We start from the raw sequence: 45867 nt of genomic DNA, 5'->3' as shown, positions 1-45867 counted from the left end.
ATAGGTTTTGCACTGCAGCAAGATTGTGCAATCTGCGATAGCCGCAGTCCTTTCAAGGGCTCGTGCCCAGGGAGTGTCCTCGTGAAACCCGTCGCCAAGTCGGCCAAGCTGGCCAATGTCTGCTACGACATCCGCGGGCCGGTGCTCGAGAAGGCCCGTGAGATGGAGGAAGAGGGCCACAAGATCATCAAGCTGAACATCGGCAACCTGGCGGTGTTCGGGCTGGAGCCGCCCGACGAGATCGTGCAGGACATGATCCGCAACCTGCCGCACACCGCGGGCTACACTGACTCCAAAGGCCTGTTCGCGCCGCGCCGGGCAGTGGTGCACTACACGCAGGAGAAGAACATCCGTGGTGTGACGGTGGATGATGTCTACCTGGGCAATGGGGCGTCCGAGCTGATCGCGATGAGCATGAACGCCTTGCTCAACGATGGCGACGAGGTGCTGATCCCTGCGCCCGACTATCCGCTGTACACCGCGGTGGTGTCGCTGTCCGGGGGCACGCCGGTGCATTACATGTGCGACGAGCAGTCCGATTGGATGCCCGACATTGCCGACATCAGGGCCAAGATCACGCCGCGCACCAAGGCGCTGGTGGTGATCAATCCGAACAACCCGACGGGCGCCCTGTACCCTGAGTCGGTCTTGCTGGAGCTGGTCGAGATCGCGCGTCAGCACCAGCTCATCGTCTTCGCCGACGAGATCTACGATAAGACGCTGTACGACGGCCACACGCACACCAGCATCGCGTCGCTGGCCGACGACGTGCTCTTCGTCACCTTCAACGGGCTGTCGAAGAACTACCGCTCCTGCGGCTACCGGGCCGGCTGGATGGTGGTGTCTGGTGAGAAAAAGCATGCGCGGGACTACATCGAGGGCCTGAACATGTTGGCCTCGATGCGTCTGTGCGCGAACACGCCGGGTCAACTGGCCATCCAAACGGCGCTTGGGGGCTACCAGAGCATCAAGGATCTGGTCGCGCCGGGTGGCCGCCTGTGCCGCCAGCGTGACCTCGCTCACAAGCTGCTGACCGAGATCCCCGGTGTTACCTGCGTCAAGCCCAAGGCGGCGCTGTACATGTTCCCGCGTCTGGACCCCAAGCTCTATCCTGTGGCCGACGACCAGCAGCTTGCCTACGAACTGCTGGCCGAGGAGAAAGTGCTCATCGTGCAGGGCACCGGCTTCAACTGGCCGCATCCGGATCATTTCCGCCTGGTCTTCTTGCCCAACTCCGATGACCTGGCCGAGGCGATCGGCCGCATCGCCCGCTTCCTCGAGCACTACCGCAAGCGTCACTCTCACGGATCGAACGCATGAACTCCTTTCAGAATCCGATGCGCCTGGGCCTGCTGGGGGCCGGCGTCGTCGCCACCGGTGTCGTCAACGTGCTGGCACGCAACCAGGCCGAGATCCAGCGCCGCGCCGGCCGCGGCATCGTGGTGACCCGTGTGGGCGCGCGCAACCCGGCCAAAGCCCGCGCCGCCTTGGGCGAGGAGCTCACGATCAGCGACGATCTCGACGCCGTCGCGACCGACCCGCAGGTGGACATCGTCGTCGAACTGATCGGCGGCACCACCCGCGCCCGCGAGTTGGTGCTCAAGGCGATCGCCGCGGGCAAGCACGTGGTCACGGCCAACAAGGCCCTGCTGGCCGTGCACGGCACCGAGATCTTCGCCGCGGCCAGCGACAAGGGCGTGATGGTCGCCTTCGAGGCCGCCGTGGCCGGGGGCATTCCGATCATCAAGGCGCTGCGCGAGGGCCTCACGGCCAACCGCATTCAATGGATCGCCGGCATCATCAACGGCACCACGAACTTCATCCTGAGCGAGATGCGCTCCAAAGGGCTGGACTTCGACACCGTGCTTCGGGAGGCGCAGCGCTTGGGTTACGCCGAGGCTGATCCGACCTTCGACATCGAAGGCGTGGATGCAGCGCACAAGGCCACCATCATGAGCGCGATCGCCTTCGGCGTTCCGATGCAGTTCGACAAGGCCTATGTCGAAGGCATTACCCGGCTGAAGGCGGCCGACATCACCTATGCCGAACAGCTCGGCTATCGCATCAAGCTGCTGGGCGTGACGCGCCGCCGCGACGATCTGCCCGGCGGCGGTATCGAGCTGCGCGTGCATCCCACTCTGGTGCCGGCCAAGCGGCTCATCGCCAACGTGGAGGGTGCGATGAACGCGGTCGTGGTGCATGGCGACGCGGTGGGCTCGACGCTTTACTATGGCAAGGGCGCTGGCTCGGAGCCTACCGCCTCGGCAGTGGTGGCCGACCTGGTGGACGTGACCCGCCTGCACACGGCAGACCCTGACCATCGCGTGCCCCACCTGGCATTCCAGCCCGACGCGCTGGACAATGTGCCGGTCCTGCCGATCGAGGACGTGGTCACCTCCTTTTACCTGCGGCTGCGCGTGGCCGACCAGACGGGCGTCCTCGCACGCATCACCGGCATCCTGGCCGAGCACGACATCTCCATCGATGCCGTATTGCAGCGCGAGGCGGGCGACGACGAGAACCAGACCGACCTGATCATCCTGACGCACGAGACCCGCGAAGGCCGCATGAATGGGGCGATCGCGAAGATGCAGGCCCTGCCCACGGTGCTCGAGCCCATCGTGCGCATCCGCAAGGAAGAGCTGAACTGAGACCATGAAGTACATCAGCACCCGCGGCGACCGCACTGAGCGCGGCTTCTCGGACATTCTGTTGGAGGGCCTAGCGCCCGATGGCGGGCTGTACCTGCCCGTGGCCTATCCCCGCGTGGATGGGGCCACCTTGCTGCGCTGGCGTGGCCTGAGCTATGCCGAGCTCGCCTTCGAGATCCTGTCGCTGTACATCGACGACATTCCGGCCGCCGACCTGCGTGCGCTGGTCACGCGCACCTACACCAAGGAGGTGTTCGGTACCGAGGCCATTACGCCGCTCAAGCCGCTGGGTGAGGGCTTCTACCTGGAGGCGCTGTCCAATGGACCGACGCTGGCCTTCAAGGACGTGGCGATGCAACTGTTGGGCCAGTTGTTCGAGTATGAGCTCGGCCGCCGCGGCGAGGAGCTCAACATTCTGGGGGCAACCTCGGGCGATACCGGCAGTGCGGCCGAGTATGCGATGCGCGGCAAGCGGGGGGTGCGTGTCTTCATGCTCTCGCCCCATGGCCGCATGAGCTCCTTCCAGCAGGCTCAGATGTACAGCCTGCCCGATGCCAACATCCACAATCTGGCCATCGAGGGGGTATTCGACGACTGCCAGGACATCGTCAAGGCCGTGTCGAACGACCTGGACTTCAAGCGTCGCCACAAGATCGGAACGGTGAACTCCATCAATTGGGCGCGGCTGCTGGCTCAGGTGGTGTACTACTTCGCCGGCTACTTCCAGGCCACTCGCAGCAATGATGAGGTGGTGAGCTTCTGCGTCCCCTCGGGCAACTTCGGCAACGTTTGCGCCGGCCATGTGGCCCGCATGATGGGATTGCCGATCCGTCGTCTGGTGGTGGCCACCAACGAGAACGACGTGCTCGACGAGTTTTTCCGCACCGGGACATACCGGGTGCGCAAGGCGGCGGAGACCTTCGAGACTTCGAGTCCCTCGATGGACATCTCGAAGGCCTCCAACTTCGAACGCTTCGTGTTCGATTTGCTGGGGCGCGACGCCGGACGTACCGCACAGCTTTTTTGCGAGGCCGTGGAGCGCACGGGCGCCTTCTCGCTCACGCCAGCGGAATTCGCCAAGGTGGCCGACTATGGCTTCGCCTCTGGCCGCAGCACCCACGCCGACCGGCTGGCGACCATCCGTGACGTGTACGCGCGTTTTGGCGTCATGATCGACACTCACACGGCCGATGGGGTGAAGGTGGCCCGCGAGCATCTGGAGCAGGGCATCCCGATGATCGTCCTGGAGACGGCCTTGCCCGCCAAGTTCGCCGAGACCATCCGCGAGGCCCTGGGCCGCGAACCCGAGCGGCCGGCCGCCCTGCAGGGACTGGAGAACCTCCCCAGACGCTTCAAGGTCATGGGGGCCGATGCCGACGCGGTGAAGCGCTACATCGCCGAGAATGTTCGTTGACACGTGCCGGCTCCAGGGCACGCGGGACACGCGCATGAAGGTGGTGGGTTTTTGCGGATACTCCGGGTCGGGCAAGACCACGCTGGTCGAGCAAGTGATCGCCGGTCTGAAGCTGGCGGGGCAGCGGGTGTCAGTGGTCAAGCATGCCCACCACACCTTCGACGTCGATCACCCGGGCAAGGATTCCTGGCGCCACCGCCAGGCCGGCGCCTTCGAAGTGGTGGTGGCCTCCGACCGGCGCCTGGCCAAGATCCGGGAGTTCGAGGTGCCTTGCGAGCCCACCGTCCATCAACTCATTGCCGAACTCTACGATTGCGACTGGGTGCTCGTGGAGGGTTTCAAGCACGCCGACCTCTTCAAGATCGAGGTGTGGAGAGCCTCGCTCGGTCGTCCTGCGCAGTACATCGAGGATCCCTTCGTGACGGCGATCGCCACCGACAGCCCCGGGCAGTTGCCCCATGCCACCTTGCGCCCGGTGCTGGACTTGAACGATGCCGCCAGCGTGGTGGAGCACCTGCTGCACAATCAGGATCGTTATGAGTATCGATTCCCGTTCCCCGATGCTCAGCCTGGACGAGGCCCTGGCGAAGCTGCTGGCAGCGGCTACGCCGATCGCCGGGACTGAGGAGTTGCCCACCGCCCAGGCCCTGGGCCGAGTGCTGGCGCGCGATCTGGTTTCGCCGCTGGACGTCCCCCCGCTGGCCAACAGCTCGATGGACGGTTATGCCGTGCGCTCGGCCGATGTGCCGGCAGCCGGCACCGTCCTGCCGGTGAGTCAGCGCATTGCCGCTGGGCAGGTCGGCTCGGTGCTGCAACCCGGCAGCGCAGCACGCATCTTCACTGGGGCGCCGCTGCCCGAGGGTGCCGATGCCGTCGTGATGCAGGAGCAGTGCGAGCCGCTGGACGGTTCGGTGCGGATCCTTGCCGTGCCGGCACCGGGGCAGTGGGTGCGGCAGCGCGGGGAGGATCTGCGTGAGGGCGCGGTGGTGCTGGCCCGCGGCCGGCGCCTGACACCCCAGGCCCTGGGCCTGGCGGCCACGGCCGGGGCGGCGAGCCTGACCGTGATGCGCCGCGTGCGTGTGGCCTTGCTGTCCACCGGTGATGAACTCGTGATGCCCGGCCAGCCGCTGCGGCCAGGAGCCATCTACAACGCCAACCGCGACACGCTGCGGGGGCTGCTCGCCCAGTTCGGCTGCGCGTGTACCGATCTGGGCATCGTGCCTGACAGTCTGGAATCTACACGTGCAGCCCTGCGCGAAGCGGCACGCGATCACGATCTGATCCTCAGCTCGGGCGGAGTATCGGTGGGAGAGGAGGATCACATCCGTCCGGCCGTGAACGCCGAAGGGCGCCTGGACCTGTGGCAGATCGCGATCAAGCCTGGCAAGCCGCTGGCCTTCGGCCAGGTTCGGCGTGAGGGGGGCGGCGAAGCGGCCTTCATCGGCTTGCCGGGCAACCCGGTATCGAGCTTCATCACCTTCTTGCTGCTGGTCCGTCCCTTCCTGCTGGCCCTGCAGGGGGCCGATCCCGCCGCGCCGCCCGGCGTGTGGCTGGAAGCGGGTTTCGACTGGCCTCGGCCCGACCGTCGGCGCGAGTTCCTGCGTGTGCGGCGCGAGGGCGACGGGCGGCTCGCCTTGTTCCCGAACCAGAGTTCGGGGGTGCTCACCTCGGCTGTGTGGGCCGACGGCGTCGTCGACGTGCCGCCCGGGCAGCCCATCTCCCGAGGGGATCGGGTGCGTTTCGTTTCTTTTGCCGAGTGGATGCAATGAAGGTCACAGTGAAGTACTTTGCCTCGATCCGCGAGGCCCTGGGCCCGCAGGAGAGCATCGAGGCGCCCGAGGGCAGCACCGTGGGCAGCCTGCGCGCCTTGCTGCAGTCCCGCTCGGGGGCCCATGCCGAGGCCCTGGCCCCCGGCCGCGCCCTGCGCGCGGCGCTGGACCAGACGCTGTGCGATGAATCGGCGCCGCTGCGCGACGGTGCCGAGGTGGCCTTCTTTCCTCCTGTGACCGGAGGCTGAGCATGAACGGGCCGCGCGTGCGTATCCAGACCGAGGATTTCGACCTCGGTGCCGAGGTGGCCGCTTTGCGTGCCGGCGATGCCGGGGTGGGGGCGGTGGCGGTCTTCGTGGGCACGGTGCGCGACCGCAACGACGGCCAGGGCGTGAGCCGCATGGAGCTGGAGCACTACCCGGGGATGACTGAAAAGGCCATCGAGGCCATGATCGACGAAGCGCACCGGCGCTTCGACATCCGCGCCGCCCGCGTGATCCACCGGGTGGGCCAGCTGCAGCCGCAAGACCAGATCGTCTATGTGGGCGTGAGCTCTTCCCACCGGGGCGAGGCCTTCCGGGCTTGCGAGTTCCTGATGGACTACCTCAAGACCCAGGCACCCTTCTGGAAGAAGGAGACCACCCCGGCAGGCTCCCGTTGGGTGGATGCCCGGGTGAGTGATGATGAGGCGCTGCGGCGCTGGGGCATCGTGGCCGGCAATGCCGCGACGCGCGGCAACTCATGAGCACGGCTTTTCTCCCTGTGGGTGGGGCCCTGGCCGTGGGGCTGGGAGCGGGCCTAGGCGGGGTGGCACGCTGGGGGGTGAGCCTGTGGCTCAACGCGGCCTGGGACGGTTTTCCACTGGGGACGCTGGTGGTCAACTTGCTGGGCGGCCTGTGCATCGGTCTAGCGATGGCCTGGCTGGCCCGCCACCCCGATGAGGGCTTGCGTCTCCTGCTGGTGACGGGCTTTCTGGGTGGGTTCACCACCTTTTCGGCTTTTTCGCTGGAGTCGCTGCATCTGCTGCAGAAGGAGCAGTGGCTGCTGTGGGCGATCCATGCCATGGGCCACGTCCTGGGGGCCTTGGCCGCTTGCGCCGTGGGTTGGCGGCTGCTGCGCAGCTGGATGGGCTGAGGCCGCACAGCGGGTCGGCTTGATCGAACGCAAGCCGAGGGGCTTGGAGGCGCGTCGTGCGCCCGGCACACTTGAAAGCGGCCGGGCGTCCCCCACCTCGGAATCAATCGGAGGTTACTCATGCGACTCGACAAGCTCACCACCAAGTTCCAGGAGGCTTTGGGCGATGCCCAGAGCCTGGCACTGGCCCACGACAACCCCTACATCGAGCCGGCGCACGTGCTGCTGGCCATGCTGCAGCAAGACGACGGCCCCAAGGCCTTGCTGGCACGTGCCGGCGTGAACACCGGCGGCCTGCACAAGGCGGTGGAAGCCGCGATCAAGCGCTTGCCCCAGGTGCAAGGCGCGGAACAGGTGCAGGTCGGCCGCGACACCGTGAGCCTGTTGCAGGCGGCCGAGAAGGAGGCGCTCAAGCGCGGCGACCAGTTCGTGGCGAGCGAAATGTTCCTGCTGGCCCTTAGCGACAGCAAGGCCGAGATCGGCCAGATGGCCAGGGACCACGGTCTGAACCGAAAGTCGCTGGAGGCGGCGGTGGAAGCGGTGCGCGGTGGGCACGCGGTGGACAATGCCGAGGCCGAGGGCCAGCGCGAGGCGCTGAAGAAATACACGCTCGATCTGACCGAACGCGCCCGACAAGGCAAACTCGACCCGGTGATCGGCCGTGACGACGAGATCCGCCGCGCCATCCAGGTGCTGCAGCGCCGCTCGAAGAACAACCCGGTGCTCATCGGCGAGCCCGGGGTGGGCAAGACGGCCATCGTCGAAGGGCTGGCCCAACGCATTGTGGCTGGCGAGGTGCCCGACACCCTCAAGGACAAGCGCGTGTTGGTGCTCGACATGGCGGGCTTGCTGGCCGGTGCAAAGTACCGAGGCGAGTTCGAGGAGCGGCTCAAGGCCGTGCTCAAGGAGGTGGCCCAGGACGAGGGCCGCATCATTCTCTTCATCGATGAGATCCACACGATGGTGGGCGCGGGCAAGGCCGAGGGCGCCATCGATGCGGGCAACATGCTCAAGCCCGCGCTGGCACGTGGCGAGTTGCACTGCATCGGCGCCACCACGCTCGATGAGTACCGCAAGTACATCGAGAAGGACGCCGCCCTGGAGCGCCGCTTCCAGAAGATTCTTGTGGACGAGCCCAGCGTGGAGCAGACCATTGCGATCCTGCGCGGTCTGCAGGAGAAGTACGAGGTGCACCACGGGGTCGAAATCACCGACCCGGCGATCGTGGCCGCTGCCGAGCTGTCACACCGCTACATCACCGACCGCTTTCTGCCCGACAAGGCCATCGACCTGATCGACGAGGCCGCGGCCAAGATCAAGATCGAGATCGACTCCAAGCCCGAAGCGATGGATCGTCTCGACCGACGCCTGATCCAGCTCAAGATCGAGCGCGAGGCGGTGCGCAAGGAAAAAGACGAAGCCTCCATCAAACGCTTGGGTCTGATCGAGGAGGAAATCGCCCGCCTGGAGCGCGAGTACGCCGACCTGGAGGAGATCTGGAAGGCCGAGAAGGCCTCGGCCCTGGGGTCTGCGCAGATCAAGGAAGAGATCGACAAGATCCGCTTCCAGATCGAGGAGTTCAAGCGCAAGGGCGACTTCAACAAGGTGGCCGAGCTTCAGTACGGCCGCCTGCCCGAGCTCGAGAAGCGGCTGAAGGAGGCTCAAGCGAAGGAAAGCGACAAGGCCAAGGGGGCCAAGGAAGGGGGGCGGCCTCAGTTGCTGCGCACCCAGGTGGGCGCCGAGGAGATTGCCGAGGTCGTCTCGCGTGCCACGGGCATTCCGGTGAGCAAGCTGATGCAAGGCGAGCGGGACAAGCTCCTGCAGATGGAGGCACGACTGCACGAGCGGGTGGTGGGGCAGGACGAGGCCATCACTGCGGTGGCCAACGCCATCCGACGCTCCCGCGCCGGACTGTCCGACCCGAACCGCCCGCTGGGCAGCTTCCTCTTCCTGGGGCCCACGGGCGTGGGCAAGACCGAGCTGTGCAAGGCGCTGGCCGGCTTCCTGTTCGACAGCGACGATCACATGGTGCGCATCGACATGAGCGAGTTCATGGAGAAGCACTCGGTCAGCCGCCTGATCGGCGCACCCCCGGGCTACGTGGGCTACGACGAAGGGGGCTACCTCACCGAGGCCGTGCGCCGCAAGCCGTACAGCGTGCTGCTGCTCGATGAGGTGGAGAAGGCCCACCCGGACGTGTTCAACGTCCTGCTGCAGGTGCTCGACGACGGCCGCCTGACCGATGGCCAGGGTCGCACCGTGGACTTCAAGAACACCGTGATCGTGATGACGAGCAATCTGGGCTCGCACCAGATCATGCAGATGGCCGGCCAGGACAGCGAGCTGATCCGCGAGGCGGTATGGGCCGAGGTGAAGCAGCACTTCCGGCCCGAGTTCCTCAACCGCATCGACGAGACCGTGGTTTTCCACGCCCTGGACCAGAAGCACATCGAGGCGATCGCGAAGATCCAGTTGAAGCACTTGGAGCAGCGCCTGGAGAAGATGGACATGCGGCTGGAGGTTTCGCCCGAGGCTTTGGCCGAACTGGCCAAGGTGGGCTTCGACCCGGTGTTCGGCGCGCGGCCGCTCAAACGGGCGATCCAGCACCGCATTGAAAACCCGGTGGCCCGTCTGATCCTTGAAGGGCGCTTCGGGCCGAAGGATGTGATCCCGGTGACGGTGGAAAACGGCGAATTCGTGTTCGGCCGAACCGTGCATTGAGCAGTCTTTGCCGGCAGGTGTCCCATCGGGGAACCCTGCCGGCGGCCGAAGAATCACATCTGGATGGATTCCTTGCGCACCGTGGCGGCTTTGGCCGCATCGCTGTTGCTGCGGCTCGTCGTCGTGGCCTTCAGCCTCGTGTTCCTCGCCAGTCTGGTGGTGGCCGGGCTCTTCGCCGCGCTGGTGCTCAGCGTGTGGGCTTTGCTGCGAGGGCGGCGCCCCACGGTGGCGGATTTCGGTCTGTTCCGGCGCTATCGCTGGACCGATCTGCACACCCGCACCGGCGCGTGGAGGTCCCCCCGCGGCGCATCGCGTGCGTCAGGCGAGGTGATCGACGTGCAGGCGCGCGAGCTGCCGCCGCGGCAAGGCGGCACCGGCCCTGGGCGCTGAACGCATCGGGCTATCAGCGTGCGGCCGGGGGGTGCTGCTTGAGCCAGGCGTCCAGCCGCTGGAGCTGGAAACGCACCAGCGACTGGTTGGTCTTGTGTCGGTCGAGCAGGCAATGCAACGCCACATCCGGCAGTCCCGGCAGGGGGCGCACCACCTGGTGGTGGCGATCGGAGGAGATCAGGATTTCGTGGGCCGGGTCGGCCAGGTTCAGGGCCAGCCGGGCCATTTGCTGTGCTTTGAGGATCGCCGCGCCTTGGCGGGCCAGGTCAATGGCTGAAGGTCCGCGGCCCGCAAAGCCCAGCGGTGCGCCCAGGTTCACGTCGAACACGCAACACGACAGCAGGCCTGTCATTTGGGCCACCAAGCCCACGTAGGCGTCCACTGTGGACTGGTCCGGGTCGGCGGGGGCGGGGCCGGCCGGGGCTCCCGGGGCGCGGGCCCAAGCGGGAGACTGCGCAACGGTGCGCGCGTCCTCGGGATCGAGCTGGAGGGACAGCGGCATGAGCTGTGGCAGGCCGGCTCCCGATCCCGGCGCCGCGGCAGCCAGACGGCCCCGCGCGGCGTTCTTCTGCCAAAACCCCAGGATGAACGACCAGGCGTCGGCGGGCCTCGAGGGTTGCGGGGCGGCGCGCACCAGCATGCCGTGGCGCTGCACCACCTGTGCCGACTGCGAGGCGGCTGCCTGCGCGGCCGCGGGGCCCAGCGGCATGATCAGCAGACTGGGGCAGACCCAGGCCGGCACATGCACCCATTGCATCATCTGCCGCAGGGCATTGGCCGAACCCTGACCAGCCATCTCGGCCAGCAACACGACGCTGATCTGGGCGTTTTCCATCAGAACCCTCGAGACGGCCTGCTGGCCGGCGGGGGTGCTTTGCACATCGGTGGAGTAGATGTGCACGTGCTGGCCCTCGGGCGAGGTGTAGGTGGCGTACTCGATACTCGCCAGCATGGTGCCGTAGCCCTGTTGGCGGATGATGAGTTTCTGCACGGCGCTGCCGCCATGGCCGGCGAGCTGGCGCAGCAGTTGGCGCGACACATTGCCGCCGATGTCGTGCAGGGCCACGTGCAGGCTGCGAAGGTGCTCGAACTGCAACCGCAACGCCTCAGCCGCGTCGCAGGTGACGAACAGCTCTCGGGTGTTGGGGCCGGTCAGCCGCCCGATGTCGTGCGACCCGGCGACCCGGGGGTCGTCGCTGTCGCGCGCCATGATCTGCGTGGCCATGGTGTCAGGCATGGTCGGGGCCCACTCGACAGGGCGGTTCGGGGGGCGGGTGGTGTCATCCATGCGCTGGACGTAGGCCATGGTGCCTCGTGGTGGAAGCCTGGAGGGGTGGTGCAAGCAGTGTAACGACCTGCTTCACAGCCCGGACACACCCGTTTGGGGGAGGACGGGGGGAGTGGGCGCAGGGCTGCGACCTTGTTCACGTTCGGGCGAGCGGGCAAGGGGGTGAGCGTCTCGCCGATAGAATGATTTGCAGCTTACAGGAGACACCTGCACCGGGCAGGCGGCTCGGATGGACACGGGAATGGGATGGAATCGATGCGCAACGATCCGGTGGTGATCGTGGGGGCCGGCTTGGCCGGATTGACCGTAGCCCTGCATCTGGCGGCTCAGCGGCCGGTGGTGGTGTTGGCCAAGCGGGGGGTGAACGAGGCGGCGACCGCCTGGGCCCAGGGGGGCATCGTGGGGGTGCTGGGCAGTGACGACAGCATCGACAGCCACGTACGCGACACCCAGGAGGCAGGCGCTGGGCTGGTGGATGAGACGGCTGCCCGCTTCATTGCCGAGCGCAGTGCCGAGGCCATCGAATGGCTGGTGGCGCAGGGTGTGCCGTTCTCGGCCGATCCGCAGGGCCCGCTGGGGCTGCACCTCACCCGCGAGGGTGGCCATGCCGTGCGTCGCATCGCCCACGCAGCCGATGCCACCGGCAAGGCCATTCACGAGGCCTTGCTCGAACAGGTGCGTCGGCATCCTCACATCGAGTTGCGCGAACGCTGGATGGCGGTGGACCTGATCACCTCGCGTCACCTCAAACGTGACGAGCCGCCGCGCTGCTATGGGGTCTACGCCCTGGACATCGAGCGCGGCCGGGTGGAAACCCTGCCGGCAGCAGCCGTGGTGCTGGCCACCGGCGGTGTGGGCAAGGTCTATCGGTACACGAGCAACCCCGACACCGCCACGGGCGACGGCATCGCGATGGCCTGGCGCGCCGGCTGCCGGGTGGGCAACATGGAGTTCATCCAGTTCCATCCGACCTGCCTGTACCACCCGCAGGAGCGCAGCTTCCTCATCACCGAGGCCTTGCGCGGCGAGGGCGCCCATCTGAAGCTGCCCGACGGCACGCGCTTCATGCCCGCCCACGACGCGCGGGGTGAGCTGGCCCCGCGCGACATCGTGGCGCGCGCGATCGATTTCGAGATGAAGAAGCATGGCCTGGACCATGTGTGGCTGGACGCCACGCATCTGGACGCGGGCTTCCTGAAGGAGCATTTCCCCACCATCCATGCCCGCTGCTTGTCGCTGGGGATCGACATCACGTGCCAGCCGATCCCCGTGGTGCCGGCGGCGCACTACACCTGCGGCGGGATCGTCACCGACCTGAACGGGCGCACCGACTTGCCCGGGCTGTACGCGGTGGGGGAGTCGACCTACACCGGCCTGCACGGCGCGAACCGGCTGGCCAGCAATTCGCTGCTGGAATGCGTGGTACTGGGGCGCACGACAGCGCAGGACATCGAGGCCCATGCCCGGCTGGAGGAGGCGGTATTGCCGCCGTGGGACGAAAGCCAGGTCGAGGACGCGGACGAGCAGGTGGTGATCTCGCACAACTGGGACGAGCTGCGCCTGCTGATGTGGAACTACGTGGGCATCGTGCGCACCACGCGGCGGCTGGAGCGGGCTTTGCACCGCATCCATCTGCTGCGCAGCGAGATCGACGACTATTACTCGAACTTCCGCGTCACGCGCGATTTGCTGGAGCTGCGCAATCTGGTCGAGTGTGCCGAACTGATCGTGCGTTCGGCCCTGGTGCGTCACGAGAGCCGGGGCCTGCATTACAGCCGCGACTTCCCGCGCACGCTGCCGGTGAGTTTCCCCACCATCCTGACCCGCCCGGCAGGGCGACGGCTGGCCTCCACGCATCACGGCTGTGGCCTGTGAGCACTGCCTGGGGGCGGCCCGGCGTGGCGCTTCCTCGTGAGGGCTGGGCCCATCAGCCACGGGCGCGCATCGCCGTGCGGGCCTGCACGAATTCGAAGGCGTGGGTCACGGCCTCGGCCAGCGCGCGTTCGTTGTCTGCGCGCTCCCTCTCCGTCATGTAGAAGGCGAGGTCCACCTCGTGGCGGATGTAGCGCGGCGGCAGCCGGTTCAGCGCCACGCAGGCCACGTCGGCGAGCATGTCGCCGCGCACCTGGGGGTAGCGCGGGGCGGTCTGCATCACGGCCTCAAGGACGGGACGCTCGAAATAGTTGTGGATGTTGGTGAAGTCGGCGGGGCTCATGCGGCTCTCCGGAGCGGATGGGCCAGTATGGGCAGCCCGACCGTGGAGCAAAGCCCGCAATAGCTGCGGTTTCGGCCGCCAACTCCCAGGCCGCGCTCAGAGCCGCTCGATCACCCGCATGGAGAAGTCCACGGCCTTCACGTCTTTGGTGAGGCGACCGATGGAGATGCGGTCCACCCCGGTGGCGGCGATCGCCCGCACCTGGTCGAGGTTCACCCCGCCGGAGACTTCCAGCAGGGCTCGCCCGGCGTTCAGGGCCACGGCCTGGCGCATGCGCTCGAGGTCGAAGTTATCGAGCAACACGCTCACGGCGCCGGCCTGCAAGGCCTCGTCGAGCTGTTCCAGCGTTTCCACCTCGATTTGGATGCCGATGTCGGCACCCGCCCCGCGCACCAGGGCCTGGGCGTTGCGCAGCGCGGCGGTCACGCCGCCGGCGGCGGCGATGTGGTTCTCCTTGATCAGGATGCCGTCGTAAAGTGCCAGGCGCTGGTTGCGGCCGCCACCCACACGCACGGCGTACTTCTGGGCCAGCCGCAGGCCGGGCAGGGTCTTGCGGGTGTCGAGGATGGCGCAGCCGCGCGGATGGGGCGAGGCGCCTTCGATGGCGCGCGCATACTGCCGGGTGACCGTGGCCGTGGCCGAGAGCAATTGCAAGAAGTTCAAGGCTGGTCGCTCGGCGGTGAGCAGCGCACGCGCGTGTGCCTCGATCTCGCAGACCACGGTGTCGGCGGGCAACTCGGCCCCTTCGGCCGCCCGCCAGTGGACCTGCGTGGCGGGATCGACGGCGTGCATGCAGGCGTCGAACCATTCGCGCCCGCACAGCACGGCCGCTTCGCGCAGCAGCACCCGGGCGCGCACGCGCTGGGCGGCCGGCACGAGTTCGGCCGTCCAGTCGCGACGGCCCACGTCCTCGAACAAGGCCTCGCGCACGTTGCGGGCGCGGGCTTCGGCCAGGGTTTCGTTGTGGTCGAACATGGGCTCAGGCAGCTCCGAGGTGACGCACGAAGCCGTGCTGCGGCCGGGCGATGGCCGAGGGGTTGCGGGCGACGAAGTCGAGCATGCGGTCGATGCAGCCCAGCGCCTGACTGCGCACGGGCTCGGGCACGGTGATCTCCCCGCTGCCGCGCTCCAGGCAGGCCAGCACGCCTTGCAGGGCATTCATGGCCATCCACGGGCAATGGGCGCAGCTCTTGCACGTGGCGCCGCTGCCGGCGGTGGGAGCCTCGATGAGCGTCTTGCCAGGGGCCATCTGGCGCATGCGATGCAAGATGCCGTTGTCGGTGGCCACGATGTACTCGGCGGCGCTGCCTTCCACGACGGCCTTGAGGAGCTGGCTGGTCGAGCCCACCACGTCAGCCTGCTCGACCACGCTGCGCGGCGATTCGGGGTGGACGAGCACCAGGGCTTCGGGATGCTCCTTGCGCAGCAGCTCCAGCTCGACGCCTTTGAATTCATCGTGCACGATGCACGCGCCGTTCCACAGCAGCATGTCGGCGCCGGTCTCTTCCTGGATGTAGCGGCCCAGGTGCCGGTCGGGTGCCCAGAGGATCTTGTGGCCCTGTTCCTTGAGGTGGCGCACGATGGCCAGGGCGCAGGAGCTGGTTACCATCCAGTCGGCGCGGGCCTTCACGGCGGCGCTGGTGTTGGCGTAGACGACCACCTGGCGGTCGGGGTGGGCGTCGCAGAAGGCGGCGAATTCGTCGGGCGGGCAACCCAGGTCGAGCGAACAGGTGGCGTCCAGGTCGGGCATCAGGACGGTCTTGTCGGGGCTCAGGATCTTGGCGGTCTCGCCCATGAAGCGCACGCCGGCCACGATGAGGGTGCGCGCGGCATGGTCGCGCCCGAAGCGGGCCATCTCCAGCGAGTCGGACACGCAGCCGCCGGTCTCCAGGGCCAGATCCTGGATGTCGCCGTCAACGTAGTAGTGGGCGATGAGCACCGCATCGCGCTCGGCCAGCAACTGGCGGATGCGCTCGCGGGTGGCGTCGCGTTCGGCCGGGCTCAGGGGCTCGGGCACCTTCGCCCAGGCATGGGCAGTGCAGCTCGCGCCCTGGGCATCCTGGCGCGTATAGTCGTAGATCACGGATTCCATGGCGGCTGGGGCCGCGTGGGGGCGGCCCGCATCAAGAGGAAGACTCAGGACTGCATGGTAGCCCAGCAGCCACCTCTGCGCCGAAGGGTCGGGCGTTCAGGCCAGCAGCTTCTCCGCGTCCATCACCCGGAAGCGAGCCAGGGCGAGGTTGGTGCGCTGCTTGTCAAGGACGACCAGCAGGAAGAGGTCGGCATGCTGGTTGACGCTGCGCAGGATCTGCTGGCGCCGGCCGAGGGTGACGATGACCTCGTCGACGCGGTCGCCGCCCATGTCGCGCGCGGCACGGCGGTGGGCCTTGAGCACCTCGGTGGCCGTGGCAGCGGCCAGATCCAGCGACAGTTCCTCGGCGTCGTCGGCGAGTTGCTGACCCAGCACCAGTCCGGTGGTGAGGTCGACGACGCAACCGCCCAGCACGCCTTCGATGCGCATGAGCTGCTCGAGCACGCGCAACACCCGGGCCTCGTCGACGCTGGTGCGCAAGACGTCGGTCACGAGTCTGGCCGGGCCGATCTCATGGACTTCCGGCAGCGGGGTGAGGGCGGCGCCTGCCGCGGGGTCGTCGGCGGGTTGCGCCGTCTCGGCGGGCGCAGTGTCGGTGGCGAGATCGCCGATGCGGATCGGAAAGTCCGCGCCCGGTAGGGTCGGTGCGCGCAGCCGGGCCTGCGCCCCGTGGGGGAGGTGCTTGACGCGGTTCCAGGTGTTGAGCACGGAGTTCCAGACGCCCGAGGCGCTGGTCATTGGTTCGGTGCTCACCATCACGTTGAGCGCGCTCGGCCAGGCCACGGCGGCAATGCGTGTGGCCAGCGGGGCCACCGGGGCCGACAGCAGGAAGAGCAGGTGCGGGCAGCGCCAGTGCTCGCCGTGCGCGGCAGCATTGAGGGTCGCGACGATCTCGTCGAACAGCGCTTGAGGCATCGGCGCCATGATGATCGCGGTCAGGTGGCTGCGCTCCATCAGGGCGATCGGGATGGCCTGGGCTTCCTGGCTCGCGTCGCGCACGTCGGCATGGTAGATCTTGAGCGGGTCGTCCACGCGGCGGGGTAGGGCGGTGCGTTCGATCAGCGCGATCGACGCCAGTGTGCTCTGGTGGCGCAGGTGCAGCCGCTCGATGGGCTGGCCGGACGCATCGGACAGGGCCTTGATGACGCCACCGGCCCACATGCGCGCCGGGTCGTGCAGCGTGATCTGGCGCGCGGCGTGGTCCAGGTCGGCACGCGAGGCCGCCAGATGCTGGCGGATGGCCTCGGCCGGCGAACCCACGATGAACAGGTCGCGGGTGTGTTTGTCGACCATGTGGCCGCGGTCGGTCACCTCGGTGGCATGGCTTTCCAGGATCGCGGTGGCGGCGAAGTCGGCCGGATCGCGCGGGCCGGCATTGCGCAACACCCGCCCGGACGGACCGCCCAGCGGGTTGAGATCGCCGAAAAGGGAGGTGAGCATGGCAGGCTCCTCGGGGGCGAAGACTGCAGCCAGTGTAGGCGCAGGCGCACCGCCGCGGCCAGGCGGCCCGGCGCGACCCCCGTGAACGGTCGGGTCGCGGCGACGGAAGGTGCGTGCCGGGGCCCCGGGCGTCTCGGGCTCAACGGGGGCTGGCCAGCAGCTCCCGGGGCGAACATCCCATGGTGCGCCGCACCATGGCACTGAAGGCACTGGGGCTGTAGCCCAGCTCGGCGGCGATCTGGCCCACGGACTGGTGCGAGGCCGCCCGCGCGACGGCATGGGCCAGCACGACCTGCTGGCGCCAGCGGGTGAAGGTGGTGCCCAGCTCGTCCCGGAACAGCCGAGCCACGGTGCGGGGGCTGGCGCCGGTGTCGCGGGCCCAGGCCGCCAGCGTGGCGTGCCGGGTCGGATCGGCCAACACGGCCTCGCACAGGTGGCGCAGCCGCTTGTCGCGCGGCAGGTCCACGCCCAGGGGCACGACGGCGGCGCGGCGCAGTTCGTCGAGCACCAGGGCGCCGAGCAGGCGTTCGCGGGTCAGTTGGGCGGGCGTGAGCTCGGCCAGGCCGTCGGGGCGGGTGTCCATCTCCAGCACCAGGGCACGCAGCAGGCCCGAAACCTCCAGCACCCGGCATTCGCGCCAGCGCGGCTGCTCGGGGGGCGGCACGTCCGGGCCGCAGTGGCCCTCGGGCTGGTACAGGTAGAGGGTACGCAGGTCGGCGTCCTCGACCACGGTGACCGCGTGCTCGACGCCCGGCGGGATCCACAGAGCCCGCGAGGGCGGCACGATGTAGCTGCCGCGGGCCACGGTCAGGCGGGTGACGCCGGTCGTCGAGATTGCGAGCTGGGCCCAGGGGTGGCGGTGCGGCACCACCTGCGTGTCGGCCCGCAGGTGGTGCAGCTTGGCACGCACCGGTCGCTGCGGGCAGGGCCCGTACAGGTGCGGCGTGAGCGGCCCCACGTAGGACAGTCCGCGCGAGCGGCGCTCAGATGCAGGGTTTGGCATATTCACGACAGAAATTGACTTGCTATCGTAAATCTGCCGCGTCCATCGTGCCTACCATCCGATTCATGAGCACGACGACTTCGAGCGCCCCGGGCGCAGCACCGCTGGCGCAGGACGCCCGCACCATCGGCCTGGTGGGGCTGGCCCACGGCACTTCGCACTTCTTCCACATGCTGCTGCCGCCGCTGTTCCCGTGGCTGATCAGCGACTTCTCGCTCAACTACTCGCAGCTCGGGCTGCTGGTGTCGGTGTTCTTCGTGATCTCCGGCGTGGGGCAGGCGCTGTCGGGCTTCCTGGTCGACCGGGTGGGCGCGCGGCCGGTCTTGTTTGCGGCATTGGCCTGCTTCGCCCTGGCGGGGCTGGCTGCTGCCTGGGCGCCGGGCTACGGCGGGCTGCTGCTGGCTGCGGCCCTGGCGGGTCTGGGCAATGCGCCATTCCATCCGGTGGACTTCACCATCCTCAACAAGCGGGTCTCGCAGCCTCGGCTCGGGCATGCCTTCTCGGTGCACGGCATCACCGGCAACCTGGGTTGGGCGGCGGCGCCGGTCTTCATGGCCGGCCTCACGACGGTCACGGGCTCCTGGCGTCTGGCCTGCGCCGGGGCGGCGCTGCTGGCCGCCTTCGTTCTGATGGCGATGGTCTGGCACCGCGAGGCGCTGGACGACCGTCAAGGCCGCTCGGCTCGTTCAGCCCAGCCGGTGGCTTCCAGCACGGTGGCCGAGCATCCGATGGCCTTCCTGAAGCTGCCCTCGGTGTGGCTGTGCTTCTCGTTCTTTTTCTGGACCACCTGCGCCCTCAGTGCGATCCAGAGCTTTGCCAGCCCCGCGCTGCAGTCGCTGTACGGCCTGCCGCTGGCGGTGACCTCGCTGGTGGTGACCGGCTACATGCTGGCCGGCGCGACCGGCATGGTGATCGGAGGCTTCCTCGTGGCCAAGGTCGAACGGCTCGAACGGATCATCGGCGTGTGCCTCGTGGGCTCGGGCGCGCTGCTGGCGGTGGTCGGGCTAGGGGGGCTGCCGGGGCCTGGAGCGGTGCTAGTGGCGGCCCTGGCCGGACTGGGCACGGGCATTGCCGGCCCTTCGCGCGACATGCTCATCAAGCGGGCCGCCCCTCCCGGGGCCACCGGACGTGTGTATGGCACGGTGTATTCCGGCCTGGATCTGGGCTTCGCTGTGGCGCCGCCGTTGCTGGGGCTGCTCATGGACCGCGGGGCTGCCGCGGGCATCTTTCATGCGGCAGCTTTCGCCCTGGTGTTCGCGGTGGTGTCGGCGACCTGGGTGGGCACGCGCGTGGCGGCCAGCCCACGGCGCGCCGCCACCGCCTGACGATGGCGGCCTGAACCCGCCTCGCCGACCGCCTCTCAGGCCGCGGCCCCCGCCGGTGCCTTGCGGCCGTCGGGCCGGGATAATCGGCCCGTCTGCAGCAAGGAGAACCCTCCATGATCCCCACCCCGGCTTCCCGCCTGGCGGGCCACGCCCTGGTCGAGGCCCTGATCGCCCAGGGCGTGGACACCGTCTTCGGCGTGCCCGGCGAGAGCTTCCTCGCCGTGCTGGACGGCTTTTACGAACACCGCGAGCGCATCCGCTTCATTGCTTGCCGCCAGGAAGGCGGCGCGGCCTTCATGGCCGAAGCGCAGGGCAAGCTCACCGGGCGCCCGGGCATCTGCTTCGTCACCCGCGGCCCCGGCGCCACCAATGCCAGCATCGGCCTGCACACGGCCTACCAGGATTCCACACCGATGATTCTCTTCGTGGGCCAGGTGGGCAGTGACTTCCGCGACCGCGAAGCCTTCCAGGAGGTGGACTACCGCGCCATGTTCGGCCCCAGCACCGGCGGGTTTGCGAAATGGGTGGCCGAGGTGGACCGCCCCGAGCGACTGCCCGAGTACGTCGCCCGCGCCTTCCACGTGGCGATGCAGGGCCGCCCGGGCCCGGTGGTGCTGGCTCTGCCCGAGGACATGCTGATGCAGCCCACCGACGCCGCCGTGCTGCCGCGCGTGGAGCCGGCCCAGGCCTGGCCCACGCCGGGGGCCCTGCGTCACATCCGCGAGATGCTGCTGACCGCCCAGCGGCCGCTGGTGATCGCCGGCGGCGGCGGCTGGACCCCGGCCGCCTGCCAGGCCCTGCAGCGTTTCGCCGAGGACTGGCAGCTGCCCGTGGGCTGCGCCTTCCGCTTCCAGGACCTTTTCGACAACGCCCACCCGCTGTACGCGGGTGACGTGGGCATCGGCATCAACCCGAAGCTTGCTCAGCGTGTGCGTGAGGCCGACCTCATCCTCGCCGTGGGCCCGCGCCTGGGCGAGATGACCACTGGCGGCTACACGCTGCTGGAAGCACCCCGCCCGCGCCAGCAGCTCATCCACATTCATGCGGGGGCCGAGGAACTGGGCCGCGTCTACGCCGCCGACCTGCTGGTGCAGGCCTCGATGGCCTGCGCGGCGCCCGCCCTGGCGAGCCTGGCCGCCCCGCCGCAACTGCCGTGGACCGACTGGACCGCCGGCGTGCGGGCCGACCGCGAGGCCAACCGCGTCTCGACGCCCCCGCCCGGGCCGATGGACCTGGCCGAGGTGGTCAAGACGATGCAGCGCGTGCTGCGCGAGCAGGGCCGCTCCGATGCCGTCTTCACCAACGGCGCGGGCAATTACTCGGGCTGGCTGCATCGCTACTACGAATACCCCGGCTTGGCGGCGGGCCAGCGCACCCAGCTCGCCCCCACCTCCGGTGCCATGGGCTACGGGGTGCCGGCTGCGGTGGCGGCCAACCTACTGCAGCCCGGGCGCACAGTGATCAACATCGCCGGCGATGGCGACTTCCTGATGACTGGCCAAGAGCTGGCCACGGCCACCGGCTACCGAAATGCGGCATCAGGGCCGCTCATCGTGCTGGTGGTGGACAACGGCACCTACGGCACCATCCGCATGCACCAGGAACGCGAGTTCCCGGGGCGGGTGTCGGGTAGTGACCTCTTCAACCCCGACTTTGCGATGCTGGCTCGTGCCCACGGCTGGGAGGCCGCGCGCATCGACCGCACCGAAGACTTCGAGCCGGCCTTCCGCGCCGCGTTGGCGAGCCGCACGCCCACGCTACTGCACCTGAAGCTCGACGCCGAGGTGATCACCAGCCGCACCACGCTCAGCGCCCTGCGCGCAGCGGCCCGTCCGGCGGGGGGCTGAGGGTGCAGCCGCGTGTGGCGGTGGTGGGCGCCGGCCCGGCCGGCCTGATGGCCGCCGAGACGCTGGCCCGGGCGGGGGTGAGGGCCGATGTCTACGACCGCATGCCCTCGGCCGGCCGCAAGTTCCTGCTGGCGGGCAAGGGCGGGCTCAACCTCACGCATTCCGAGCCGCCGCCGGCCTTCCTGTCGCGCTATGGCCAGCGGCGCGCGGCCGTGGCCCCCTGGCTGGAGGCCTTCGGCGCCGAGGCCCTGCGCGCCTGGGCGGGCCAGCTCGGCATCGAAACCTTCGTGGGCTCCTCGGGGCGCGTGTTCCCGAGGGACATGAAGGCCGCGCCCTTGCTGCGGGCCTGGTTGCACCGGCTGCGCGAGGCCGGCGTGCGTTTCTACATGCGACATCGCTGGGTCGGCTGGTCCGGCGAGCGCGACTTGGTGATGGACACACCCACCGGCTCGGTTCTCGTGCAGCCCCAGGCCGTGGTGCTGGCTCTGGGGGGCGGGAGCTGGTCGCGTCTGGGGTCTGACGGGGCCTGGGTGCCCTTGCTGACCGGGCGGGGCGTGGCGGTGCAGCCCCTGCTGCCGGCCAACTGTGGCTTCGACGTGGCCCGCCCCGGGCCGCAGGGCGAGACGGTGCCGGGCTGGTCCGAACACCTGCGCCGCCGCTTTGCCGGCCTGCCGGTCAAGCCGGTGGTGTTGAGCGTGATGGTCCCCGGCGGCGAGCGCTTCGTACGCCGGGGCGAATTCGTGCTCACCGACACCGGGATCGAAGGCAGCCTGATCTATGCGGCCTCCAGCCTCCTGCGCGAGGCGATCGCGGCCCAGGGGTGGGTGGACATCCACCTCGACCTGATGCCCGACTGGCCGGCCGAGCGGGTGCTGGCCGAGGTGGCACACCCGCGCGGCTCGCGATCGTGGTCCAGCCACCTGCAAAGCCGCCTGGGCCTCAAGGGCCTGAAGGTGGCCCTGCTGCATGAGGTGCTGGGCCCTTCGGCCAAAGACGAGCCGGTGGCCGTGGCGGCGGCCCTCAAGGCCTTGCCCTTACGGCTGGTGTCGCCGCGCCCGCTGGACGAGGCCATCAGCTCCGCCGGTGGGGTGCGCTTCGAGTCGCTCGACGAACACCTGATGCTGCGCGCGCTGCCTGGCGTGTTCTGCGCCGGCGAGATGCTCGACTGGGAGGCTCCCACAGGCGGCTATCTGCTCACAGCCTGCTTTGCCAGTGGCCGCTGGGCTGGCGAGGCGGCGGCGCGCTGGCTGGGGGTGCCCCCCTCGGATGCACCCCCACCGATGCCATGAACGCCTCCACCGCCTCGGTGTAGGGGCCTGGGCGGCCGAGCTCGGCATTGATCTCGCGGTGCGAGAGCTCCACGGCCTGCAACACCACGCGCCCGCCTTCTTTCTGTACGGCCCGCGCCATGCGCTGGTTCTGGTCGCGCGACTCCTCGCGGCGTGCGGCATACACCAACATCATGGGCTGGGGTCGGGTGTCGAGCTGGTGCACGGGCGAGACCTGCCGCCAGTAATGCGGGTCGTCCCCGAAGGCTTCTCGGTGCAGCCGCAATGGCCGGCCCTGCATCAGCGCCGGCACGTCCAGGGCCGCGCTGTCGAGCGACACCGTGCCCGCCCAGGGCCGTACGCCGTGCGCGCCGGCCAGTTGCCGGTCGGCCGTTACCAGCGCGGCCAGGTGGGCTCCGGCGGAATGGCCCATCAGCACGATGCGATCGGCATCCACTTCCCAGTGGCGCGCCTGGCCCTGCACGAAGGCCATCGCACGGGCCACGTCGCGAGCTTGCTCCAGCGGGTCGGCGTCGGGCAGCAGCCGGTAGTTGACCGATACCACCACATGCCCTTGGGGCAGCCAGCGTTCCAGCTTGTTGTCGACCACGCTGCGCAAGGCCTTGTCGCCGATGCGCCAGCCGCCGCCATGCACCAGCACGATCACCGCGCCGCTCCTGGGGCCGCGCGGGAAATAGGCATCCAGGCGCTGGTCGGGGTGCTTGCCATAGGGGAGGTCGCGCTCCATCCGCGGCGGTGGTTCTCGATGCCCGGGGGGTGGCCGATCGGCCTGGGCCGGCCCGGCGCAACCCATCACGGCCAGGCCGGACAGGCTCAGGCCCCCCATCAGCATCAGGCGACGGTTCATCAGCGGGTTCATGCAAGTCTGCGAGCAAGTCTGCGGGGTTGACGATGACTGCATCTTCGAAGGCGCATGCAAAGCGCAGGGGGCTTGAACGTCAAGAATCGTGAAGTGTCGGCAAAGCTAGCCGAGTGCCCGGTGCAAGGCGTCTTCATCCAGGTGCTGCGCCACCGCATCGGCCAGGCGTTCGAGGCTGGCTTCGCGCAGCGCGTTCACATCGACGGACGCGGCCGCATCGAGCCCCGCCCAGCGCAGCAGCGCCGCCTGGGCCTGGGGAGCATCGAACAGACCATGCACATAGGTCGCGAGGATCTGGCCGCCGGGGTCGCGCACGCCATCGGGCCGGCCGCCGAGGTCGAGCAGCGGGCGGTCGAGCGCCGCGCCCGTGCTCACCCCGGCATGAATCTCGTAGCCTGCCACCGCCTCGCCGCCCGGCAGCAGGTGGCCCCACACCTGCCGCAATTGTTTGTCGGGCGCGAGCGTGGTCTCCAAATCGAGCCAGCCCAGGCCCGGCATCGATCCCGGCGGGCCCTCCAGGCCTTGCGGGTCGTGCAGCGCGCGGCCCAGCATCTGCAGGCCACCGCAGATGGCGATGAGCTTGCCGCCATAGCGCAGGTGGCGCGCGAGGTCGGCGTCCCAGCCGCGTTCGCGCAGCGCGCGCAGGTCGGCCTGCACGCTCTTGCTGCCCGGCAGCACGATCAGGTCGGCCGCGGGCAGGCGTTGGCCAGGGCCGGCGAGGATGAGCTCCACCTGCGGGTGCATGCGCAGCGAATCTAAGTCGGTGTGGTTCGAGATGCGCGGCAGCACCGGCACCACCACGCGCAGGCGCTGCTCGCCCGTCTTGGCCAGGCGCTCGCGGGGCAGGGCGTCTTCGGCATCGAGCATCAGGCCGGCGAGGTAGGGCAGCACCCCCAGCACGGGTTTGCCGCTGCGTTCTTCCAGCCAACGCAGGCCCGGTTCCAGCAGCGACACGTCGCCGCGGAAGCGGTTGATCACAAAGCCGCGGATGCGCGCGCGTTCGCTGTCGCTCAGGCAATCGAGCGTGCCCAGCAGGTGGGCGAAGACGCCGCCGCGGTCGATGTCGGCCACCAGGATCACCGGGCAGTCCACGGCTTCGGCAAAGCCCATGTTGGCGATGTCGCGCTCGCGCAGGTTCACCTCGGCCGGGCTGCCGGCGCCTTCCACCAGCACCACCTCGTGGGCGGCGCGCAGCCGCTCGTAGCTCTCCAGCACATAGGGCATCGCGAGCGGCTTGTACTCGTGGTATTCCATGGCATCGGCGTTGAATCGCGCGCGGCCCTGGAGGATCACCTGCGCGCCGGTGTCGCTGTTGGGCTTGAGCAGCACCGGGTTCATGTCGGTATGCGGTGCCAGCCCGCAGGCCTGGGCCTGCAGTGCCTGCGCGCGGCCGATCTCGCCGCCGTCGGCCGTCACGGCCGAGTTCAGCGCCATGTTCTGCGGCTTGAAGGGCGCCACGCGCCGGCCATGCCGGTGAAAGAGCCGGCCGAGCGCCGCCACCAGGGTGGACTTACCGGCATCGCTGGTGCAGCCTTGCACCATCAGCGTGCCGTGGAAGCATTCATAGAAGGAGGAGGGCATCGCGCGATTATGATTTCACCCGGCCCGCCCATGTCCTTCGCCTCTCCTTCGTTCCCCCTTGACCTGGCGCTCACCCAGCCCGGCTGGTTGGGAAGCCTGTGGCTGGGTGTGGCGCTCGACGCCTTGCTGGGCGAACCCAAGCGCTGGCATCCGCTCGTGGGCTTTGGGCGCTGGGCCAACCTCGTCGAGCGCCGCCTCAACCGGTCTGCGTCGAAGCTGCGGGGCGTGCTGGCCTGGAGCCTGGCCGTCCTGCCGGTGCTGGCCGCTTTCCTGGCCCTGCGCGCGGCCATGCCCGACGCGGGGCGCTGGGTGCTCGACGGCATCGTGCTGTATGCCGCGCTGGGCCTGCGCAGCCTGCTCGAACACGTGTGGCCCGTGGGCCGGGCCCTGCAGGCGAACGACCTGCCCACCGCGCGCGCCAACGTGCAGCGCATCGTCACGCGCGACTGCAGCGCCTTGGACGAGGCCGGCGTGGCCACCGCCGCGGTGGAGTCCACGCTGGAAAACGGCAGCGATGCCGTTTTTGCCAGCCTCTTTTGGTTTGCCGTGGCCGGCGCGCCGGGCGTGCTGCTGCACCGCCTGGCCAACACGCTCGATGCCATGTGGGGCTACCGCACACCGCGCTTCCTGCACTTCGGCTGGGCGGCGGCGCGCATCGACGATGGGCTGAACTGGCTGCCCGCGCGCGCCACCGCCTTCAGCTACGCGCTGCTGGGCCACACCCGCCGCGCCTGGCGCTGCTGGCGCTCGCAAGCCCCCCTGTGGGACAGCCCCAACGCCGGCCCCGTGATGGCCGCCGGCGCCGGCGCCCTGGCCCTGCAACTGGGCGGCGCCGCGCGCTACCACGGCCGCGTGGAAGACCGGCCCGTGCTGGGCGAGGGCGCCTCGCCACGCGCGGCCGACGTGTACCGAGCCTGCGCCCTGCTGGGCCGCGTGCTGGCGCTGTGGATGCTGGGGCTGACGCTGGTTGCGCTGCTCGTATCGCATGGTGTGCCTGCATGATTCCCGCGCCGGCCCGCATCCCCCACGGCGCCGACCTGCACCGCGCCATCGAACGCTACGGCCCCGCGCCAGGCGGCCAAGCCTGGCTGGATCTCTCCACCGGCATCAACCCCTGGTCCTGGCCGGCGCGCGAAGTGCTGGCGAAGCTGCCCGAGGCCGCTTGGCACGACCTGCCCGGCCCCGATGCGGCGGTGCAGGCTGCCTTCGACGCCGCCTACGGCCCGGGCGCGCTGCCGGTGCCGGGCTCGCAGGCCGCCATCCAGGCCCTGCCGCGGCTGTGGCGGCGTCATCACGGCGTGGCCCAGGTGCAGGTGCTGTGGCCGGGCTATGGCGAGCATGCGGCACGCTGGGCCCTGGAAGGGCATGCCGTGAGCCTGCAGCCGGGCGCCACGCTCGGGCGCACGCCGGCCGACGTGATCGTCATCGCCCGCCCCAACAACCCCACCGGCGAGACCTTCGACGCGCCGCACGTGCGCGCCCTGGCCGAAGCCTGCCGCCTGCTCGTCATCGACGAAGCCTTCCTGGACGCCACCGGCGAGCCCAGCCATGCCCACCTGGGCCTGCCCAATGCGGTGGTGCTGCGTTCGCTCGGCAAGTTCTACGGCCTGGCGGGGCTGCGCGTGGGGGCGGTGGTGGCGAGCGCGGCGTGGCGCGAGGCCCTGGCTGCCGAACTGGGCCCCTGGCCGGTGGGCGGCGTGGCCCTGCAACTGGCCGCTGCGGCCCTGCGCGACACCGCCTGGCAGCACGCCATGCGCGACCGGCTGGCGCACGGCAGCCGGGCGCTGGCCCAGTTGCTGTGCCGGCATGGCCTGCCCAGTGGGGGCACCGCCTTGTTCCGTACCGTGGTCACGCCACAGGCCGCGGCGCTGCACGAGGCGCTGGCCCGGCGGGGCCTCTGGACGCGCCTTTTTTCACTGCCAGGCCCTGAAGGAGGCCCCGGCTACCATGCCGTGCGGCTGGGCCTGCCGCCCGACGAGCGCGGCCTGCAACGCCTGGGGGCCGCCTTGCAACACCAAGAATGGGAGCTTTCATGACATTGCGCCACGCGCTGTTGGCCACAACCCGGGCCTTGACCCTCGCGATCAGTTTGTCCGTGAGCGTGCACGCCCAGGCCCAAGCCGTGAGCGTCACCGACGACCGGGGCCACACCGTCAGCCTGCCCCGCCCGGCCCAGCGTGTGATCAGCCTCGCGCCCCATGCTACCGAACTCATCTTTGCCGCTGGCGGCGGCGAGCGCCTGGTCGGGGTGGTTGAGTACAGCGACTATCCCGAAGCCGCAAAGACCATCCGCCGCGTGGGCGACAACAAGGCTGTCGATCTGGAGGCCATTGCCGCATTGAAGCCCGAGCTCATCGTCGTCTGGCGCCATGGCAACGCACGCCGCCAGCTCGAAAAGCTTGGTGCCCTGGGCATCCCCATGTACGAAAGCGATCCTCGCCGGCTCGATGACCTCCCCGAGGCCCTCATGCGCCTGGGCCGCCTGCTCGGCACCGAGCCCGCGGCCCAGCGCGCCGCGGCCGACTACCGCCGCACCCTGCAAACCCTACGTGAACGCTACGCCGGCCGCCCGCCCGTGACCACCTTTTACCAAGTGTGGCGTCAACCCCTGAAGACCCTCAACAACGACCACATGGTGAGCGACGTGATCCGCCTGTGCGGCGGCGTCAACGTCTTCGGCACCCTGGAGCCCCTGGTACCCACCCTGTCCGACGAGGCCGTGCTGCAAGCCAACCCGGAGTTCATCTTCACCGCCAGCATGGGCGCCACCCACTCCAACCGCCCGGTGGACAGCCTCGACGGCTGGAAACGCTTCCCGCGCCTCACGGCGGTGCAGCGCGGCAACCTCTTCTACGTGAACGGCGACCTCATCAACCGGCCCACGCCGCGGGTGCTGGAGGGGGCGGCGTTGATTTGTGAGGCGATGGAGGGGGTGCGGGGGCGGAGGTGATTGGCACCTACCGGCGAGCTTTCAATTCTCGGTGAGGCCCGGTTGCCACAAGTCTCTCGTCATGCCGCTATAGGCCAACCCCTCAACCCTTCAACCCCTCCAAACAACCCCGCCACCACCTCCGGGGCCGATGCGAAGTAGCCGTGGAAAAAGCTCGCCGTGAGGCGGCCTTGCTGGTAGACGGCTTCGGGGCCGCCGTAGCGGCGGGGTTGGGTGAGGTGGGTGGGGCGCAGGGTGGGGCCGGCTTCGAGGCGGCCGTAGTGGAAGACGTGGCCACGCAGCGAGCCCAGCGGGCTGTCCCAGTGGTGCAGGCCGATTCCGGCGAGGCGTTCGCCCATCACGGCGGTGGCGTCGAGCAGGCCGGCCATGGGGTGTTCTTCACCATCGAGTGTGCGCAGCACGCGGGCGCACACCATCATGCCGCCGCATTCGGCCACGATGGGGCGGCCCTGGGCGTGGTGGGTGCGCAGGCTGCTCATGAAGCGGTGGCAGGTGGCCAAGGCTGCGGCGTGCAGTTCGGGGTAGCCGCCGGGCAGGTAGACGGCGTCGGTGCCTTCCGGCACGGCGTCGTCGGCCAGGGGCGAGAAGGCTTGCACTTCGGCGCCCAGGGCGCGCAGCACGTCGAGGTTGGCTTCGTAGCAGAACGAGAACGCGGCATCGCGCGCCACGGCGATGCGGTGGCCGGCCAGCAGGGGCTCGATAGGCGGGGCCGCTTCAAGGGGTGGGGGCTGCCAGGCGGGCAGGGCCTGAAGCGCATCGGCCTCCAGCACCAGGGCGGTATCGAGTGCGGCCCAGGCGTCGTCGAGGCCGGCCTGCAGTTCCTGCGCCTGCACGAGGCCCAGGTGGCGTTCGGGCAGGGCGGTGGTGGCGCGGCCCAGGTGGCCCCACCAGGGCAGCTCTTGGGGCAGGCTGCCGGCCAGCATGCGGGCGTGGCCGGGGCTGGCCACGCGGTTGGCCATGGCGCCGGCCACGTGCAGGCCCCGCGTGCGGCCGTGGGCCTGCAGCCCCAGCGCCAGCGCACCAAAGGTTTCGGCCATGGCGCCGGCGTCGATCACGACGAGCACGGGCAGGCCCAGGCGGGCGGCCAGGTCGGCGGCGCTGGGGGTGCCGTCGTACAGGCCCATCGCGCCTTCCACCAGCAGCCAGTCGGCCTGCGTGGCGGCGCGGGCCAGTTCGCGGCGGCATTCGGCTTCGCCCACCATCCACAGGTCGAGGTTGCGCACCGGGGCGCCGGTGGCCTCAAGTAGGAAGCCGGGGTCGATGAAGTCGGGGCCGATCTTGAAGGCCCGCACCCGCTGGCCCTGGGCGCGTAGGCGGCGGGCCAGGGCGCAGGTGAGCGAGGTCTTGCCCTGGCCCGAGGCGGGGCCGGCGATCAGCAGTGCACGCGTCATCGGTTCACAACTCGATGCCGCGTTGTGCGCGGAAGCCTTGTTTGAAAGCGTGCTTGACCAGGCCCATCTCGGTGACGGTGTGGGCCACCTCGATCAGCTCGGGCGGCGCGGCGCGGCCGGTGAGCACCACGTGCTGCATGGGCGGGCGCTGGTGCAGGTCGGCGATCACCTGCTGCACGTCGAGGTAGCGGTACTTCAGCGCAATGTTGATCTCGTCGAACACCAGCAGGCCCAGTGATTCGTCGGCCAGCATCTCGCGCGCCAGCGCCCAGGCGGCCTGGGCCTTGGCCACGTCGCGGGCGCGGTCCTGGGTGTTCCAGGTGTAGCCCTCGCCCATGGCGTGAAAGCGCACTTCCTCAGGAAAGCGGCGGAAGAAGAGTTCTTCGCCCGTCGGCATCGCGCCCTTGATGAACTGCACCACGCCCACCTTCATGCCATGGCCCAGGGCGCGGGCCACCATGCCGAAGGCGCTGGAGCTCTTGCCCTTGCCGTTGCCGGTGTGCACGAGGATGAGGCCGCCCTCGGCCTGGGCGGATTCGATCTTGGCATCGACGATGGCCTTCTTGCGCTGCATGCGCTGGCGGTGGCGGTCGTTCAGTCCGGGGTCGGAGGGCGCAGAGGTGGAGTCGGTCATGGTTCAGGCCGTCAAGGAGGCATCGGCCGCCGGCAGGAAGTGGCGCAGGCCGTCCACGTCGAGCGCGCGCATGGGGCAGCCATAGGCTTCGCTCAGGCGGGCTTCGGTGAGCACCTCGGCCAGCGGGCCGGCCAGCAGGCGAGGCTGGCCGTTGGCGCCGGAGGGCTGGAAGAGCAGGGCGTGGGTGCAGCAGCGCTGCGCGAGGTTCACGTCGTGCAGCGACAGCAGCACCGCGCGGTCGGCCAGGCCGGCCAGCAGGCGGCACACGGCCAGTTGGTGGGGCACGTCGAGGTGGGCGGTGGGTTCGTCCAGCAGCACCAGCGGTGTGGCCTGGGCCAGCGCGGCGGCGATGGCCACGCGCTGGCGTTCGCCGCCCGAGAGGCTGCGCACGTCCTGCTCGGCCAGGTGGGCCACGTCCAGCGCGGCGAGCTGCTCGCGGGCGATGCGTTCGTCGCCGGGCGCCAGCCAGCCGAAGCGGCCGGCATAGGGCTGGCGGCTGGCCAGCACCACGTCGAGTGCCGTCAGCGCGAACACGTCCTGGTGATGCTGCGGGCACCACGCGCGCAGGCGTGCCAGGGTGCGGGTGGGCAGGCGCGGCAGGGGCTGGCCGTCGATGTGCACGTCGCCGCCGGCCGGGTCGAGCAGGCCGGCCAGAGTGCGCAGCAGGGTGGTCTTGCCGCAGCCATTGGGGCCCAGGAAGGCCCAGCGTTCGCCGCGTTGCACGCGCAGGCTCAGGTCCTTCACGAGGGTGCGCTGGCCGGCGCGCACCGTGAGCTGGTGGGTGGTGAGCAGCTCCGTGGTCATCCCGCCCTCCCGTTGCGCAGCAGCAGCCACAGGAAGCTGGGCACGCCGATGAAGGCGGTGAGCACGCCCACGGGCAGTTGCATGGGGGCCAGCACGGTGCGCGCCAGGGTGTCGGCCAGCATCAGGAAGGCGCCGCCGGCCAGCGCGCAGGCGGGCAGCAGCACGCGCTGGTCGTTGCCCAGCAGCAGGCGCAGGGCATGCGGCACCACCAGGCCCACGAAGCCGATGCTGCCGGCCACGGTGATGGCCAGGCCCGCGGCCACCGAGGCCAGCAGCACCACGCCCAGGCGCAGCCGGCGCACGTTCACGCCCAGCGCATAGGCCGGGCCGTCGCCCAGCAGCATGAGGTTGAGGTCGCGCGCCAGCACCAGGGCCAGGGCCAGCAGCACGGCGGCACCGGCCAGGGGCAGGCCCCAGCGGTCGGCGCCGTTCAGGTCGCCCAGCAACCAAAAGATCATGCCGCGCAGCTGTGCCTCGGGTGCGATCGCCAGGATGAAGGCCACGATGGCGCCAAAGCCGGCCCCCACGATCACGCCCACCAGCAGCAGCTGCACGCTGGCGCGGGTGCTGTCGGCCTGGCGGCGAAAGGCGCGGGCGCCCAGCAGGAAGACCAGCGCCGTAGCGACCAGGGCCCCGGCGGCTGCGCCCAGGTTCACCCAGGCCCAGGCGGCACCGGCCCACAGCGCCAGCAGCGCACCCACCGAGGCGCCGCTGGAGATGCCCAGCACGTAAGGGTCGGCCAACGGATTACGCAGCAGCGTCTGCAGCAGTGCGCCGGCCAGGGCCAACAGCGCGCCACAGGCCAAGGCCGACAGGGCGCGCGGCAGGCGCAGGCCCAGCACGATGTCGGCGCTGACGCTCTCCAGCCGGCCCGCCAGGGCCGCCAGCACCTCGATCGGGCCCAGCCGCTGGCTGCCCAGCCCAAGGGCCAGCATCAGGGCCAGCGCCACCCCTCCCAGCAGCACGGCGTAGAGCAGGGGCAGCGAGCGGACGAAGCGCATGGGGCCTTCAGGTGCCGCAGGTCAGCGGGGCGACCAGCGCAGGCCGACGAACACCATGCGCCCGCCGGTGGCGTAGGTGCGTGCCACTTCGTGGTCCTTGTCGCCCAGGTTGTCTACGCGGGCCAGCGCGGTCCAGTCCTGCGCCAGCGGGCGGCTGGCGTGCAGGCTCACGAGCCCGTAGCCGCCCAGGCGCACGGTGTTGGCGGCGTTGTCGAAGCGCTCGCCCACCAGCTTGAGGTCGGCGCCCACGGTCCAGGCGCCCAGCGTGGCATCGGCACCAACTTGGGCGTGGCGCCGCGCCCGGCGGGCCAGAAGGCGGTCGGTGTCGGCATTGAGCGGTTTCTGAAAGTCCACGGAGCCCCACAGGTTGACGACACCCAGACGGTGCGCGCCCGAGAGGGTCACGCCTTTGAGGACGGCTTCACCGGCGTTTTCGTAGCAGCCGAAGGCACTGGCGCAGGGGCCGGGGGCGCCGAAATTGATGAGGTCGGTGACTTCGTTGCGGAAGACCACCACGCCGAACTGGCTGCGGCCCTGGGCGTAGCGCAGGCCGGCCTCGACGTTGCGCGAGGACTCGGGCTTCAGGTCGGCCACCCCGTACTGACTGAAGCGTTGATAGAGCGTGGGGGCGCGGAAGGCGGTGCCCGCCGAGACCGTGGCGCGCCATTGCGGCGTGAAGGCGAAGGCATAGGATGCGGCACCGGTCGTCTTGCCGCCGAATTCGCTGTCGTCGTCGTGGCGCACATTGAGCTGCACGGTGTGCACCCGGTCGCTCCAGCCGTAGCCCAGGGCCAGGCCGTTTTGAGACCGAGAGGCATCGATGGCCGGCGGTCCGGAGTTGTCCAGACGGTCTTCGCGGCGCTCCAGCGCGGCGGTGAGGCGGTGCGCGCCGAGCTGCAGCTCGTGGTGCCAGAGGTAGCTCTGGACCTTGGTGTCGGTGAAGTAGGGCGAGGGTCTGGTTTCGTATCGGTCGCGTCCGCGGTTCGCGCTCAGGCGCATGCGGTAGGCATCGCTCCAACGGGCCGACCAGCTCAGGCCGAGGGTCTGGACGTCGTTCAGCGCGCGGTCGTCGGCGGTACTGGCGAAGCCGTCGTACTGCGAGTTCTGGTCGTTCGTCAGGGCGGTGGCTTCCAGCCGGTGGGCGTCGTTCAGCGTCCACCCCAGGCGGGCCGAGGCCGAGGTGCTGCGGTAGCCGTCGCGGTCGGCGAAACCCACGCCCGGGCGGGTGTCGAAGCCTTTGCTGGTCTGGTGTCCCACGCTCAGGGCATAGTCCACAGCGCCGCTCTTGCCATGAAAGCCCACATCGGCCTTGCGTGTGTGGTGGCTGCCCAGGCCCACGCCAATGCTCGGCGTGAAAGGGCCTTCACCCTTGCGCGTGAAAATCTGCACCACGCCGGCGATGGCATCCGAGCCGTAGATGGCCGCGGCTGGTCCGCGCAGAATCTCGATGCGCTCGATCTGCGAGGCAGGCAGCGCGTTCCAGTTGGCGCCGCCCGTGGCCTGCGAATCGACACGCACGCCGTCGATGAACACCGCGGTATGACGGTTGTCCCCGCCGCGCAGGAACAAGCTGGTGTTGGCCGCTGGGCCCCCATTGCGAGAGAACTCGACGCCCGGCGTGCGGGCGAGCAGGTCGGCCACCGTGGTGGCGCCGCTGCGTTCGATGGTCTCGCGTTCGACGACGGACACGTCGGACACCACCTCATCGAGCGTTTGCTCGACCCGCGTGGCCGTGACGATCACGGTGTCGAGCGAAGGGGCCTGGGCCAGCAGCGTCTGGGCGGCCAGGGCGCAGGGAACGAGAGCGCACGACGGCGCAAAGATCCATCGCGCGGTGCGACGGACAGGGCGGGCAAAAGGCATGGCTGAAACAGCATTGAACGCTCCGGCCCGCTTCCCCGCAGGCCAGAACCCCTCGAGCGCGCGGACGCGCTCCCCTGTTGGCCGGTATCCGGGCTGTCAGAACAACCCCGGCCACCTTCCCAGCCTGAACCTAAGGGGTCAAACCAGTGGTTGAGGGCCGGAGCGGAAGGGCAGTGTGCGAGACGCAGCCCTTCGTCTGCTTACCGTTGCGGGGGCAGCGCAGGTTGGCGAGCCGGCGGGGCCGACGACGCTTCCTGCTTCCCGTTTAACTGCCCGGCGAGACCGCCGGGCGAGCACCAACACGCAAGATTGTAGTACGACGTCGTGAGCCGATCGTCAACGCCGCGCCGTCGTTGCGCGCAGCATCAGCACCACCCCGCACAGCACGATGCCGGCGGCCAGCCATTCGGGGCCGGTGATGTGCTCGCCGGCCACCGCCACGCCCAGCACCATCGCGATCACCGGGTTGACGAAGGTGTAGCTCGATGCAAGCGCCGCGCTGGTGTGGGCCAGCAAGTACATGTAGGCATTGAAGGCGATTAGCGAACCAAAGACAACAAGGTAGAACCAGGCGCCCACGGCCAGCGGCTCGGGCGGCCAGGCAGGCGACTCGCCAGTGGCCCAGGCCAGCGCCATCAGCACCACGCCGCCGCAGATCATTTCGCTGGCAAAACCCATCGCACCCGGGGCCATCGGCAGGCTGCGCTGGCTGAGCACACTGCCCAGCGACCAGGTGATGCAGGCGATCGCAATGGCAGCCAGCCCCGCAGGTGAAGCCTGGAAGCCCGCGCCCTGGGTGAGCATCAACACCCCGGCCAGACCCACGGCGATGCCGGCCATCTCCATGCGGCCGGGCACCACACGCCAGAGCAGGTTGAGCGCCGCAATCATCAGCGGCACCACGGCGATGAAGGCCACCACCAGGCCTGAGCCCACGGTCTGCTCGGCATAGGCCGTGCCGCCCATGCCGCCGCCCAGCATCAGGGTGCCCACCACCAGGGCGTTGCGCCATTGGCGAGCATCGGGCCAGGCCGCGCCGCGCCAGCGCATCCAGGCAGCCAGCACCACGCCGGCCAGCAGGAAGCGGGTGCCCATCTGGAAAAAGGGCGGGAAGCTGATCAGCGCGTACTTGATGGCCAGGTAGGTAGAGCCCCAGACCAGCCAGGTGGCGGCCAGGCAAAGCATCACCATGGGGCTGAGCGCAGGGGTGGAGGGCAGCGATGAAGTGGCGGCGGACATGGAGGTGTTGTTTTCGGGTGTTGAGCCGCTATGCTAGAAAAGCTTGTCTACTCGCTGAAGACGAATTCAACGGAGATGAGTGCGACTTACCGTGAATTTCAAAGAAGGATGCCGTCTTGGCCTTGAATCTTGAGCTGAACCACCACGACACCCGCATCCTGGCCGAACTGCAGGCCGATGCCCGCCTGTCCATGGCCGAACTGGGCCGGCGCGTGCACCTGAGTCAGCCGGCCGTGACCGAGCGTGTGCGCAAGCTGGAGGCCGCTGGCGTCATCACCGGCTACCGGGCCAGTGTGAACCTGGCCAAGCTGGGCTACGGCATCCGCGCCATCGTGCGGGTGGGGCGGGCCGAATACGCCCGGGTGGTGAAGCTCATCCAGCAGACCCCCGAGGTGATCAACGCCTACAACGTCACCGGCGAGGACAGCTGGATCCTCGAGATCGCGGTGATCGATGTCGCGCACCTCGATGCGGTGGTGACGAAGTTCTGCCTTCTGACGGAAACTTCGACCTCCATCATCCTCAACGCCGCGCGCGAGCACCAGCCCATGCTGCCGGCCCGGCCAGAGGACGTGAAGCCTCCCATCAAGAAGATCGACAACGCATGAACTTCGAAACCTTCTCCACCTGTGACCTGTGTGACGAGCACAAGGGCGACACCGACGGCGTCTTCCGCGTGCTGCCGCCGGTCTTTCACAGCTATGGCGGCCGTGCCCGCTTCGCCGGCCCGGTGCGCACGGTGAAGTGCTACGAAGACAACACCGAGGTGAAGGCCCTGCTGGAAGGCCCGGGCCATGGCCAGGTGCTGGTGGTGGACGGCGGCGCCTCGCTGGCCCGCGCCCTGGTGGGCGGCAACATCGCCGCCGCCGCGGCGAAGAACGGCTGGGCTGGCGTGGTGGTCAATGGCTGTGTGCGCGACCTGGCCGAACTGCGGGTCTGCGACGTGGGCATCCGCGCGCTGGCCCTCGTCCCCCTGCCCACCGAACGCCGTGCGCAGGGCCAGCGCGACGTGCCCGTGCAGGTGCAGGGCGTGTGGGTGCGCCCCGGCGAATGGTTGTTTGCCGACGAAGACGGCATCGTGGTGATGCCGGCGCAGAGCTGATCCGTCTTCCGACACCCTAGACGTCGCTCGACTGGCACTCGATCCTCTGCAGGAGCGGCGATGGCGTGACCTCGGGTGCGGTCGCTGTGGTTGGCTTGCTAGCTTGCTGGTGTTGGCTGGTTGCCCGGCATCGCCGGGCCCTTCGGACGACCCCATGCTGGCTCAGGCGAAACTGCGCACAGACGTGGAATGTGTTGCCGAATTCAAGCGAGCAGGTGAGCCGGCTGGCGAATGCGCACCGGTGGAACGCTATCTCGCTGGGGATTGAGAGGTTGTGAGTGGGAGCCTCAAAAGGCCACCACCTCCAACACCCGATCCAAGCCCCCCTCATTGATCGCCACCATCGCCTGCTCGCGCACCTTGGGCTTGGCGTGGTAGGCCACGCTCAGGCCGGCGGCGGCCATCATCGGCAGATCATTGGCGCCGTCGCCCACGGCGATGGACTGTGAGGGCGGGCAGCCCAGGCGCTGGCACAGGGCCAGGAGCTGGCGCTTCTTTTCTTCGCCGTCCACGATGTCACCCACCACACGACCGGTGAGCCGGCCGTTCTCGATTTCCAGCACGTTGGAATGGGCGTGGTCCATGCCCAGACGTTCGCGCACGCGGTCGGCAAAGAAGGTGAAGCCGCCCGAGACGAGCAGGGTGCGCAGCCCTGCGGCGCGGCAGGCAGCGATGAGTTCGGCCGCTCCCGGGTTGAGGCGCAGGCGCTGGGTGTAAACCTCCATCAGCGCGCCTTCGGGCACGCCCTTGAGCAGCGCCACGCGGCGGCGCAGGCTGTCCTTGAAGTCGGTGATCTCGCCGCGCATCGCGGCTTCGGTGATGGCAGCCACTTCGGCCTTCTTGCCCACGGCGTCGGCGATCTCGTCGATGCACTCGATGTTGATCAGCGTGGAATCCATGTCGAAGGCGATGGCCTTGTAATCGGCCAGGCGCAGCGGCGGGGTGAAGCCGCGGATGACAAGCCCCGGGGTGTGTTCGGTGAAGGTGCTCATCCAGGAATTATCGCGGGTGGGCCATCGGCGGCAGTCGTGCGCCCACGGCCACCGTACAGGATTCAGGCCACGGCCGACGTCGGCGTCCCCAACGCGCGCAGCACGTCGCGGATGAACTGGGCGCGCTCTTTCGGTTCGGGCAGCGCTTTGTCGATGCGCAGCTTGTCGTTGCCGGCCAGCTTGATGTGGCGGTTCTTCTGCACCAGTTCGATAATGCGCATCGCGTCGATCGGTGGGTTGGGGCGAAAGGTGATGCTCATGCCGGCCGGCGCGGCGTCGATTTTCAGCACCCCATAGGGCTTGGCGAGCACGCGCAGGCGATGCACGTCGAAGAGGGTTTGCCCTTGCGTCGGCAGTTTGCCGAAGCGGTCGGTGATCTCTTCGAGCAGGGCGTCGATCTGGTCGGCCCTATCGGCCGTGGCCAGTCGCTTGTAGAGGTTCAGGCGCACGTGTACGTCGCCGCAGTAGCTGTCGGGCAGCAGGGCCGGGGCGTGCAGGTTGATCTCGGTGGTCACGTTCAGCGGCGACAGCAGATCGGGCTCGCGGCCGGCTTTCAGGTCGCGCACGGCCTGGGCCAGCATGTCGTTGTAGAGCTGGAAGCCCACCTCCTGCATGTTGCCGCTCTGGCTGTCGCCCAGCACCTCGCCAGCGCCGCGGATCTCCAGGTCGTGCATGGCGAGGTAGAAGCCCGAGCCGAGTTCTTCCATGCTCTGGATGGCCTCGAGCCGTTGCGCGGCCTGCTTGGTGAGGCCTTCGACGTCGGGCACCAGCAGGTAGGCATAAGCCTGGTGGTGTGAGCGGCCCACGCGGCCGCGCAACTGGTGCAGTTGGGCCAGACCGAACTTGTCGGCGCGGCTGATCACGATGGTGTTGGCCGTAGGCACGTCGATGCCGGTCTCGATGATGGTCGAGCACAGCAGCACGTTGTAGCGCTGAGCCACGAAATCGCGCATCACGCGCTCCAGCTCGCGCTCGTGCATCTGGCCATGGGCCACGGCGATGCGGGCTTCGGGCAGCAGTTCGGCCAGCTTTTCGCGCCTGTTTTGGATGGTCTCGACCTCGTTGTGCAGAAAGTAGACCTGGCCGCCGCGCTTGAGCTCGCGCAGCACGGCTTCGCGGATCACGCTGTTGCTTTCGTTGCGCACGAAGGTTTTGATGGCCAGGCGCCGCTGCGGTGCGGTGGCGATCACTGACAAGTCGCGCAGGCCTTCCAGCGCCATGCCCAGGGTGCGCGGGATGGGGGTGGCGGTGAGGGTGAGTACGTCCACCTCCGCGCGCATGGCTTTGATGGCTTCCTTGTGACGCACGCCGAAGCGGTGTTCCTCGTCGATGATGAGCAAGCCCAGCCGGGCGAACTTCACGTCGGGCGAGAGCAGCTTGTGCGTGCCCACGACGATGTCCACCGTGCCGTCGGCCAAGCCGTCGAGCGCCTGGCGCACTTCTTTGCCGGTGCGAAAACGCGAGAGTTCGACGATTTTCACCGGCCACTGCGCAAAGCGGTCGCAAAGCGTCTGGTAGTGCTGTTCGGCCAGTAGGGTGGTGGGGGCCAGCAGGGCCACTTGCTTGCCGCCGGTCACGGCCACGAAGGCCGCGCGCAAGGCGACCTCGGTCTTGCCGAAGCCCACGTCCCCACACACCAGCCGGTCCATGGGACGCGGGCTCACCATGTCCTGGATCACGGCGTGGATGGCGGCGTTTTGGTCGGGCGTCTCCTCGAAGCCGAAGCTGGCGGCGAAGGCTTCGTAGTCGTGCGGCGAGAACCGGAAAGCATGGCCCTCACGCGCGGCGCGGCGGGCGTACAGGTTCAGCAGTTCGGCAGCCGTGTCGCGCACCTGTTCGGCCGCCTTTCGTTTGGCCTTTTCCCACTGGCCCGAGCCCAGGCGGTGCAGGGGCGCCTCGTCGGCGCTCACGCCGGTGTAGCGGCTGATGAGGTGGAGCTGCGACACCGGCACGTAGAGGGTGGCCTTGTCGGCGTACTCCAGGTGCAGGAATTCGCTGGGCCCGTCGCCCAAGTCGATGTTGAGCAAGCCTTGATACCGACCGATGCCGTGGTTGGCGTGCACCACCGGGTCGCCCACTTTCAGCTCCGACAGGTCCTTGATCAGCGCATCGACGTTGCTGACCTGTTCCTGTTTGCGCCGACGCCGTGCCGTGGGCGCCACGGCGAAGAGTTCGGTCTCGGTGACGAACTGGATGGCCGGGGCGGGCTCGGGGCGCACCCAGTGAAAGCCGCCGGCCAGTGGGGCCACGGTGATCGCAAAATGAGCGTTGCCCGCCTCGAAGGCGGCCAGCGTGTCCACCGTGGGCGGCTCGATCTTGTTGTCGCGCAGCAGCTCCAGCAGGCTTTCGCGGCGGCCGGGCGATTCGGCCACGATCAGCACGCGGTGCGGCGTGGTGCCCACGTGCAACTGCAGCCGCTTGAGCGGCTCGGGGGCGCCGCGTTCGGCCGAGAGGTCGGGCAGGGGGCGGGCCCAGTCCACGGGCTGCGTGCCGCGCAGCGCGAGTTGGGCATGGGCATTGGCCAGACTGAAGAAGTCTTCCGGTCGCAGGAAGAGGTCTTCGGGCGGCAGCAGCGGTCGTTCGGGGTCGTGCTGCAAGAATCGGTGGCGCTCGCGGGTGTCGGTCCAAAAGCGCTTCAGGGCCTCATCGATCTCGCCATGCAGGGCGAGGACGGCCGCCTCGCCCAGGTACTGGAAGATCGTGGCCGTCTCGTCGAAGAACAGCGGCAGGTAGTACTCGATGCCGGCGGAGGCGATGCCGTTGCCGATGTCCTTGTACACCCGCGCCTTGCTCGGGTCGCCCTCGATGCGCTCGCGCCAGCGGGCGCGGAATTTCGCGCGAGCGTCCTCGTCCATCGGGAACTCGCGCCCGGGCAGCAGGCGTACCTCGGGCACTGGGTAGAGGCTGCGCTGGCTGTCAGGGTCGAAGGTACGAATGGAGTCAACCTCGTCGCCGAAGAGGTCCACGCGATACGGTACCGGCGAGCCCATCGGGAAGAGGTCGATCAGCCCGCCGCGCACGGCGTATTCGCCCGGCGACACAACCTGACTCACGTGGGTGTAGCCGGCCAGCACGAGCTGGGCCTTCAGCGAGGCTTCGTCCAGCCGTTCTTTCTGCTTGAAGTGGAAGGTGTAGGCGGCCAGGAACGACGGCGGCGCCAGGCGCACCAGGGCCGTGGTGGCCGGCAGCAGCACCACATCCACGTCCCGGCGCAACACCCGCCACAGCGTGGCCAGGCGCTCGGAGATGAGGTCCTGGTGGGGCGAGAAGGTGTCGTAGGGCAGGGTCTCCCAGTCGGGGAACACCGCGCAGCGCAGGGCCGGGTCGAAAAAGGCCAACTCGTCGTGCAGCCGCTGCGCATCGGCAGGCTCGGCGGTGACGACGGCCGTCAGGTGCCCGGCCTGTGTCTGTTCACGGGCAAAACGCGCAAGCAGCAAGGCATCGGCCGAGCCCGGCGGCCGAGGCAGGGTGTAGCGCTTGCCGGGAGACAGGGACGGGATCTGCATGAGGGACGGCCAGGCAAAAGCAAATCGCCCCGATAGGGCGCTCCCTCGGGGCGAACGATCGTCCGGATTATAGAATCCGCTTCCCTGCTGCCCGGCCCTTCATGCAGATCTCCTTCGAGGCTCCCCGCTGCTATGCGCTGGTTCCCTGCGCAGGGGTGGGTGCCCGCGCCGGGGCACCCGGCCCCAAGCAGTATGAGATGCTTGCCGGACGCTGCGTGGTGGCGCACACGCTGTCCGCCTTGGCCGCCGTGCCGAGGCTGACCGGCACGTTGGTGGTGCTGGCCCCCGAGGACACGCAGTTCGAGCAAGCGGCTCCAGGCTATCGGGGCTGGGTCGCCCGCGTGGGTGGGCCCAGCCGGGCGGCGTCGGTGGCGGCCGGCCTGACCGCACTGCGCGAGCGCGGCGTCCAGCCGCACGACTGGGTGCTGGTGCATGACGCCGCTCGCTGCCTGCTGCGCCCCGAGTGGGTCGAGACCCTGATCGACGCCTGCTTTGACGACGAGGTGGGCGGCCTGCTGGCCCTGCCGGTGGCCGACACGCTCAAGGAAGAGATCGAGGGCCGCGCCGCGGGCACACTGGACCGCCGCGCCAAGTGGCAGGCCCAGACGCCGCAGATGTTCCGCCTGGGCCTGCTCCAGAGCGCGCTGGCGCACGCGGGCGAGGCCGTCACCGACGAGGCCAGCGCCATCGAGGCCCTGGGCCACCGGCCCAAGCTGGTGCAAGGCGCGCTGGAGAACTTCAAGATCACCTATCCCCAGGACTTCGTCCTGGCCGAACGCCTGCTGAGGACACGCTGATGGACATCCGCATTGGAGAAGGCTGGGACACGCACGCGCTGACGGCCGGCCGCAAGCTCATCCTCGGCGGCGTGGAGATTCCGCACTCCCTCGGCCTGCAGGGGCACTCTGACGCAGACGCCTTGCTGCATGCCATTACCGACGCGCTGCTGGGCGCAGCGGCCCTGGGCGACATCGGCCGCCACTTCCCCGATACCGACGAGCGCTTTCGTGGCGCCGATTCCTCGGTGCTGCTGGCCGAGGCGATGCGCCGGGTGCGCGAGCGCGGCTATGAGCTCATCAATCTCGATGCCACCATCGTGGCCCAAGCGCCCAAGATGGCACCGTACATTCCAGCCATGCGCGAACGCATTGCGGCGACCCTGGGCTGCGAGGTGGATCAAGTGAACGTGAAGGCCAAGACAGCCGAGAAGCTCGGGCCGGTGGGCCGGCAGGAATCGATCGAAGCGCGCGCGGTGTGCCTGCTTCGGCGCGCCTGATCAGGGGGCTTTGCGCAGCCGGATGCGGGCGATGAGCCCCGTGTCGGGCGGCGTCGCATTGCTCAGCTCGAAGGTGCCGCCCATGCGAATGATCGTCTTTTCGACGATGGCCAGGCCCAGGCCGGCGCCGGTGGCGGCGGTACGAGCCGCGTCGCCGCGGAAGAAGGGCGTGGTGAGCTGGGGCAGCTTCTCGGGCGAGACGCCCGGGCCGTGGTCGCGCACGCTGATGATTACCCACGGGCCGGTGCGCGCATAAGTGACTTGCACGAAGGCGACGCCGGTGTCGCTGCTGCGTCCATAGCGGCGCGCATTCTCGAAGAGGTTACCGATCACGCGGCCCAGCTCGGTTTCGTCGGCCAGCACCATGGTGTCGATGGCCACACGCGACTCGATGCGGATCTGGCTGGTGTCGCGGAAAGCGCCCGCGGCCCGGTCGATCACCCCCGACAGGTGCACCGGCACCAGCTTGACTTCGCTGGGGCGGGCATAGTCCATGAACTTGTCGATGATGGCATCGAGCTGGTCGATGTCGGCGGCCATGTAGCGACGGGCCTCCTCGTCCTGCACGCTCATCTCGACTTCCAGGCGCAACCTCGCCAGCGGCGTGCGCAGGTCGTGCGAGATGCCGGCCAGCATCACGGCACGGTCTTCCTCCACCTTGGCCAGCTCGCGGGCCATGCGGTTGAATCCTTGGTTGACCTCGCGGATCTCGCTGGTCATGGTGTTCTCGTCCAGACGGGACTCGTACTCGCCTTCGCGGATGCGGCTGGCGGCGAAAGAGAGCTGGCGCAAGGGCTGGTTGATCAGCCTCGCCACGGTGGCCGAGCCGACCACGGTGGCCAGTAGCGCGATGCCCACCCAAACGAACCAAGTCTTGCCGGTGACCGGCTCCAGGCGTTGCGGGTCGGCCTGCAGCCAGTAGCGGTCGGTCTCGATGGCGAAGTCGATCCACAGGCCCGGCCGTCCGTTCACGCTGGCGGCCACCACGGTGGTGGGACCCAACCGGGTGCGCAATTCCTCAGCGATGCGCCGCGAGAAGCGGTCGGTGTCGAAGGGCACATAGGCGTCGCCCGGCTCGCGGGGCTGGACGCGAATGGCCTCCTGCTCAGTGATGGTCTTGAGCAGGGTGACGCGGTTGATGCTGTCGGTGTAGCGCAGCGCCACCCGCGAAAGGTTCACCAGACTGGCCAGTTGCTGGGCCGCCTGCACGGCCCGCGGTTCGAACTCGAGGGCGCGGAAGGTCTGCACCCAGGCGAAGATGCCGAATCCCAGCAAGGCTCCCAGCAGCATGAAGGTGCGCCAGAACAGGCTCAGGGTAAAACGCTTGCGGACCATCGGGGCTCGTCGGACTAGGCGGAGGCTCGGAACGCCCCGCAGTATGCCGCGCCGCTGGCGCGAGACTGGGTCATCGTTGAAGAAAAAACGCCAGACCCGGGGGTCTGGCGCGCAGCGTCCGGCCGGACAGGCTTTTAAGTCGTCCCATCGGGCACGAAGACATAGCCGACGCCCCACACCGTCTGGATGTAGCGGGGCTGGGCCGGGTCGGGCTCGATCATCTTGCGCAGGCGCGAGATCTGCACGTCCAAGCTGCGGTCGAAAGGCTCGAATTCCCGACCCCGAGCCAGTTGCGCCAGCTTGTCGCGTGACAGCGGCTGACGCGGGTGGCGCACCAGAGCCTTGAGCATGGAGTACTCGCCCGTGGTCAGCGGGATGGCCTCGCCGTCTTTGGTCAGGCGACGCTGGGCAAGGTCGAACTCGAAGGGGCCGAATACCACGGTTTGCGGCTCCTTGGTGGGAGCGCCCGGAGCCTCCATCGCCGGCCGGCGGCGCAGCACCGCATGGATGCGTGCCAGCAGCTCGCGCGGGTTGAAGGGCTTGGGCAAGTAGTCGTCGGCTCCCACCTCCAGGCCCACGATGCGATCGACGTCCTCGACTTTGGCCGTGAGCATGATGATGGGCGTCTGGTCGTTGGCCGAGCGCAACCGACGGCAGATGGACAGTCCGTCCTCGCCGGGCAGCATCAGGTCGAGGACGATCAGGTCGACGGTCTCGCGGGTCAGTACCCGGTTCAGAGCCTTGGCATCTTCGGCCAAGAAGACTTCGAAACCTTCCTGTGTGAGATAGCGGCGCAGCAGATCGCGGATGCGGGCATCGTCGTCCACCACCACAATCTGATCGGGGCGAGGCGGGGGCGTCTGAGGGGCTGTAGTCATCTGGGACTCCCGGATTTGTAACAGCGCGGGATTGTGCGGCTGAGCAACGGCTCGAAACGGTCGTTTTGACCAAGTGTTACAAATATTGCCACTAGGGTTCGCCGCCGCAATCCCTCATGTGTGAACCTATGTGAAGCGCTTGTCAAGCCAGAGCAAAGACGGCTGCGGGCGTCGTCGTCGCGACGCAGGCCTGCGTTAGCCTGTCACGCCAATCCTGTCGACACCGTTGGAAAGGACCCCATGAAGCGACGCCTCGTACTGTCCGGTCTTTGCCTTGCCGCCGCCGTGGCGGCCCCCACCGTCTTGGCCCAGCCAGCGGCCAACGCAGTGAACAACGTGGTGAGTTTTGCCGCCAGCGCCAGTGTAGAAGTCCCGCACGACTTTCTGAGCCTGACGCTGAACACCACGCGGGAAGCGGGTGATGCCGCCGCGGTCCAGAAAGCCCTGCAGCAGGCCGTGGAGGCGGCCTTGGCGGTAGCCCGGCCTGCCGCGCAGCCCGGAGCGATGGAGGTGCGCACCGGCAACTTCTCGATCTATCCGCGCCATGCCAGCCAGGGGCGGATCTCGGGCTGGCAGGGCACGGCCGAGATCGTGCTCGAAGGCACCGACGTGCCGCGCATCACCCAGGCGGCCGCACGCATCCAGACGCTGAGCGTGGCACGCGTGTCACAGGGTTTGTCGCGCCAGGCTCGCGACAAGCACGAGGCCGCCGTGCAAGCCCAGGCCGTGGCCCAGTACCGTGCCAAGGCTCAGGAACTGGCCAAACTCTTCGGATTCGGCGGCTATGAACTGCGCGAGGTGAACGTCTCGACCCAAGAGCCGGGCCTGACCCCCGTGCCCTTGATGATGCGCGCCAAAGCCGACGTGATGACCGCCGAGGCCGCCCCCCTGCCGGTGGAGGCCGGCAAGGCACTCGTGACAGTGACAGTCAGCGGCAGCGTGGCGCTGAAACCCTAGGCGCCGACCCTTGTTTACTGAGCCACCCAGCCACCGTCCACATTCCAGGCCACGCCACGGACGTTGTCGGCGGCGGGGGAACACAGGAACACGGCCAGCGCGCCCAGTTGCTCGGGCGTGGTGAATTGCAGCGAAGGCTGCTTCTCGCCCAGCAGCTCGCGCTGGGCCTGCTCCACGCTGATACCGCCCTGGACGGCACGGGCGTCGATCTGTTTTTGCACCAAGGGGGTGAGCACCCAGCCTGGGCAGATCGCATTGACCGTCACCCCGGTGGTGGCGGTCTCCAGCGCCACGGCCTTGGTGAAACCCACGATGCCGTGCTTGGACGCGACATAAGCCGACTTCTGTGCCGATGCGACCAAGCCATGGGCAGAAGCGATGTTGATCACGCGGCCCCAATTGCGCTGCTTCATCGTCGGCAGGGCCGCACGCGTGGTGTGGAAGGCCGAACTGAGGTTGATGGCGATGATGGCGTCCCACTTCTCGGGCGGGAAGTCTTCCACCGGGGCCACGTGCTGGATGCCGGCATTGTTGACCAGGATGTCCACGCCGCCGAATTCCTGGGCGGCATAGGCCATCAGCTCGGCGATCTGCGCCGGCTGGCTCATGTCGGCGTCATGGTAACCCACGCGCACGCCGGTCTTGGCCAGCTCGGCCTTGGCCGCCTCGACGTCACCGAAACCATTGAGTACCACGTCGGCACCTTGGCGCGCCAGCGCCAGGGCCACCCCCAAGCCGATCCCGCTGGTCGAACCGGTGACCAGGGCGGTCTTGCCTTTCAACATATGGAGTCCTCTTTGCTAAGGTTCAGGGAGAATTGGCGACAAGCCCCTGGATTATCAGAGAGGAAGGCACCGATGACGCAGCCGCGCCTTGATTTCGTGCAATGCCTGGATCCCCACGGGCTGCACCGCATGGCCT

Annotated in this window: 41 protein-coding genes and 1 riboswitch; of the genes, 22 read left to right on the top strand and 19 right to left on the bottom strand. The window is 68.9% G+C overall.

Annotated features, from left to right (window positions below; genetic code table 11):
- The first annotated feature begins 81 nt into the window (after positions 1-81).
- The 10 genes from ACK4ZD_RS10830 (at position 82) to ACK4ZD_RS10785 (ending at position 10079) form a co-directional block, all read left to right on the top strand.
- Entirely contained in the window at positions 82-1320 is a 1239-nt protein-coding gene (locus ACK4ZD_RS10830; protein ID WP_409661627.1) for a pyridoxal phosphate-dependent aminotransferase, read from the top strand.
- Positions 1317-2651, top strand: a complete 1335-nt coding sequence (locus tag ACK4ZD_RS10825) for a homoserine dehydrogenase (protein ID WP_409661624.1) — start codon at positions 1317-1319, stop codon at positions 2649-2651. The genes ACK4ZD_RS10830 and ACK4ZD_RS10825 overlap by 4 nt, the downstream gene beginning before the upstream one ends.
- Positions 2652-2655: 4 nt before the next feature.
- Positions 2656-4065, top strand: a complete 1410-nt coding sequence (gene thrC / locus ACK4ZD_RS10820) for a threonine synthase (RefSeq protein ID WP_409661621.1) — start codon at positions 2656-2658, stop codon at positions 4063-4065.
- A gap of 34 nt (positions 4066-4099) precedes the next feature.
- A complete protein-coding gene (gene mobB / locus ACK4ZD_RS10815) occupies positions 4100-4690 on the top strand; it encodes a molybdopterin-guanine dinucleotide biosynthesis protein B (RefSeq protein WP_409661633.1) in 591 nt (196 codons plus the stop codon).
- Positions 4602-5834, top strand: a complete 1233-nt coding sequence (glp, locus tag ACK4ZD_RS10810; protein WP_409661618.1) for a gephyrin-like molybdotransferase Glp — start codon at positions 4602-4604, stop codon at positions 5832-5834. Before mobB ends, glp begins: the two co-directional genes overlap by 89 nt.
- On the top strand, positions 5831-6082 hold the full coding sequence (gene moaD / locus ACK4ZD_RS10805) for a molybdopterin converting factor subunit 1 (RefSeq protein ID WP_409661615.1): 252 nt from the start codon (positions 5831-5833) through the stop codon (positions 6080-6082). Before glp ends, moaD begins: the two co-directional genes overlap by 4 nt.
- A 2-nt stretch (positions 6083-6084) precedes the next feature.
- Positions 6085-6579 carry a molybdopterin synthase catalytic subunit MoaE gene (gene moaE, locus ACK4ZD_RS10800; RefSeq protein WP_409661613.1) on the top strand — a complete coding sequence of 165 codons (495 nt, stop codon included), beginning with the start codon at positions 6085-6087 and terminating at the stop codon, positions 6577-6579.
- Entirely contained in the window at positions 6576-6968 is a 393-nt protein-coding gene (gene crcB, locus ACK4ZD_RS10795; protein WP_409661610.1) for a fluoride efflux transporter CrcB, read from the top strand. The genes moaE and crcB overlap by 4 nt, the downstream gene beginning before the upstream one ends.
- A 120-nt stretch (positions 6969-7088) precedes the next feature.
- Positions 7089-9689 carry an ATP-dependent chaperone ClpB gene (clpB, locus tag ACK4ZD_RS10790; protein ID WP_409661607.1) on the top strand — a complete coding sequence of 867 codons (2601 nt, stop codon included), beginning with the start codon at positions 7089-7091 and terminating at the stop codon, positions 9687-9689.
- Positions 9690-9752: 63 nt separating this feature from the next.
- The gene (locus ACK4ZD_RS10785; RefSeq protein ID WP_409661604.1) at positions 9753-10079 is read left to right on the top strand and encodes a hypothetical protein; all 327 of its coding nucleotides are present in this window, start codon (positions 9753-9755) and stop codon (positions 10077-10079) included.
- 13 nt (positions 10080-10092) lie between these two features.
- Here ACK4ZD_RS10785 and ACK4ZD_RS10780 read toward each other — a convergent pair whose 3' ends face one another.
- Entirely contained in the window at positions 10093-11385 is a 1293-nt protein-coding gene (locus tag ACK4ZD_RS10780; protein ID WP_409661601.1) for a hypothetical protein, read from the bottom strand.
- Between the two features lie 228 nt (positions 11386-11613).
- On the opposite strand from ACK4ZD_RS10780, the gene nadB reads away from it, so the two are divergent.
- Positions 11614-13242: an L-aspartate oxidase gene (gene nadB, locus ACK4ZD_RS10775; protein ID WP_409661598.1), complete on the top strand. Its 1629-nt coding sequence runs from the start codon at positions 11614-11616 to the stop codon at positions 13240-13242.
- Between the two features lie 52 nt (positions 13243-13294).
- Here the strand turns inward: nadB and ACK4ZD_RS10770 are convergent, their stop codons facing one another.
- The 5 genes from ACK4ZD_RS10770 to ACK4ZD_RS10750 form a co-directional block, all read right to left on the bottom strand.
- Positions 13295-13582: a late competence development ComFB family protein gene (locus ACK4ZD_RS10770; RefSeq protein WP_409661595.1), complete on the bottom strand. Its 288-nt coding sequence runs from the start codon at positions 13580-13582 to the stop codon at positions 13295-13297.
- 96 nt (positions 13583-13678) lie between these two features.
- Positions 13679-14557, bottom strand: coding sequence for a carboxylating nicotinate-nucleotide diphosphorylase (gene nadC / locus ACK4ZD_RS10765; protein WP_409661592.1), 879 nt, complete (start codon positions 14555-14557; stop codon positions 13679-13681).
- Between the two features lie 4 nt (positions 14558-14561).
- Complete coding sequence (gene nadA / locus ACK4ZD_RS10760) at positions 14562-15674, bottom strand: quinolinate synthase NadA (RefSeq protein ID WP_409661589.1); 1113 nt, start codon at positions 15672-15674, stop codon at positions 14562-14564.
- A 96-nt stretch (positions 15675-15770) separates the two neighbouring features.
- Positions 15771-17114 (bottom strand): roadblock/LC7 domain-containing protein, encoded by a 1344-nt coding sequence (locus ACK4ZD_RS10755; protein ID WP_409661586.1) that lies wholly within the window; start codon positions 17112-17114, stop codon positions 15771-15773.
- Positions 17115-17253: 139 nt separating this feature from the next.
- Positions 17254-18117, bottom strand: a complete 864-nt coding sequence (locus ACK4ZD_RS10750; protein WP_409661583.1) for an AraC family transcriptional regulator — start codon at positions 18115-18117, stop codon at positions 17254-17256.
- Between the two features lie 65 nt (positions 18118-18182).
- Between ACK4ZD_RS10750 and ACK4ZD_RS10745 the strand changes: the two genes are divergently transcribed.
- The 3 genes from ACK4ZD_RS10745 (at position 18183) to ACK4ZD_RS10735 (ending at position 22578) form a co-directional block, all read left to right on the top strand.
- Positions 18183-19442, top strand: a complete 1260-nt coding sequence (locus ACK4ZD_RS10745) for an MFS transporter (RefSeq protein WP_409661580.1) — start codon at positions 18183-18185, stop codon at positions 19440-19442.
- Positions 19443-19555: 113 nt separating this feature from the next.
- A complete protein-coding gene (locus tag ACK4ZD_RS10740) occupies positions 19556-21289 on the top strand; it encodes a thiamine pyrophosphate-binding protein (RefSeq protein ID WP_409661577.1) in 1734 nt (577 codons plus the stop codon).
- Positions 21286-22578 (top strand): NAD(P)/FAD-dependent oxidoreductase, encoded by a 1293-nt coding sequence (locus ACK4ZD_RS10735; RefSeq protein WP_409661630.1) that lies wholly within the window; start codon positions 21286-21288, stop codon positions 22576-22578. The genes ACK4ZD_RS10740 and ACK4ZD_RS10735 overlap by 4 nt, the downstream gene beginning before the upstream one ends.
- Here the strand turns inward: ACK4ZD_RS10735 and ACK4ZD_RS10730 are convergent.
- Entirely contained in the window at positions 22484-23437 is a 954-nt protein-coding gene (locus ACK4ZD_RS10730; RefSeq protein ID WP_409661575.1) for an alpha/beta hydrolase, read from the bottom strand. The genes ACK4ZD_RS10735 and ACK4ZD_RS10730 overlap by 95 nt on opposite strands.
- A gap of 105 nt (positions 23438-23542) precedes the next feature.
- Positions 23543-25018: a cobyric acid synthase gene (locus tag ACK4ZD_RS10725; RefSeq protein WP_409661572.1), complete on the bottom strand. Its 1476-nt coding sequence runs from the start codon at positions 25016-25018 to the stop codon at positions 23543-23545.
- A gap of 30 nt (positions 25019-25048) precedes the next feature.
- On the opposite strand from ACK4ZD_RS10725, the gene cbiB reads away from it, so the two are divergent.
- From cbiB to ACK4ZD_RS10710, 3 genes are read left to right on the top strand one after another with little or no spacing between them, the layout of a single operon-like run.
- The gene (cbiB, locus tag ACK4ZD_RS10720; protein ID WP_409661569.1) at positions 25049-26020 is read left to right on the top strand and encodes an adenosylcobinamide-phosphate synthase CbiB; all 972 of its coding nucleotides are present in this window, start codon (positions 25049-25051) and stop codon (positions 26018-26020) included.
- Positions 26017-27054: an aminotransferase class I/II-fold pyridoxal phosphate-dependent enzyme gene (locus ACK4ZD_RS10715; protein WP_409661566.1), complete on the top strand. Its 1038-nt coding sequence runs from the start codon at positions 26017-26019 to the stop codon at positions 27052-27054. Before cbiB ends, ACK4ZD_RS10715 begins: the two co-directional genes overlap by 4 nt.
- Positions 27051-27968, top strand: coding sequence for a cobalamin-binding protein (locus ACK4ZD_RS10710; protein ID WP_409661563.1), 918 nt, complete (start codon positions 27051-27053; stop codon positions 27966-27968). Before ACK4ZD_RS10715 ends, ACK4ZD_RS10710 begins: the two co-directional genes overlap by 4 nt.
- Before the next feature lie 59 nt (positions 27969-28027).
- Here the strand turns inward: ACK4ZD_RS10710 and ACK4ZD_RS10705 are convergent, their stop codons facing one another.
- From ACK4ZD_RS10705 to yedA, 6 genes are all read right to left on the bottom strand, one after another.
- Complete coding sequence (locus ACK4ZD_RS10705; protein WP_409661560.1) at positions 28028-29359, bottom strand: cobyrinate a,c-diamide synthase; 1332 nt, start codon at positions 29357-29359, stop codon at positions 28028-28030.
- A gap of 4 nt (positions 29360-29363) precedes the next feature.
- Entirely contained in the window at positions 29364-29993 is a 630-nt protein-coding gene (gene cobO / locus ACK4ZD_RS10700; protein ID WP_409661557.1) for a cob(I)yrinic acid a,c-diamide adenosyltransferase, read from the bottom strand.
- A gap of 3 nt (positions 29994-29996) precedes the next feature.
- Positions 29997-30797, bottom strand: a complete 801-nt coding sequence (locus tag ACK4ZD_RS10695; RefSeq protein WP_409661554.1) for an ABC transporter ATP-binding protein — start codon at positions 30795-30797, stop codon at positions 29997-29999.
- On the bottom strand, positions 30794-31798 hold the full coding sequence (locus ACK4ZD_RS10690; RefSeq protein ID WP_409661551.1) for a FecCD family ABC transporter permease: 1005 nt from the start codon (positions 31796-31798) through the stop codon (positions 30794-30796). The genes ACK4ZD_RS10695 and ACK4ZD_RS10690 overlap by 4 nt, the downstream gene beginning before the upstream one ends.
- Before the next feature lie 21 nt (positions 31799-31819).
- Positions 31820-33661 carry a TonB-dependent receptor domain-containing protein gene (locus ACK4ZD_RS10685; RefSeq protein ID WP_409661548.1) on the bottom strand — a complete coding sequence of 614 codons (1842 nt, stop codon included), beginning with the start codon at positions 33659-33661 and terminating at the stop codon, positions 31820-31822.
- Between the two features lie 61 nt (positions 33662-33722).
- A riboswitch (cobalamin riboswitch) is annotated at positions 33723-33977 on the bottom strand.
- 20 nt (positions 33978-33997) lie between these two features.
- Complete coding sequence (yedA, locus tag ACK4ZD_RS10680; protein WP_409661545.1) at positions 33998-34900, bottom strand: drug/metabolite exporter YedA; 903 nt, start codon at positions 34898-34900, stop codon at positions 33998-34000.
- A 116-nt stretch (positions 34901-35016) separates the two neighbouring features.
- Between yedA and ACK4ZD_RS10675 the strand changes: the two genes are divergently transcribed.
- Positions 35017-35508, top strand: a complete 492-nt coding sequence (locus ACK4ZD_RS10675; protein ID WP_409661542.1) for an Lrp/AsnC family transcriptional regulator — start codon at positions 35017-35019, stop codon at positions 35506-35508.
- Positions 35505-36002 (top strand): ribonuclease E activity regulator RraA, encoded by a 498-nt coding sequence (rraA, locus tag ACK4ZD_RS10670; RefSeq protein ID WP_409661539.1) that lies wholly within the window; start codon positions 35505-35507, stop codon positions 36000-36002. Before ACK4ZD_RS10675 ends, rraA begins: the two co-directional genes overlap by 4 nt.
- A gap of 287 nt (positions 36003-36289) precedes the next feature.
- Here the strand turns inward: rraA and serB are convergent, their stop codons facing one another.
- Positions 36290-36994 carry a phosphoserine phosphatase SerB gene (gene serB / locus ACK4ZD_RS10665; RefSeq protein ID WP_409661536.1) on the bottom strand — a complete coding sequence of 235 codons (705 nt, stop codon included), beginning with the start codon at positions 36992-36994 and terminating at the stop codon, positions 36290-36292.
- A 62-nt stretch (positions 36995-37056) separates the two neighbouring features.
- Positions 37057-40500 (bottom strand): transcription-repair coupling factor, encoded by a 3444-nt coding sequence (gene mfd, locus ACK4ZD_RS10660; RefSeq protein WP_409661534.1) that lies wholly within the window; start codon positions 40498-40500, stop codon positions 37057-37059.
- Between the two features lie 101 nt (positions 40501-40601).
- Between mfd and ispD the strand changes: the two genes are divergently transcribed.
- Both ispD and ispF read left to right on the top strand, forming a co-directional pair.
- Positions 40602-41297 carry a 2-C-methyl-D-erythritol 4-phosphate cytidylyltransferase gene (gene ispD, locus ACK4ZD_RS10655; RefSeq protein WP_409661531.1) on the top strand — a complete coding sequence of 232 codons (696 nt, stop codon included), beginning with the start codon at positions 40602-40604 and terminating at the stop codon, positions 41295-41297.
- On the top strand, positions 41297-41776 hold the full coding sequence (gene ispF, locus ACK4ZD_RS10650) for a 2-C-methyl-D-erythritol 2,4-cyclodiphosphate synthase (RefSeq protein WP_409661528.1): 480 nt from the start codon (positions 41297-41299) through the stop codon (positions 41774-41776). Before ispD ends, ispF begins: the two co-directional genes overlap by 1 nt.
- Here ispF and ACK4ZD_RS10645 read toward each other — a convergent pair whose 3' ends face one another.
- Together ACK4ZD_RS10645 and ompR are read right to left on the bottom strand one after the other, a co-directional pair.
- The gene (locus ACK4ZD_RS10645; RefSeq protein WP_409661525.1) at positions 41777-43111 is read right to left on the bottom strand and encodes an ATP-binding protein; all 1335 of its coding nucleotides are present in this window, start codon (positions 43109-43111) and stop codon (positions 41777-41779) included.
- A gap of 134 nt (positions 43112-43245) precedes the next feature.
- Entirely contained in the window at positions 43246-43989 is a 744-nt protein-coding gene (ompR, locus tag ACK4ZD_RS10640; protein ID WP_409661522.1) for a two-component system response regulator OmpR, read from the bottom strand.
- A 240-nt stretch (positions 43990-44229) separates the two neighbouring features.
- On the opposite strand from ompR, the gene ACK4ZD_RS10635 reads away from it, so the two are divergent.
- A complete protein-coding gene (locus ACK4ZD_RS10635) occupies positions 44230-44946 on the top strand; it encodes an SIMPL domain-containing protein (protein ID WP_409661519.1) in 717 nt (238 codons plus the stop codon).
- A gap of 14 nt (positions 44947-44960) precedes the next feature.
- On the opposite strand, the gene ACK4ZD_RS10630 is transcribed toward ACK4ZD_RS10635, so the two are convergent.
- Positions 44961-45731 carry a 3-hydroxybutyrate dehydrogenase gene (locus ACK4ZD_RS10630; protein ID WP_409661516.1) on the bottom strand — a complete coding sequence of 257 codons (771 nt, stop codon included), beginning with the start codon at positions 45729-45731 and terminating at the stop codon, positions 44961-44963.
- Between the last annotated feature and the right edge of the window lie 136 nt (positions 45732-45867).

Origin of the sequence: Caldimonas sp. (assembly GCF_046291045.1) — a bacterium.
In the GTDB taxonomy this organism is placed as follows: domain Bacteria; phylum Pseudomonadota; class Gammaproteobacteria; order Burkholderiales; family Burkholderiaceae_C; genus Caldimonas.
The sequence above is the reverse complement of the archived record's forward strand: the minus strand, read 5'-3'. Positions and strand labels throughout refer to the sequence as shown.

Bases quoted from the DNA above. Each gene is read 5' to 3' on its own strand.
- ACK4ZD_RS10825 (WP_409661624.1), top strand. From the start codon at position 1,317: ATGAACTCCTTTCAGAATCCGATGCGCCTGGGCCTGCTGGGGGCCGGC.
- thrC (WP_409661621.1), top strand. From the start codon at position 2,656: ATGAAGTACATCAGCACCCGCGGCGACCGCACTGAGCGCGGCTTCTCG.
- mobB (WP_409661633.1), top strand. From the start codon at position 4,100: ATGAAGGTGGTGGGTTTTTGCGGATACTCCGGGTCGGGCAAGACCACG.
- glp (WP_409661618.1), top strand. From the start codon at position 4,602: ATGAGTATCGATTCCCGTTCCCCGATGCTCAGCCTGGACGAGGCCCTG.
- moaD (WP_409661615.1), top strand. From the start codon at position 5,831: ATGAAGGTCACAGTGAAGTACTTTGCCTCGATCCGCGAGGCCCTGGGC.
- moaE (WP_409661613.1), top strand. From the start codon at position 6,085: ATGAACGGGCCGCGCGTGCGTATCCAGACCGAGGATTTCGACCTCGGT.
- crcB (WP_409661610.1), top strand. From the start codon at position 6,576: ATGAGCACGGCTTTTCTCCCTGTGGGTGGGGCCCTGGCCGTGGGGCTG.
- clpB (WP_409661607.1), top strand. From the start codon at position 7,089: ATGCGACTCGACAAGCTCACCACCAAGTTCCAGGAGGCTTTGGGCGAT.
- ACK4ZD_RS10785 (WP_409661604.1), top strand. From the start codon at position 9,753: ATGGATTCCTTGCGCACCGTGGCGGCTTTGGCCGCATCGCTGTTGCTG.
- ACK4ZD_RS10780 (WP_409661601.1), bottom strand. From the start codon at position 11,385: ATGGCCTACGTCCAGCGCATGGATGACACCACCCGCCCCCCGAACCGC.
- nadB (WP_409661598.1), top strand. From the start codon at position 11,614: ATGGAATCGATGCGCAACGATCCGGTGGTGATCGTGGGGGCCGGCTTG.
- ACK4ZD_RS10770 (WP_409661595.1), bottom strand. From the start codon at position 13,582: ATGAGCCCCGCCGACTTCACCAACATCCACAACTATTTCGAGCGTCCC.
- nadC (WP_409661592.1), bottom strand. From the start codon at position 14,557: ATGTTCGACCACAACGAAACCCTGGCCGAAGCCCGCGCCCGCAACGTG.
- nadA (WP_409661589.1), bottom strand. From the start codon at position 15,674: ATGGAATCCGTGATCTACGACTATACGCGCCAGGATGCCCAGGGCGCG.
- ACK4ZD_RS10755 (WP_409661586.1), bottom strand. From the start codon at position 17,114: ATGCTCACCTCCCTTTTCGGCGATCTCAACCCGCTGGGCGGTCCGTCC.
- ACK4ZD_RS10750 (WP_409661583.1), bottom strand. From the start codon at position 18,117: ATGCCAAACCCTGCATCTGAGCGCCGCTCGCGCGGACTGTCCTACGTG.
- ACK4ZD_RS10745 (WP_409661580.1), top strand. From the start codon at position 18,183: ATGAGCACGACGACTTCGAGCGCCCCGGGCGCAGCACCGCTGGCGCAG.
- ACK4ZD_RS10740 (WP_409661577.1), top strand. From the start codon at position 19,556: ATGATCCCCACCCCGGCTTCCCGCCTGGCGGGCCACGCCCTGGTCGAG.
- ACK4ZD_RS10730 (WP_409661575.1), bottom strand. From the start codon at position 23,437: ATGAACCCGCTGATGAACCGTCGCCTGATGCTGATGGGGGGCCTGAGC.
- ACK4ZD_RS10725 (WP_409661572.1), bottom strand. From the start codon at position 25,018: ATGCCCTCCTCCTTCTATGAATGCTTCCACGGCACGCTGATGGTGCAA.
- cbiB (WP_409661569.1), top strand. From the start codon at position 25,049: ATGTCCTTCGCCTCTCCTTCGTTCCCCCTTGACCTGGCGCTCACCCAG.
- ACK4ZD_RS10715 (WP_409661566.1), top strand. From the start codon at position 26,017: ATGATTCCCGCGCCGGCCCGCATCCCCCACGGCGCCGACCTGCACCGC.
- ACK4ZD_RS10710 (WP_409661563.1), top strand. From the start codon at position 27,051: ATGACATTGCGCCACGCGCTGTTGGCCACAACCCGGGCCTTGACCCTC.
- ACK4ZD_RS10705 (WP_409661560.1), bottom strand. From the start codon at position 29,359: ATGACGCGTGCACTGCTGATCGCCGGCCCCGCCTCGGGCCAGGGCAAG.
- cobO (WP_409661557.1), bottom strand. From the start codon at position 29,993: ATGACCGACTCCACCTCTGCGCCCTCCGACCCCGGACTGAACGACCGC.
- ACK4ZD_RS10695 (WP_409661554.1), bottom strand. From the start codon at position 30,797: ATGACCACGGAGCTGCTCACCACCCACCAGCTCACGGTGCGCGCCGGC.
- ACK4ZD_RS10690 (WP_409661551.1), bottom strand. From the start codon at position 31,798: ATGCGCTTCGTCCGCTCGCTGCCCCTGCTCTACGCCGTGCTGCTGGGA.
- ACK4ZD_RS10685 (WP_409661548.1), bottom strand. From the start codon at position 33,661: ATGCCTTTTGCCCGCCCTGTCCGTCGCACCGCGCGATGGATCTTTGCG.
- yedA (WP_409661545.1), bottom strand. From the start codon at position 34,900: ATGTCCGCCGCCACTTCATCGCTGCCCTCCACCCCTGCGCTCAGCCCC.
- rraA (WP_409661539.1), top strand. From the start codon at position 35,505: ATGAACTTCGAAACCTTCTCCACCTGTGACCTGTGTGACGAGCACAAG.
- serB (WP_409661536.1), bottom strand. From the start codon at position 36,994: ATGAGCACCTTCACCGAACACACCCCGGGGCTTGTCATCCGCGGCTTC.
- mfd (WP_409661534.1), bottom strand. From the start codon at position 40,500: ATGCAGATCCCGTCCCTGTCTCCCGGCAAGCGCTACACCCTGCCTCGG.
- ispD (WP_409661531.1), top strand. From the start codon at position 40,602: ATGCAGATCTCCTTCGAGGCTCCCCGCTGCTATGCGCTGGTTCCCTGC.
- ispF (WP_409661528.1), top strand. From the start codon at position 41,297: ATGGACATCCGCATTGGAGAAGGCTGGGACACGCACGCGCTGACGGCC.
- ACK4ZD_RS10645 (WP_409661525.1), bottom strand. From the start codon at position 43,111: ATGGTCCGCAAGCGTTTTACCCTGAGCCTGTTCTGGCGCACCTTCATG.
- ompR (WP_409661522.1), bottom strand. From the start codon at position 43,989: ATGACTACAGCCCCTCAGACGCCCCCGCCTCGCCCCGATCAGATTGTG.
- ACK4ZD_RS10635 (WP_409661519.1), top strand. From the start codon at position 44,230: ATGAAGCGACGCCTCGTACTGTCCGGTCTTTGCCTTGCCGCCGCCGTG.
- ACK4ZD_RS10630 (WP_409661516.1), bottom strand. From the start codon at position 45,731: ATGTTGAAAGGCAAGACCGCCCTGGTCACCGGTTCGACCAGCGGGATC.